This window comes from Roseovarius gaetbuli, assembly GCF_900172365.1.
In the GTDB taxonomy this organism is placed as follows: domain Bacteria; phylum Pseudomonadota; class Alphaproteobacteria; order Rhodobacterales; family Rhodobacteraceae; genus Roseovarius; species Roseovarius gaetbuli.
Genome location: NZ_FWFJ01000025.1, coordinates 1 through 53,831, shown reverse-complemented (window position 1 = coordinate 53,831; position 53,831 = coordinate 1). Strand labels below are relative to the sequence as shown.

The 53,831-nt window shown below is 59.9% G+C and carries 65 protein-coding genes (1 of these 65 running past the window's edge); 14 read left to right on the top strand and 51 right to left on the bottom strand.

What is annotated here, in order from left to right:
• The 4 genes in view from ROG8370_RS12810 to ROG8370_RS12795 are tightly spaced (at most 5 nt apart) and all read left to right on the top strand, a layout consistent with a single transcriptional unit that may run on beyond the window.
• Positions 1–195, top strand: the 3' end of a protein-coding gene (locus tag ROG8370_RS12810; RefSeq protein ID WP_085827597.1) for a rod shape-determining protein MreD. Its footprint begins 345 nt before the window's first position; 195 of the gene's 540 nt are visible here — the last part of the coding sequence; its start codon lies off the left edge, out of view; the stop codon is at positions 193–195.
• On the top strand, positions 192–2,135 hold the full coding sequence (gene mrdA, locus ROG8370_RS12805) for a penicillin-binding protein 2 (protein ID WP_085827596.1): 1,944 nt from the start codon (positions 192–194) through the stop codon (positions 2,133–2,135). The genes ROG8370_RS12810 and mrdA overlap by 4 nt, the downstream gene beginning before the upstream one ends.
• On the top strand, positions 2,132–3,271 hold the full coding sequence (rodA, locus tag ROG8370_RS12800; RefSeq protein WP_085827595.1) for a rod shape-determining protein RodA: 1,140 nt from the start codon (positions 2,132–2,134) through the stop codon (positions 3,269–3,271). The genes mrdA and rodA overlap by 4 nt, the downstream gene beginning before the upstream one ends.
• Before the next feature lie 5 nt (positions 3,272–3,276).
• Positions 3,277–4,209, top strand: a complete 933-nt coding sequence (locus ROG8370_RS12795; RefSeq protein WP_085827594.1) for a 2-hydroxyacid dehydrogenase — start codon at positions 3,277–3,279, stop codon at positions 4,207–4,209.
• 47 nt (positions 4,210–4,256) lie between these two features.
• On the opposite strand, the gene ROG8370_RS12790 is transcribed toward ROG8370_RS12795, so the two are convergent.
• The 3 genes from ROG8370_RS12790 to pncA are packed head-to-tail and all read right to left on the bottom strand — an operon-like array spanning position 4,257 to position 6,226.
• Positions 4,257–5,042 carry an SseB family protein gene (locus ROG8370_RS12790; RefSeq protein WP_085827593.1) on the bottom strand — a complete coding sequence of 262 codons (786 nt, stop codon included), beginning with the start codon at positions 5,040–5,042 and terminating at the stop codon, positions 4,257–4,259.
• Positions 5,035–5,622, bottom strand: a complete 588-nt coding sequence (locus ROG8370_RS12785) for a uracil-DNA glycosylase family protein (RefSeq protein ID WP_085827592.1) — start codon at positions 5,620–5,622, stop codon at positions 5,035–5,037. Before ROG8370_RS12785 ends, ROG8370_RS12790 begins: the two co-directional genes overlap by 8 nt.
• A gap of 7 nt (positions 5,623–5,629) precedes the next feature.
• Positions 5,630–6,226 carry a bifunctional nicotinamidase/pyrazinamidase gene (pncA, locus tag ROG8370_RS12780; protein WP_085827591.1) on the bottom strand — a complete coding sequence of 199 codons (597 nt, stop codon included), beginning with the start codon at positions 6,224–6,226 and terminating at the stop codon, positions 5,630–5,632.
• Between the two features lie 105 nt (positions 6,227–6,331).
• On the opposite strand from pncA, the gene trhO reads away from it, so the two are divergent.
• The gene (gene trhO, locus ROG8370_RS12775; RefSeq protein WP_085827590.1) at positions 6,332–7,246 is read left to right on the top strand and encodes an oxygen-dependent tRNA uridine(34) hydroxylase TrhO; all 915 of its coding nucleotides are present in this window, start codon (positions 6,332–6,334) and stop codon (positions 7,244–7,246) included.
• 671 nt (positions 7,247–7,917) lie between these two features.
• Here trhO and hemF read toward each other — a convergent pair.
• From hemF to ROG8370_RS12740, 7 genes are all read right to left on the bottom strand, one after another.
• The gene (gene hemF / locus ROG8370_RS12770) at positions 7,918–8,808 is read right to left on the bottom strand and encodes an oxygen-dependent coproporphyrinogen oxidase (RefSeq protein WP_085827589.1); all 891 of its coding nucleotides are present in this window, start codon (positions 8,806–8,808) and stop codon (positions 7,918–7,920) included.
• An 82-nt stretch (positions 8,809–8,890) separates the two neighbouring features.
• Positions 8,891–9,691, bottom strand: coding sequence for an SDR family NAD(P)-dependent oxidoreductase (locus ROG8370_RS12765; RefSeq protein WP_085827588.1), 801 nt, complete (start codon positions 9,689–9,691; stop codon positions 8,891–8,893).
• A 47-nt stretch (positions 9,692–9,738) separates the two neighbouring features.
• Positions 9,739–10,731: a class I SAM-dependent methyltransferase gene (locus ROG8370_RS12760; RefSeq protein ID WP_085827587.1), complete on the bottom strand. Its 993-nt coding sequence runs from the start codon at positions 10,729–10,731 to the stop codon at positions 9,739–9,741.
• A complete protein-coding gene (gene clpS, locus ROG8370_RS12755; protein ID WP_085827586.1) occupies positions 10,732–11,070 on the bottom strand; it encodes an ATP-dependent Clp protease adapter ClpS in 339 nt (112 codons plus the stop codon).
• Positions 11,071–11,173: 103 nt separating this feature from the next.
• Entirely contained in the window at positions 11,174–11,845 is a 672-nt protein-coding gene (locus ROG8370_RS12750; protein WP_085827585.1) for an SOS response-associated peptidase, read from the bottom strand.
• Positions 11,846–11,848: 3 nt separating this feature from the next.
• Positions 11,849–13,048, bottom strand: a complete 1,200-nt coding sequence (locus ROG8370_RS12745) for a class I SAM-dependent methyltransferase (RefSeq protein ID WP_085827584.1) — start codon at positions 13,046–13,048, stop codon at positions 11,849–11,851.
• A gap of 77 nt (positions 13,049–13,125) precedes the next feature.
• Positions 13,126–14,343 (bottom strand): MFS transporter, encoded by a 1,218-nt coding sequence (locus tag ROG8370_RS12740; RefSeq protein ID WP_085827583.1) that lies wholly within the window; start codon positions 14,341–14,343, stop codon positions 13,126–13,128.
• A gap of 115 nt (positions 14,344–14,458) precedes the next feature.
• On the opposite strand from ROG8370_RS12740, the gene ROG8370_RS12735 reads away from it, so the two are divergent.
• Positions 14,459–15,418, top strand: coding sequence for a KpsF/GutQ family sugar-phosphate isomerase (locus tag ROG8370_RS12735; protein ID WP_085827582.1), 960 nt, complete (start codon positions 14,459–14,461; stop codon positions 15,416–15,418).
• 251 nt (positions 15,419–15,669) lie between these two features.
• Entirely contained in the window at positions 15,670–16,167 is a 498-nt protein-coding gene (locus tag ROG8370_RS12730; RefSeq protein WP_139838133.1) for a hypothetical protein, read from the top strand.
• Positions 16,168–16,290: 123 nt separating this feature from the next.
• Here ROG8370_RS12730 and ROG8370_RS12725 read toward each other — a convergent pair whose 3' ends face one another.
• Complete coding sequence (locus ROG8370_RS12725) at positions 16,291–16,545, bottom strand: DUF167 domain-containing protein (protein WP_085827580.1); 255 nt, start codon at positions 16,543–16,545, stop codon at positions 16,291–16,293.
• A 113-nt stretch (positions 16,546–16,658) separates the two neighbouring features.
• Between ROG8370_RS12725 and ROG8370_RS12720 the strand changes: the two genes are divergently transcribed.
• Together ROG8370_RS12720 and ROG8370_RS12715 are read left to right on the top strand one after the other, a co-directional pair.
• Positions 16,659–17,237: a nitroreductase family protein gene (locus ROG8370_RS12720; RefSeq protein ID WP_085827579.1), complete on the top strand. Its 579-nt coding sequence runs from the start codon at positions 16,659–16,661 to the stop codon at positions 17,235–17,237.
• Positions 17,234–17,944: an EI24 domain-containing protein gene (locus tag ROG8370_RS12715; RefSeq protein ID WP_085827578.1), complete on the top strand. Its 711-nt coding sequence runs from the start codon at positions 17,234–17,236 to the stop codon at positions 17,942–17,944. The genes ROG8370_RS12720 and ROG8370_RS12715 overlap by 4 nt, the downstream gene beginning before the upstream one ends.
• Here ROG8370_RS12715 and ROG8370_RS12710 read toward each other — a convergent pair.
• Together ROG8370_RS12710 and mce are read right to left on the bottom strand one after the other, a co-directional pair.
• Positions 17,907–18,200 (bottom strand): DUF1467 family protein, encoded by a 294-nt coding sequence (locus ROG8370_RS12710; protein WP_085827577.1) that lies wholly within the window; start codon positions 18,198–18,200, stop codon positions 17,907–17,909. The genes ROG8370_RS12715 and ROG8370_RS12710 overlap by 38 nt on opposite strands.
• Positions 18,200–18,604 (bottom strand): methylmalonyl-CoA epimerase, encoded by a 405-nt coding sequence (gene mce / locus ROG8370_RS12705; RefSeq protein ID WP_085827576.1) that lies wholly within the window; start codon positions 18,602–18,604, stop codon positions 18,200–18,202. The genes ROG8370_RS12710 and mce overlap by 1 nt, the downstream gene beginning before the upstream one ends.
• 148 nt (positions 18,605–18,752) lie before the next feature.
• On the opposite strand from mce, the gene ROG8370_RS12700 reads away from it, so the two are divergent.
• Positions 18,753–19,454 (top strand): response regulator, encoded by a 702-nt coding sequence (locus tag ROG8370_RS12700; protein WP_085827575.1) that lies wholly within the window; start codon positions 18,753–18,755, stop codon positions 19,452–19,454.
• A 21-nt stretch (positions 19,455–19,475) separates the two neighbouring features.
• Here ROG8370_RS12700 and ROG8370_RS12695 read toward each other — a convergent pair whose 3' ends face one another.
• A complete protein-coding gene (locus tag ROG8370_RS12695; protein WP_085827606.1) occupies positions 19,476–20,192 on the bottom strand; it encodes a GNAT family N-acetyltransferase in 717 nt (238 codons plus the stop codon).
• Positions 20,193–20,280: 88 nt separating this feature from the next.
• Entirely contained in the window at positions 20,281–22,056 is a 1,776-nt protein-coding gene (aspS, locus tag ROG8370_RS12690; RefSeq protein WP_085827605.1) for an aspartate--tRNA ligase, read from the bottom strand.
• A 239-nt stretch (positions 22,057–22,295) separates the two neighbouring features.
• Between aspS and ROG8370_RS12685 the strand changes: the two genes are divergently transcribed.
• Positions 22,296–23,528 (top strand): SAM-dependent methyltransferase, encoded by a 1,233-nt coding sequence (locus tag ROG8370_RS12685; protein ID WP_085827574.1) that lies wholly within the window; start codon positions 22,296–22,298, stop codon positions 23,526–23,528.
• Between the two features lie 9 nt (positions 23,529–23,537).
• Here ROG8370_RS12685 and ROG8370_RS12680 read toward each other — a convergent pair whose 3' ends face one another.
• Positions 23,538–24,662 carry an aminodeoxychorismate synthase component I gene (locus ROG8370_RS12680; protein WP_085827604.1) on the bottom strand — a complete coding sequence of 375 codons (1,125 nt, stop codon included), beginning with the start codon at positions 24,660–24,662 and terminating at the stop codon, positions 23,538–23,540.
• Between the two features lie 162 nt (positions 24,663–24,824).
• On the opposite strand from ROG8370_RS12680, the gene ROG8370_RS12675 reads away from it, so the two are divergent.
• Positions 24,825–25,388: a hypothetical protein gene (locus ROG8370_RS12675; RefSeq protein WP_139838132.1), complete on the top strand. Its 564-nt coding sequence runs from the start codon at positions 24,825–24,827 to the stop codon at positions 25,386–25,388.
• Between the two features lie 126 nt (positions 25,389–25,514).
• Positions 25,515–28,826, top strand: a complete 3,312-nt coding sequence (gene carB / locus ROG8370_RS12670; protein WP_085827572.1) for a carbamoyl-phosphate synthase large subunit — start codon at positions 25,515–25,517, stop codon at positions 28,824–28,826.
• 439 nt (positions 28,827–29,265) lie between these two features.
• On the opposite strand, the gene ROG8370_RS12665 is transcribed toward carB, so the two are convergent.
• From ROG8370_RS12665 to rplB, 30 genes are all read right to left on the bottom strand, one after another.
• The gene (locus ROG8370_RS12665; RefSeq protein WP_085827571.1) at positions 29,266–30,951 is read right to left on the bottom strand and encodes an ABC transporter ATP-binding protein; all 1,686 of its coding nucleotides are present in this window, start codon (positions 30,949–30,951) and stop codon (positions 29,266–29,268) included.
• Between the two features lie 6 nt (positions 30,952–30,957).
• Positions 30,958–32,196, bottom strand: a complete 1,239-nt coding sequence (locus tag ROG8370_RS12660; protein ID WP_139838131.1) for an ABC transporter permease — start codon at positions 32,194–32,196, stop codon at positions 30,958–30,960.
• A gap of 12 nt (positions 32,197–32,208) precedes the next feature.
• Positions 32,209–33,165, bottom strand: coding sequence for an ABC transporter permease (locus tag ROG8370_RS12655; RefSeq protein WP_085827570.1), 957 nt, complete (start codon positions 33,163–33,165; stop codon positions 32,209–32,211).
• 203 nt (positions 33,166–33,368) lie between these two features.
• On the bottom strand, positions 33,369–34,979 hold the full coding sequence (locus ROG8370_RS12650; RefSeq protein ID WP_085827569.1) for an ABC transporter substrate-binding protein: 1,611 nt from the start codon (positions 34,977–34,979) through the stop codon (positions 33,369–33,371).
• A 217-nt stretch (positions 34,980–35,196) separates the two neighbouring features.
• A complete protein-coding gene (locus ROG8370_RS12645) occupies positions 35,197–36,504 on the bottom strand; it encodes a replication-associated recombination protein A (protein WP_085827568.1) in 1,308 nt (435 codons plus the stop codon).
• Between the two features lie 144 nt (positions 36,505–36,648).
• Complete coding sequence (gene rplQ / locus ROG8370_RS12640) at positions 36,649–37,074, bottom strand: 50S ribosomal protein L17 (protein WP_073199673.1); 426 nt, start codon at positions 37,072–37,074, stop codon at positions 36,649–36,651.
• 153 nt (positions 37,075–37,227) lie between these two features.
• Positions 37,228–38,244: a DNA-directed RNA polymerase subunit alpha gene (locus tag ROG8370_RS12635; protein ID WP_073199748.1), complete on the bottom strand. Its 1,017-nt coding sequence runs from the start codon at positions 38,242–38,244 to the stop codon at positions 37,228–37,230.
• A 115-nt stretch (positions 38,245–38,359) separates the two neighbouring features.
• Positions 38,360–38,749 (bottom strand): 30S ribosomal protein S11, encoded by a 390-nt coding sequence (gene rpsK / locus ROG8370_RS12630; RefSeq protein WP_073199670.1) that lies wholly within the window; start codon positions 38,747–38,749, stop codon positions 38,360–38,362.
• Between the two features lie 14 nt (positions 38,750–38,763).
• The gene (rpsM, locus tag ROG8370_RS12625) at positions 38,764–39,132 is read right to left on the bottom strand and encodes a 30S ribosomal protein S13 (protein WP_073199668.1); all 369 of its coding nucleotides are present in this window, start codon (positions 39,130–39,132) and stop codon (positions 38,764–38,766) included.
• Between the two features lie 195 nt (positions 39,133–39,327).
• Positions 39,328–39,972, bottom strand: a complete 645-nt coding sequence (locus ROG8370_RS12620) for an adenylate kinase (RefSeq protein ID WP_085827567.1) — start codon at positions 39,970–39,972, stop codon at positions 39,328–39,330.
• Positions 39,969–41,333 carry a preprotein translocase subunit SecY gene (gene secY / locus ROG8370_RS12615; RefSeq protein WP_085827566.1) on the bottom strand — a complete coding sequence of 455 codons (1,365 nt, stop codon included), beginning with the start codon at positions 41,331–41,333 and terminating at the stop codon, positions 39,969–39,971. The genes ROG8370_RS12620 and secY overlap by 4 nt, the downstream gene beginning before the upstream one ends.
• 111 nt (positions 41,334–41,444) lie before the next feature.
• Positions 41,445–41,918: a 50S ribosomal protein L15 gene (gene rplO, locus ROG8370_RS12610; protein ID WP_073199662.1), complete on the bottom strand. Its 474-nt coding sequence runs from the start codon at positions 41,916–41,918 to the stop codon at positions 41,445–41,447.
• A 122-nt stretch (positions 41,919–42,040) separates the two neighbouring features.
• Positions 42,041–42,793 (bottom strand): hypothetical protein, encoded by a 753-nt coding sequence (locus tag ROG8370_RS20175; RefSeq protein ID WP_139838130.1) that lies wholly within the window; start codon positions 42,791–42,793, stop codon positions 42,041–42,043.
• A 51-nt stretch (positions 42,794–42,844) separates the two neighbouring features.
• The gene (gene rpmD, locus ROG8370_RS12605) at positions 42,845–43,033 is read right to left on the bottom strand and encodes a 50S ribosomal protein L30 (protein WP_073199656.1); all 189 of its coding nucleotides are present in this window, start codon (positions 43,031–43,033) and stop codon (positions 42,845–42,847) included.
• 13 nt (positions 43,034–43,046) lie between these two features.
• Entirely contained in the window at positions 43,047–43,613 is a 567-nt protein-coding gene (gene rpsE / locus ROG8370_RS12600; protein ID WP_085827564.1) for a 30S ribosomal protein S5, read from the bottom strand.
• A gap of 109 nt (positions 43,614–43,722) precedes the next feature.
• Positions 43,723–44,082, bottom strand: a complete 360-nt coding sequence (rplR, locus tag ROG8370_RS12595; protein WP_085827562.1) for a 50S ribosomal protein L18 — start codon at positions 44,080–44,082, stop codon at positions 43,723–43,725.
• An 11-nt stretch (positions 44,083–44,093) separates the two neighbouring features.
• Positions 44,094–44,627, bottom strand: coding sequence for a 50S ribosomal protein L6 (gene rplF / locus ROG8370_RS12590; RefSeq protein ID WP_085827560.1), 534 nt, complete (start codon positions 44,625–44,627; stop codon positions 44,094–44,096).
• A 12-nt stretch (positions 44,628–44,639) separates the two neighbouring features.
• Positions 44,640–45,032, bottom strand: a complete 393-nt coding sequence (gene rpsH / locus ROG8370_RS12585) for a 30S ribosomal protein S8 (protein WP_073199648.1) — start codon at positions 45,030–45,032, stop codon at positions 44,640–44,642.
• A gap of 12 nt (positions 45,033–45,044) precedes the next feature.
• The gene (gene rpsN / locus ROG8370_RS12580) at positions 45,045–45,350 is read right to left on the bottom strand and encodes a 30S ribosomal protein S14 (protein ID WP_073199646.1); all 306 of its coding nucleotides are present in this window, start codon (positions 45,348–45,350) and stop codon (positions 45,045–45,047) included.
• Positions 45,351–45,369: 19 nt separating this feature from the next.
• Complete coding sequence (gene rplE / locus ROG8370_RS12575) at positions 45,370–45,933, bottom strand: 50S ribosomal protein L5 (RefSeq protein WP_085827559.1); 564 nt, start codon at positions 45,931–45,933, stop codon at positions 45,370–45,372.
• Complete coding sequence (gene rplX, locus ROG8370_RS12570; RefSeq protein WP_085827557.1) at positions 45,926–46,237, bottom strand: 50S ribosomal protein L24; 312 nt, start codon at positions 46,235–46,237, stop codon at positions 45,926–45,928. Before rplX ends, rplE begins: the two co-directional genes overlap by 8 nt.
• 1 nt (position 46,238) lies before the next feature.
• Positions 46,239–46,607, bottom strand: a complete 369-nt coding sequence (gene rplN, locus ROG8370_RS12565; RefSeq protein WP_073199642.1) for a 50S ribosomal protein L14 — start codon at positions 46,605–46,607, stop codon at positions 46,239–46,241.
• 78 nt (positions 46,608–46,685) lie between these two features.
• On the bottom strand, positions 46,686–46,916 hold the full coding sequence (gene rpsQ, locus ROG8370_RS12560; RefSeq protein WP_073199641.1) for a 30S ribosomal protein S17: 231 nt from the start codon (positions 46,914–46,916) through the stop codon (positions 46,686–46,688).
• Between the two features lie 15 nt (positions 46,917–46,931).
• The gene (gene rpmC / locus ROG8370_RS12555; RefSeq protein WP_073199640.1) at positions 46,932–47,135 is read right to left on the bottom strand and encodes a 50S ribosomal protein L29; all 204 of its coding nucleotides are present in this window, start codon (positions 47,133–47,135) and stop codon (positions 46,932–46,934) included.
• A 210-nt stretch (positions 47,136–47,345) separates the two neighbouring features.
• Positions 47,346–47,966 (bottom strand): 2OG-Fe(II) oxygenase family protein, encoded by a 621-nt coding sequence (locus ROG8370_RS12550; protein ID WP_085827555.1) that lies wholly within the window; start codon positions 47,964–47,966, stop codon positions 47,346–47,348.
• 125 nt (positions 47,967–48,091) lie between these two features.
• Positions 48,092–48,505 (bottom strand): 50S ribosomal protein L16, encoded by a 414-nt coding sequence (gene rplP / locus ROG8370_RS12545; protein ID WP_073199638.1) that lies wholly within the window; start codon positions 48,503–48,505, stop codon positions 48,092–48,094.
• 13 nt (positions 48,506–48,518) lie between these two features.
• On the bottom strand, positions 48,519–49,226 hold the full coding sequence (rpsC, locus tag ROG8370_RS12540; protein WP_073199636.1) for a 30S ribosomal protein S3: 708 nt from the start codon (positions 49,224–49,226) through the stop codon (positions 48,519–48,521).
• Complete coding sequence (rplV, locus tag ROG8370_RS12535; protein WP_073199634.1) at positions 49,226–49,606, bottom strand: 50S ribosomal protein L22; 381 nt, start codon at positions 49,604–49,606, stop codon at positions 49,226–49,228. Before rplV ends, rpsC begins: the two co-directional genes overlap by 1 nt.
• Positions 49,607–49,609: 3 nt before the next feature.
• Entirely contained in the window at positions 49,610–49,888 is a 279-nt protein-coding gene (gene rpsS / locus ROG8370_RS12530) for a 30S ribosomal protein S19 (RefSeq protein WP_073199632.1), read from the bottom strand.
• A 3-nt stretch (positions 49,889–49,891) separates the two neighbouring features.
• On the bottom strand, positions 49,892–50,734 hold the full coding sequence (rplB, locus tag ROG8370_RS12525) for a 50S ribosomal protein L2 (protein ID WP_073199631.1): 843 nt from the start codon (positions 50,732–50,734) through the stop codon (positions 49,892–49,894).
• Between the two features lie 353 nt (positions 50,735–51,087).
• Between rplB and ROG8370_RS12520 the strand changes: the two genes are divergently transcribed.
• Positions 51,088–51,441, top strand: coding sequence for a phasin family protein (locus ROG8370_RS12520; RefSeq protein ID WP_085827553.1), 354 nt, complete (start codon positions 51,088–51,090; stop codon positions 51,439–51,441).
• Positions 51,442–51,550: 109 nt separating this feature from the next.
• Here the strand turns inward: ROG8370_RS12520 and ROG8370_RS12515 are convergent, their stop codons facing one another.
• From ROG8370_RS12515 to ROG8370_RS12495, 5 genes are all read right to left on the bottom strand, one after another.
• Positions 51,551–51,847 (bottom strand): 50S ribosomal protein L23, encoded by a 297-nt coding sequence (locus tag ROG8370_RS12515; RefSeq protein ID WP_085827551.1) that lies wholly within the window; start codon positions 51,845–51,847, stop codon positions 51,551–51,553.
• Positions 51,844–52,461 carry a 50S ribosomal protein L4 gene (rplD, locus tag ROG8370_RS12510; RefSeq protein ID WP_085827549.1) on the bottom strand — a complete coding sequence of 206 codons (618 nt, stop codon included), beginning with the start codon at positions 52,459–52,461 and terminating at the stop codon, positions 51,844–51,846. Before rplD ends, ROG8370_RS12515 begins: the two co-directional genes overlap by 4 nt.
• A complete protein-coding gene (rplC, locus tag ROG8370_RS12505) occupies positions 52,458–53,300 on the bottom strand; it encodes a 50S ribosomal protein L3 (RefSeq protein WP_085827547.1) in 843 nt (280 codons plus the stop codon). Before rplC ends, rplD begins: the two co-directional genes overlap by 4 nt.
• Positions 53,301–53,312: 12 nt before the next feature.
• The gene (gene rpsJ / locus ROG8370_RS12500; protein ID WP_073199620.1) at positions 53,313–53,621 is read right to left on the bottom strand and encodes a 30S ribosomal protein S10; all 309 of its coding nucleotides are present in this window, start codon (positions 53,619–53,621) and stop codon (positions 53,313–53,315) included.
• An 81-nt stretch (positions 53,622–53,702) separates the two neighbouring features.
• Positions 53,703–53,831, bottom strand: a 129-nt coding sequence (locus ROG8370_RS12495; RefSeq protein WP_503128342.1) for an EF-Tu C-terminal domain-related protein, incomplete at its 5' end; no start/stop codon positions are given.

Here is a 53,831-nt window from a genome sequence, read left to right as displayed (position 1 = left end):
CTGGTGGCGATCACCCTGGCTTATCGCCTGGTGCTTGCGGTGCTGATGGTGGATCAGGCGCCGCTTGGTCTTAGCCTGATGCAGCTGTTGTTCACGCTGATGGTCTATCCGGTGGTTGCGTTTGTGTCGCATACGCTCATGGGCGTGCGCAAACTTACCCCCGGCGATCTTGACGCCATGGGCAAACGGATATGAGACGCCCGGGCCGCGATAACGCTGAAAGCCAGCGGCGCATTACCCGGCGCGGGCTGGTCGTGGGCGGGCTTCAGGCCGGGGTGATGGGCATTCTGGCGCTGCGCATGCGCTATATGCAGGTCGAACAGGCCGATCAGTTTCGCCTTTTGGCCGATGAAAACCGCATCAACATCCAGCTTATCCCGCCCACCCGTGGCCGCCTGTTTGACCGCAACGGCGCGGTGATTGCCGAGAACATTCCAAGTTACCGCATCACCATGACGCGCGAACAGGCCGGCGATGTGGATGCCGTAATTGCGCGGCTGGCCAAGCTGGTCGAGCTTGACCCCGACGAGCTTGAGCGCGCGCGCCGCGATCTGCGCGATTTGCGCGGCGACACGCCGGTCACCATCGCCGACCGCGTTAGTTGGGGCGCGATAAGCCGGGTTGCGGTGAATGCCCCGGCCCTGCCCGGTGTGCTGCCCGAGGTGGGCCTGTCGCGGCGCTATCCGGCGACCAATGATTACGCCCATGTGGTCGGCTATGTCGGCACGGTGAGTGACAAGGATCTTGAACGAATCGACGCGCCGGAACAGCTTTTGCGCCTGCCCCGCTTTCAGATCGGCAAGATCGGGCTTGAGGCCAAGCGCGAAAACGAATTGCGCGGCAGCGCCGGCACCCGCCGTGTCGAGGTGAACGCCGCCGGCCGGGTGATGCGCGAGCTTGACCGTCAGGAAGGCCAGCCCGGCGCCGATATGCAGCTGACGCTGGACAACGCCCTGCAATCTTATACCAATGCGCGCCTTGAGGGCGAAAGCGCGGCGGCGGTGGTGATTGATTGCGACACCGGCGACCTTCTGGCCTGCGCCTCGGCGCCAAGTTATGATCCCAACCTTTTCGTGCGCGGCATTTCCGTTCCCGATTACAAAGCCCTGCTTGAAGATCCCTATCGCCCGCTGCCCAACAAGGCGGTGCAGGGGATTTACCCGCCGGGATCGACTTTCAAGATGGTCACCGCCCTGGCCGCGCTTGAGGACGGGCAGATCGCGCTTGATGACACGGTCTATTGCCCCGGCTACATGGAAATCAGCGGTCGCCGGTTTCACTGCTGGAAGCGGGGCGGGCATGGCAATGTCGATCTGCACCGCTCGCTGCGCGAAAGCTGTGACATTTATTATTACGAATTGGCCCTGCGCACCGGCATCGAAAAGATAAGCGCCATGGCCGAGCGGCTTGGGATCGGGGTACAGTTCGACCTTCCGATGACCAGCGTCGCCAAGGGCCTTGCCCCGACGCGCGAGTGGAAACAGAGCAACCGGGGCCAGCCCTGGGTGATCGGCGACAGTGTGAACACCGCCATCGGTCAGGGCTTTGTTCTGGCCTCGCCCCTGCAACTGGCTGTGATGACGGCGCGGATCGCCACAAGCCGGGCGGTGACGCCGCGCCTGATCAAGTCAATCGACGGGGTTGAACAGCCGACCGGGCATGGCGACACGCTTGGCCTGAATGAGAACCTCATGCGCGAGGTGCGCAAGGCGATGTTCGCGGTGTCCAATAGCAATCGCGGCACCGGCTATCGCAGCCGGATCATCGAAGATGCCTTTCGCATGGCCGGCAAGACCGGCACCAGCCAGGTGCGCAACATCACCGCGGGCGAGCGCGCCAGCGGCGTGGTCAACAACCGTGATTTGCCGTGGGAGCGGCGTGATCATGCGCTGTTCGTCGATTTCGCTCCGTTTGACGCGCCCAAGGTGGCCGTCGCCGTGATCGTCGAGCACGGGGGTGGCGGTTCAACCGCCGCCGCGCCGATTGCCCGCGACATCACCCTTCAGGCGCTTTATGGCGAGGACCCGCCGCTTGAGGCCTATCCCGCCGCCGACCGGGGCCGGATCAAGGCGCTTCAGGAAAAGCTGCGCCGCGCGCGCCCGCAAGCGGGACCGGACGGGAAGGATCGCGCATGAGCTATCTTGAATATACCGTCAAGACCACGCCGACCGGGCCGGGCAAGATGCTTCACCTCAACTGGCCGCTTATGGTCTTGTTGATGGCCGTGGCGGGGGTTGGGTTCCTGATGCTCTATTCGGTTGCCGGCGGGTCTCTGTCGCCTTGGGCCGAACCGCAGATGAAGCGCTTTGCACTCGGCTTTGCCGTCATGCTCATGGTGGCGATGGTGCCGATCTGGTTCTGGCGCAACATGTCGCTGCTGGCCTATCTGATCTCGCTGGCGTTGTTGATTGCGGTGGCGCTTGTCGGGGTCGAGGGCAAGGGCGCGCAACGCTGGATCGACATCGGCTTCATGCGATTACAGCCCTCGGAGCTTGTGAAAATCACGCTGGTGATGCTTTTGGCGGCCTATTACGACTGGTTGCCGATGTCGCGGGTGTCGCGCCCCGTCTGGGTGGCCTTGCCGGTGGCGCTGATCCTGTTTCCCGTCGCACTTGTCCTGCGTCAGCCGGATTTGGGCACCTCGATCCTGTTGCTGGCCGCCGGTGGGGTGATGATGTTCATCGCCGGCGTGCATTGGGCCTATTTCGCCACCGTGATCGCCGCCGTCGTGGGCTTGATCTTTGCGGTGTTTGAAAGCCGGGGCACCAGTTGGCAAATGCTTGAGAATTACCAGTATCGCCGGATCGACACCTTCCTAAATCCCGACAATGACCCGCTTGGTGCCGGCTATCACATCACCCAATCCAAGATCGCGCTTGGATCGGGCGGCTGGACGGGACGCGGGTTCATGCAGGGCACGCAATCGCGGCTTAACTTCCTGCCGGAGAAGCATACCGATTTCATCTTCGTGACGCTGGCCGAGGAATTCGGCTTTGTCGGGGCGATTTCGATCCTCGGGCTTTATACGCTCATTCTGCTGTTTTGTATCTCGACCGCACTGTCGAACCGTGATCGCTATTCCTCGCTTTTGACGCTTGGGGTGGCGATGACGTTTTTCCTGTTCTTCTCGGTCAATATGGCGATGGTGATGGGGCTGATGCCGGTGGTCGGCGTGCCCTTGCCATTGGTGAGCTACGGCGGCTCTGCCATGCTTGTCCTGATGGTCGGCTTCGGCCTTGTTCAGAGCGCACATATTCACAAACCAAGGTAGATTTCATGCCCGTAAACGTCTTGTTCGCTGCCCGCCCCGAGCGGTGGGAAACCTATGAAGCGCCGCTAAGGGCCGCCTTGTCCGAGGCCGGGGTCGAGGCCAACCTTGCCACCCAAATGCCCGCGCATGAGGTCGATTACATCGTCTATGCGCCCAATAGCGGGGTCGAGGATTTTGCCCCCTTCACCCGCGCCAAGGCGGTTTTGAACCTCTGGGCCGGGGTCGAGGATGTGGTGGGCAACCCCACCCTGCACCTGCCGCTGGCGCGGATGGTCGATCACGGGCTGACGCAGGGCATGGTGGAATGGGTCACCGGCCATGTGCTGCGCCATCATCTTGGGATGGATGCCCATATCCTTGGGCAGGACGGGATCTGGCGCAAGGACATCCCGCCGCTGGCGCAAGACCGCCGGGTGACCATGCTGGGCCTTGGCGCGCTTGGCCAGGCCTGCGCAGAGGCTTTGGGGCGGCTCGGGTTTGCCATGACCGGCTGGAGCCGGAGCCAGAAAGAGATCGACGGCGTCACCTGTCTTTCGGGCGATCAGGGGCTTCGGGCGGCCTTGCAAGCGGCAGATATCCTTGTGCTTTTGTTGCCGCTGACCGGCGATACCGAGAATATCCTGAACCGCGAAACGCTGGCCTATCTGCCGCACGGCGCGGTGATCGTGAACCCCGGTCGCGGGCCTCTGATCGACGATGACGCGCTTTTGGCGGCGCTGGACAGCGGCGATGTCGGCCATGCCACGCTGGATGTGTTTCGCGAAGAGCCGCTGCCCATGAAGCACCCGTTCTGGGCGCACCCACAGGTGACCGTGACGCCGCATATCGCCTCGGAAACACGACAAAAATCCGCCTCGCAGGTGATCGCGGAAAACATCCGCCGCGGCGAAGCGGGCGAGCCGTTCATTCACCTGGTCAATCGCGAGCTCGGGTACTGACGGGCCCCTCTTAGCGCCCTTGCAGGCGCGCCTCGGGACAGCCGTCGCTACTTGAGGATAGGGGGTTTTGTCGGGTCCGAACCCGGCGCGCGCCGGGGTTCCGGGGCGTCGTGCTGTGGCAGATCGAACCGCAAGCCACAGGTGGCAAGCCGCGCAGCCGCCGGATCGTTTGCGGCAAAAAACGCCACGTCAAGCGCCGCCGCCTCAAGTCCGGAAAAGATGAGCACCTCTGACACGGCCTGCGCCAAGACACGCTCTGCGCCCGGTGCGGCATCGACAAAGCCAAGCATGTGCCCCTGCGCGCCGCTGTCATAGGTCACCCCCACCAGATAGGCCAGCGAGGCAAGGCCGGTGGCACTGGCCAGCCGGGCATCAAGCGCAACGACAACGTTTTCCGGCAGGCCCTTGGGCGCGTGAAAGCCATCAACCTTGGCCTCAACCTCGGCAGGGCCATTGCCCAATGTCTCTGCCAGCCAATCCACCGCCTCGGGCGGAATCAGGATAGACGAGGGCGCCACCTCAAGATTGACCCCAAGGCCAATCCCCTGCCCGGCCAGCATCGAGGCGATCACCCGCCCGCTGAGCGCGGCATAGGGCGCCGGACGATTGGCAAAGCTTGAAAGGCGGACCTCTTGATCGAAGACCAGCACAAAGGAGTGATCCGAGAGGTCGAACACCTCGGGATCAATCGCCTCGCCGTCCGGCTCGGATTTCAGCAAGAGGTACAACTCGCTCGCCGCGAGGTTTTCATAGAACCGCATGCGCGCGGCTCCGTCCTCGGGGGCGGCCTCCATCGCGGCATGGGCCACGTCAAGGCGGGTAAGCTCAGTCATGGATAAGCCTTTGAACCTCTGCGCGTAATTCAGGCAGAACATCGGCCTCGAACCACGGATTTCTCCTGAGCCAAGCGGTATTGCGCCAGGACGGGTGCGGCAAGGCAAAAAGCCGCGGTGCATGGTCGCGCCAGCCCTTGACCGTATCGGTCACGCCGGATTTGACGCCAAGGTGATACTTATGCGCATAGCCGCCGACAAGAATGGTGAGCTCAATCTTTTCAAGCTCTTGCATGACCCTGTCGTGCCATGTTTCGCCGCAGATACGCGGCGGCGGCAGATCAGAACCCTTGGCATCATAGCCCGGAAAGCAAAACCCCATCGGCACGATGGCCACCCGGGATTGATCGTAAAACTCTGCTTCGCTCAACCCAAGCCAGTCACGCAACCGCTCGCCCGAAGGATCATCAAACGGCTTGCCCGACTGATGCACACGCGCGCCCGGCGCCTGCCCTGCGATCAGGATGCGCGCCGACGGGCGGAACCAGACCACGGGGCGCGGGCTGTGGCCCGTTTGGGTGGCCGCAAAACGGTCAGCGCACAGGGTACAGGCGCGGATTTGATCGCCAAGCGTGCTCATCTCTGGCTCATACAAGCGTGACCCCCGCCTCGCACATACCCGCAAGCGCCGCGTCGAGCGAGCCATCAAGATCAATCGCGCGACACAAATCGCGCCGCACGCTCACATCATACCCCAAGCGCGCCGCATCGACCGCCGAGAAATTGACACAGAAATCGGTGGCCAGCCCGACCATCGTCAACGCGCTGATCCCGCGCGTGCGCAGGTACCCATCAAGCCCGGTGGGTGTTTCGTGGTCGTTCTCGAAAAACGCCGAATAGCTGTCGATGGCCGCGTTCATGCCCTTGCGGATGATCGCATCGGCGCGGGTCGTCTCAAGCCCGTCGCGAAACGCTGCACCCGGCGTTCCCTGAACGCAATGATCGGGCCAGAGCACCTGCGGTCCATAGTGCATATCGGCCATCTCGAAGGGCGCCTTGCCGGGATGGGACGAGGCAAACGACGAATGCCCCGCCGGGTGCCAGTCCTGCGTCAGGATCACGGCCGCGAAATCGGCCATGAGGGCATTGATGCCAGTCACGATCTCATCGCCGCCCGCCACCGCCAAGGCACCACCGGGACAGAAATCGTTTTGCACGTCGATCACGATCAGGGCATGGGTCATAGGAGCCTCCTTTTATCCCTTAGGGGTACGCAGGTGCGGGTCATGCGTCAATGGCGCCACTTTGTCCTCTTGTTCAGGCGCGCCCAAATGGGTAAATCGCGGGCCATGTACAAGATTGCTGCGCTCTATCATTTCACACGCTTTGACGACCCTGAGGCGATTCAGGGCCCACTTCTCGCGCTCTGTGAGGCCGAGAAGATCAGCGGATCATTGTTGCTTGCCCGCGAGGGGATCAACGGCACGATCGCGGGCCCGGATGCGGGTATTGCACGCGTCATCGCCCATATCCGTGCGCTGCCCGGCTGTGGCAATCTGGAATGGAAGGAAAGCCGCAGTAGCGATCAGCCGTTTCGCCGCCTCAAGGTGCGGTTGAAGAAAGAGATCGTCACGATGGGCCAACCCGATGTCGACCCGCTTGCGCAGGTCGGGCATTATGTCGATCCCGGCGATTGGAACGCCCTGATCGAGAGCCCGGATGTGGCCGTGATCGACACACGCAACGATTACGAGGTGGCGATTGGCACCTTTAAAGGCGCCGTCGATCCGGAAACCGCAAGCTTTCGCGATTTTCCTGCTTGGTGGGAGGAAAACAAGCACCGCTTTCACAACAAGCGGATTGCGATGTTTTGCACCGGCGGCATCCGCTGTGAGAAATCCACCAACTACCTGCTCGGTCAGGGCGTTGAGGATGTCTATCACCTCAAGGGCGGCATTCTGAAATACCTCGAAGAGGTGCCGGAGGCGCAAAGTACATGGCAGGGCGAGTGTTTCGTCTTTGATGCGCGCGTCTCGGTGGGGCATGGCCTTGCCGAGGGGCCGCACCGGCTCTGTCATGCCTGTCGGCGCCCGATTCTTCCCGAGGATACAAAGCGGCCCGAATACGAAGAGGGCGTGGCCTGTCATCAGTGCACGCATGAGACCACGAAAGAGGGCAAGGACCGCTTTCGCGAACGTCAGAAACAGATGGCCCTCGCCGAGGCGCGCGGCGAGCGCCATATCAAGGTGGTCCACGAAGAGTAACCCCGTGTCGCCTTGCGCATTTGGCCGGTTTCGGCGTTGAGTATTTGAGCCAAGAAGAAGCAGGGCGCGTGCATCTTCTTTTTGTCGGCAATACCAGACACTGTTTCTTCTTGCCCTAAATATCCCAGGGGGCTTGGGGGACAGCGTCAGGCAGGCGGTGCCAATGGCGCGGTTACGATCAGCTCACACTGCCCACCAATGATAAATGGAGTGTAGCGCAGTTAATCGGCCCAAGCCTTTTGCAGATATGGGGCACTTCTGGCGGCGAAGATCGCTGCGTGGAATATGCTTCGTTTTTCTATCGAGAGCTTTCTGCGCGAATTGGCGCAACGGCTGCGTCAAAGCTGCTTGACGATTCTGTGTCTGCCGCAGTTACGCGCGCTCAACGAAACAGACGCATGTCGGCGCTTCCTGCCCTTCTCAAATCCAGCAGCTCTATTAACTCGCCAGCGATGCTGGCAGTCGACATCAACAAGCAGGTCGTCGAAATTGTGCAAGCCACAATCGGGAATGCAGTAAACCTTGCGGTTCAAAACTGCGATGCCCAGCTGAATTGTTAGCGTTCAGCAGCATCGCACAGAACCTATAGTTACAAATCGTAAGTATAGACCACACGAACCAGAACGGCTGGGGACAGCGTCCCCATTTAAAACCTCACACGCGACAGCCGATCAGATCCATTTTGCCAATGGGGGAAGGCTCATCAGGACCGCATTGGCGTCATGGCCGGTGGCCAGGCCGAACTTGGTTCCACGGTCATAGACAAGGTTATATTCCGCATAAAGCCCGCGATGGATAAGCTGCGTATCCTTGTCGGCCTCGTCCCAGGGCTGGACCCGGCGCTTTTCGATCAGCGGCGCAAAGGCCGGAAGGAAGGCGCGGCCGATATCCTGCGTCAGGGCAAAATCCGCCCCCCAGTCGCCGGTGTTGCGGTCATCCATGAAGATGCCGCCAACGCCGCGCGCGCGGTTGCGGTGTGGAATATAGAAATACTCATCCGCCCATTCTTTGAGGCGCGGATATAAATCGGGTCCATGCGGATCAAGATGCGCCTTCTGGGTGGCGTGAAAATGGGCGGTATCCTCGGCGTATTCAATGCAGGGGTTAAGGTCCGAGCCACCACCGAACCACCAGGCAGACGGCGTCCAGAACATCCGGGTGTTCATATGCACGGCGGGGCAATGCGGGTTTTGCATATGCGCCACAAGGCTGATGCCCGAGGCCCAGAACCGCGGATCGCTGTCCATGCCCGGCACACCGCGGGCGGCCATCGCCTTTTGCGCGGCCTCGCCAAGGGTGCCGTACACCTCGGAGACATTCACGCCGACCTTTTCAAAAACACGACCACCGCGCATCACGCTCATCAATCCGCCGCCCGCGTCTGAGCCGTCATCGCTCGCACGGCGGGTTTCGCTTACGTCAAACCGCCCCGGGGCGCCGTCGGCCATCGGCCCGTTGGCGTGGCTGTCTTCGAGCCCCTCGAAAGCGGCAACGATCTGGTCGCGCAATTCGCGAAACCATGCGGCCGCGCGCGTTTTCTCTGTGGTAAAGTCTTCGCTCATCTTAGCCTCTTTACTGTTCTGCCACGCTCGCGCCCGGAACCCCGGCGCGACCGCCTGTAAGGGCGGACAAGCCCTGCCCCAATTAATGCGCCGGAGAGGTCACAGGATCAAGCAATGTGCGCCCGCCATCCACAGTCATGATCTGACCGGTCATAAAGGCCGAGCCGTCACAGGCAAGATATTGCACCGTTTCGGCAAGTTCCGCAGGCGAGGCGATACGTCCAAGTGGCGTATGGCATTCGATGTCCGAGCGATAATCGCTATGTTCGCGCAGCGTATCCTTGAGCGATGCACTCATCACCGAGCCAAAGGCCACCGCATTCACCCGGATGCGATGCGGTGCAAGCGCCACGGCAAGGCTTCGGGTCATCTGATCAAGAGCCGCCGAGGAAATCGAATAGGCCAAAAGCTCGGGCCGGGTCCGCCGCGCGGCAATAGACGACAGGTTGACGATGGTGCCCGCCACACCTTCGCGCGCGCCCTCGGCCTGTTTGATCATCCGGTTGGCAACTTGCTGGCTCATGCGCAGCGCGGTCAACAGGTTTTGCTGCAACAGCATCTCAACCGCATCATCATCGGGGTTGAGCGCATCGGACGGCACCACCTGGCGACAGGCATTCACCAGGATATCGACCCCGTCAAAGGCATCAATCGTGGCAGACAAAAGATTGGCCTGCGCCAGCTTTTCCCGCAAATCGCCGGCAAAATAGCGGATATTGCGGCCTTCATCATTCTCGCCCAGCTCTTTGATCAGGCGCTCTTCATCCATATCGGCGAACATGACATTCGCGCCCTTGTCGGCAAAATGCCGCCCGATGGCAAGGCCGATACCATTGGCACCACCGGTCACGATGGCGGTTTTACCAGAGATGGAAAATGACATGGAATGCGCCTTTCAAGCTGATTCTGTCCTGCGCAGCCTAAGCCAAGTCACCGGGCCTTGCGAGCCGGGCGCGCCGCGCGCAAAACCTTGAAGCGGGTATCGCCCGCCACCTCTTCGACCTGAGCAAAGCTTTGCGCCAGCGTCGCCTCGTAGGGCAGATGGCGGTTGGCCACCAGCCAAAGCTGTCCGCCCGGTTTCAGCATTGCCGCCGCCGCGCGAATGAAGGCGCGGCCAAGGTCTGGCTCTGCGGCGCGTCCCTTGTGAAACGGTGGGTTCATGATCACCGTATCAACCGCGCTCTCGGGCTGCCAGCGGGTGGCGTCATCCCAATGAAACCGCGCGCGCGGATCGCCAATGTTCTGGCGCGCACAGGTCAGCGCCGCATGCTCGGCCTCGACAAGGTCAAGCTGCGCGATGTACTCGCGCTCAAGCGCGCGGGCCGTAAGATAGCCCCAGCCGCCACCAAGATCGACCACATGCGCGCCCATCTTGACCGGCAGGTGATCGGCCAGAAAGCGCGAGGCGGGATCAATTCCATCCGCCGAAAACACCCCGGGCGCAGTGACAAACCCGCCCTCGACGGGCTCTGGCGTGCCGACCGCCCAATCGGAAAATTCCGGCCCGGCGGCAAAGCTGAATATCTTGCCATGCGCCTTTGACATCGGCGCGCTGACTGCAACCCGTTTCCGGCATTCCTTGAGCATCGATTCGATACCGTCGGTCTTGGCGCCATCCACGATGATCGCCCCGTCGGTGACCGCTGCGGCCTCGGCCACAAGGGCGCGCGCCAGCGTCTTGGCACGTGCCAAACAGACGACCGCCGCGCCATAGCGCCCCTCGGGCGCCACAACGCAGGTATAGCCAAGGCCACCAAAATAATCGGCGTCGGGCTTGAACCCGGTGATCACCTCGACCCGGTCTTGCGGCAAGGCGCGCAAATCGGTGCCGACGCGCGGCGCAAATACGGCGATACGTCCCGCATCAGGCAGGGCAACGCTGCCCTCAGCAAGGGCAAGCGTCAGGCGAATGGGATCAGCCACTTATTCTTTTTCCATTGTACATTGCAGCGGATGCTGGTGACGGCGGGCGAAATCCATCACCTGCGCCACCTTGGTTTCCGCAATTTCATGACTGAACACGCCGACAACCGCGAGGCCCTTTTTGTGGACGGTCAGCATGATCTCGAACGCCTCGGCGTGGTTCATGCCAAAGAACCGCTCAAGCACGGCGACGACAAATTCCATCGGGGTGTAATCGTCATTCAGCAGCATGACCTTGTAAAGCGGCGGGCGCTTGGTCTTGGGGCGTGTTTCCACCACGACCGAGGGGTCACCCTCGTCCTCTCTCGGTCCGGCCATCTTGATGAGTTTCTCGATCATGTCAGTCGCTATGCCAGGTGGGTGTTGAAAACGCGGCGTGGTTCGACCTTTCTATATAACTTTTAACGCCCGTTAGAAAAGGGGGGCCGCGCGAAAGAAACCATCACGCCCCAACTGGCACAATAAGGCCGGGGCCGCTTGCCCGGTTGGAATTCACCCGTCGATCGACCCGCCAATACTCTAGCGTCTCCTCGGGGGGCGGCACCATAAGGCGCGCCGCCCCGTGGCCCGCCTCGCCAAGCCAAAGCGCCCAATCCTCGGGCGCAAGAATGACCGGCATCCGATGGTGCAGCGCCGTTATGCTCTGATTGGCGGCGCAGGTGACAATCGCGCAGGTATTGATCGCCTCATCGCCCCGCACCCAGCGTTGCCAGACCCCGGCAAAGGCCACGACCCCGCCCGCGCGCGGCCGGATATACCAGGGCAGGCGCGCGCCTTTCGCGTCTTTGGTCCATTCATAAAACCCATCCGCCGGAATGACACAGCGCCGCGCCCGCGCCGCCGCGCGAAACGCGGGTTTCTCGGCCAGTGTTTCGCCGCGCGCATTGATCAAGAGCGGCCCGGCATTGGGGCTGTCATACCACTCCTGCAAAAACCCCCACCGCATCGCCACAAGGCTGCGATCATGATCGCCCTCGCCGCCCCGCACCACATGCACCGCATTGGTCGGACAGACGTTGAAATTCGGTACCTCGGGCAGGTCATTGTCGGGTGCTGCACCAAAAAGCTGTGCCATGGCGTCCCCCGGCAGGGTGATCACGAAGCGCCCGCACATCGCCTAGGCTTGGCGCAGAATGTTGGAATAAAGCAGCATCCCGAAATCCCCGAGATCGCGTTCGATTCGCCCCCAGAGCGCGCCCATGCCAATCGGATCGGTGCCGGTCTGCGCCGCAATCTCGGCAAGGCTGCGCCGTCCGTCGATCAAGGCAATCAGCGGCGCGGCCCCCTTGGGCAGGCTCAGAGATGTGTCGAGCCCGGCAAAGCCAAGCCGGGGCGCCTGCCCCTGTGCAACGGCGCGCGCAAGATCACTGGCGCCAACCCCCTTGAGATGCGGTACCAAGGCGCGATTGCTGCCGCTTGCGGGCGGGCGCGCCTCGCCTGCGCGGGTCGCATAGCCAACATGGGTCTTGATCGTCCCGCGCAGCTTTTCGGCCAGAGCCATCTGTTCCAGCGCGCTCAGGTGATCGGGCACCGGCGTGATCCGCGACAGATCGTAAAGCGCAGGCATGGTAAAGCCGCTCAGCTGCCAGCCCGCCGCGGCCATCACCTCGGCCAGGGCCGTCACATCAAAGGCGCGGTCCTGGCTGTGCAACAACAGGTCATAAAACCCCGCATCGCTGTCCTTGTGATCGCCAAGGTTGATATTGGCGCGAAACGGGTGGCCTTCGGGCAGGGCCGCGACCAGCTTTTTGGCCGCCTTCAGGCGCGCCTCGGGCGCCATCCCCTCGTAGAGCGCGCCAAACGCCTCTTGCAGCGGATAAACCCCGGATCGCCCATAAGGCGCATAGACCATGAACCCCATGCCTCCGCCCGGCGCCAGCGCCGCCAAAAGCGCTTCGAATCCCGCCTGCGGCTCGGGCAGATGATGCAGAACGCCACAGCAATCAATATAGTCGAACTGCCCCAGATCGGCGGCGTCCAGCAGACTGCCGGTGACAAAGCGTATGCCCTCAAGCCCGCGCATCCTGGCACGCGCCTCGGCCACCTTGCGCGACGCGGTTGAGAGGTCAACATAGGTCACATCAAGCGCCCGCCCGGCGGTCTTCATCATCTGCGCCAGTTGAATAAGCCCATCGCCGGTGCCGCCCCCCGCCACCAACGCCCGAAGCGGTTTTGACCAATCCCGCTGACCGCCAAAGAGGAAATGATCAATCTCAAGCACATGCGAGGGCGAGCCGCTGATAAGCCGCTTTTTCTCGTCCCTGGGGTCACGCTCTGGATAGGGATAGGCCTCGTATTGCGCCTTGACCTTGCTCATATCGGCCTCATGTCCTGCGAGGGACCACACCTGCCCGCTTGTTTCACTGTTCCAAAAATACTCAAATCTACATCCTCTCAGGCAAGCTGGGGCTCGCGTGTTCGGGTGCGCATGAGGATCAGCGCGATAATCCCGATGTTGAGCGCATTCCATGCGATTCCGTTCAGAAACGCCATTTGATAACTGCCGGTCAGGTCATAGATCCAGCCCGACATCCAACCGCCAAGCGCCATGCCAGCGATGGTCGCCATCAGGACAAAGCCGACGCGGCGCCCGGCCTCCTGGCTTGGCATGTACTCGCGCACGATCAGCGCATAACTTGGCACAATACCACCCTGAGCCAGACCAAAGACAAGGCTGACCACGTAAAGCGAGGTCAACCCACCCGAGGGCAGATAAAAGAACAGCGCAATGCACTGCAGGGTCGAGCCGATCAAAAGCGTGCGCACCCCGCCAAGCCGGTCAGCCATCACCCCCGATATCAGCCGCGACACCACCCCGCCCGAAAGCATCAGCGACAGCATCTGCGAGCCAACGGCGGGACCATAGCCAAGGTCGACGCAATAGCTGACGATATGGACCTGCGGCATCGACATCGCCACACAGCATCCCACCCCGGCCAGCCCGAGCATAAACATCAGGGTGCGCGGCGGAATACCGGCGGCACTGGCCCGCGCATTCGAGAGCGTATCGGCATGCGCGCGCGCCGCCAGCGGCACCCGTCGGCGCAGCAAAAGCGCCAGCGGGATGACCGTAACGACCGTCACAACCGCGAGCACGAGGTAAACCGCGCGCCAGCCCTGATTTGCCAGAATACCCGCAAGGATCACCGGCCAGATCGCCCCCGAAAGGTAGTTGCCGCTTGCGGTGATCGCCACGGCAATGCCCCGGCGGCGCACGAACCAGAGCGAAACATCGGCGATCAGCGGGCCAAAGCTGGCGGCGGTGCCAAAGCCAATCAGGATTTGCAGCGCCGAGAGAACAACCACCGAGGGGCTTATCGCCGCTAGGCCGGTGGCGACGGAAATAAGCACCGCCGCACCACAAAGCGCGGTCGTGACACCAAAGCGGTCGACGATCCGGCCAATGCCGAAATTTCCAAGCGCAAAGCCGACCATGGTCATCGTATAAGGCAGCGAGGCCGCAGCACGATCGACCCCGAATTCGGCCTGCATCGCGGGCATCACCACGATGATCGACCACATGCCGACATTGCCCACCATCGCGATCAAAAGCGAGACGGCAAGCCGCGTCCAGGCATAGCGGCTATCAAGGATCTGGATATCGGCACTCATGGACGCGACGTTAGAGCGGCCCGCCCGCCCTTACCAGCCGCAAAATGCGCGCCCAAGCCGGGGCTTGGCCTTGGGGCCGGGTCGCGTTATCAGTCTGCCAAAGAGGAGCCACGCCATGACAGTCAGCCAAACGCCGACCGAGATTGCCCGAGAGGTCTTGCGGATCGAGGCCGAGGCGCTGAACACGCTGCGCGATGGCCTTCCGGAACGCTTTGATCAGGTGATCACCGAGCTGTTGCAGGTGCGCGGCCGCGTGATCGTATCGGGCATGGGCAAATCGGGGCATATCGCGGCCAAGATCGCCGCGACCATGGCCAGCACCGGCACCCCGGCGCAATATGTCCACCCCGGCGAGGCCAGCCATGGCGACCTTGGCATGATCACCGATCAGGATGCGGTGATCCTTATTTCGAATTCCGGCGAGACCCGCGAGCTTGCCGATATCATCGCCCACACAAGGCGGTTTTCCATTCCTCTGGTGGCGATCACCAAGAAGGCCGACAGCACCCTTGCGCAACAGGCCGATCACCTGCTTGAGCTGCCCAATGCACCCGAGGCCTGCGCCATCGGCATGGCGCCGACCACAAGCACGACCTGCACGCTGGCGCTTGGCGATGCTCTGGCGGTGGCGATGATGCGCATGCGCGGGTTCGAGCGCGAGAATTTCATGGCCTTTCATCCTGGCGGCACGCTTGGGGCGCAATTGCTCAAGGTGTCGTCGGTGATGCACCGGGGCGATGCACTGCCGATAGTCGCGGCCGAAACCGATATGGGCGAAACCCTGCTTGAGATGACCGCCAAGGGCTTTGGCGTGGCGGCTTTGGTCGAGAATGGCATGCTCAGGGGGGTGATCACCGATGGTGACTTGCGGCGCAATCTTGATCACCTGATGAGCCGCACCGCCGGCGAGATCGCCACCTATAACCCACGCAGCATTTCGCCGGATGCGTTGTTGTCCGAGGCGCTTGGGGTGATGAACACCCACAAGATCAGCGCGCTCTTCGCGGTCGATGACGCCGGGCAACTACAAGGATTGGTGCATATCCATGACGCCCTGCGCGCGGGCGTTGCCTAGAGGCGGCCACCTGACATCACACAACCTCCCCGCAAGCGGGCGCCTGGGCCGCCGCTGATCCTGTAAATGGCCAACTTGAAGATATATCCCGCACGCGCGAAAGCGGGGTGGACCGACGTATTTTGCCCAAGCGGAACGCAGGCAAATGCCCCTCCAAAATCTGGCGTCACCTTTGATTTATGTCAGTTTGCAACAGGCGTCCTTCGATACCCTCTCCCGGTCAGAGGCACAATGCCGAGGGAGAGAACGCAATGTCACCAAAGCTTATGATTGAAATTCTTGGAGTGACAGGTCTAACGGCCCTGTCGCTTTCCGGTCCCGCTCTAGCTCACGATTTTAACCGTTCCCATGGATGGCAAAACGGATGGGGCCAAGGCCAGATGATGGGTCAAGGTTACATGATGGACCAAGGTCACATGATGGCTCCAGGGTATATGATGAATCCGGGCCACATGATGGGCCAAGGCCATATGATGGGTCCGGGCTACATGATGGGTCCGGGCTTCAACCAGCCGGGCGGAGCCGGTCCCGGCATGATGCCGTCACTGCCGGAGGATCTCGATATTGGCGATGTCAGGAACATGATGGAGTATAGACTTCGCTGGATGAACAACCCAAACCTCAAACTTGGCAATATCGACGAAAAGGATGCCGATACCATCACAGCCGATATTGTCACCAAAGACGGCTCGCTCGTGCAACGGCTGAACGTGAATCGCCATACCGGCTGGATGGAACCGGGCCAATAGCGGCGCGTGCCGCCGCCGCATCACGGCCAGCTTAGCTTGGCGGCACGGCGTCATGCGACATGGTGAGGTATTTTCCGGCCGCACCGGAGCCGTCGTTCAATAGCGCGCACATGCGTCCTTAATCTATTCCACCTCGAACACCTTGTCGCGCGAGGTCTGCCCGCGAATGAGCCGCAGGCGCGTCTTGGGCAGGCCAAGCGCCTTGGCAAGAAGTTTTTGAACGGCGGCATTGGCCTTGCCGTCCTCTGGCACGGTGGTGACATAGACCCTGATCTGACCGGCCTCGGCGGTGATGCGATTGCGCGAGGCCTTGGGCGTCACGCGCAGGGCAATCTGGGTGCCGGGATGCGCGAGGTGGCTGAGATCGGGGATATCCATGGGTTTGATTAGCCGCTGGTTTCGGGCAATCCAAGAGGTTTTAACCGCCCTGCCCCTTGACCCCGCTGCCCGGCTTGCCGACATGTAAACCAAATTCATGCTGAAAGGTTGCCATGCCCGTTCCGAACCCCGCCGCCCTAGAGTTTCTGCAAACCCGCCGGTCGCGTCCGGCCAAGACGCTTGTTTTGCCGGTGCCGGGGCGCGCCGAATTGCGCCCGCTTCTGACCGCCGCCGCCCGAAGCCCGGATCACGGCAAGCTTGAGCCCTGGCGCTTTATCGTGCTGGAGCGCGGCGCGCTGTTGCGGATTGCCGGGCTGATCGAGGGCGTTGGCGCGCGGCTTGGCAAATCACCCGAGGATATCGCCAAGGCGCAGGGCCAATTTGGCACGGCGCATCTGGCGGTGGCGGTGATCGAGGTGCAAAAACCCTCCGAGAAAATCCCGGCGATTGAACAGACCTATGCGGCGGGCGGTGTCTGCCTTGCGCTTTTGAACGCCGCGCTTGCGGCGGGGTGGGGCGCCAATTGGCTGAGCGGTTGGGCAAGCCATGACCGTGATTTTGCCGAGGCGGCGCTTGGCCTAACCTCGCCCGAGCGGATCGCCGGGTTTATCCATATCGGCACCGAAGGCAGCGCGCCGCCGGAACGGCCACGCCCCGATCTCGACCAGATCACCACTTGGGTTTCGGCATGATATTCACCAGCTTCTTCAAGGCCCTGTCGCAAATTGGCGATCGTCGCTTTCAGCGTGTTCTGCTGATTGGGGTCGGGCTTACGCTGGCGCTCTTGGTGGCCGCCTATGCGCTTTTTCTCGGGCTTATCCAATGGGCGGTTGGCGACACGAGCACCCTGCCGTTGATCGGCGAGGTGACCTGGCTTAACGACCTGTTGGGCTGGAGCAGCTTTTTGCTGATGATGGTGCTGTCGGCGTTTTTGATGGTGCCGGTGGCCTCGGCCATCACCTCGATGTTTCTCGAAGAGGTGGCACAGGCGGTCGAGGATCGCCATTACCCCGGCCAGGGGCCGGTGCCGAAAGTGGCGTTTGGCGATGCGCTGCGCGATACGGTGAATTTCCTTGGCATCCTGATCGGCGCCAACATCCTGGCGCTGATTGCCTATGCGATGCTCCCCCCTTTCGCGCTTTTCATTTTCTGGGCGTTGAACGGGTATTTGCTGGGAATGGAATATTTCCAGCTGGCCGCCATGCGCCGCATCGGGCGCGCGCGCGCCAAGGAAATGCGGCGCAAGAACCGGCTGACGATCTGGGCAGCGGGCACGCTTATGGCGATGCCGCTATCGGTGCCGCTGATCAATCTGGTGATCCCTATCCTGGGCGCGGCCACCTTTACCCATATCTATCACGCTATTGCGGCGCGCTCTGCTCGGGGCCCATCCGGTTGAACATGAAGGTATCAAGATCGCGCACCGTAATCTTCCCCGACAGGATCGTGCCGCCGATGATCGCCCAGAGGATGACGCTGACCCCGGTGGTGATCCAGGCCTTTTTGCGCAGGTGGTGGTGCTCGGGCGAACCGGCGTGGGTGCCGGGCACGATTTCGTTCAAATCGCCCTGTGTCTGAATGCGAATCGGGATCACGACGAGGAAGGTCATGAACCAGATCACTGCGAAAAGGACGAGGCCAGAGGTGATTCCCATCAGACCTGCTCCAACTCTACAAGGCAGCCGTTGAAATCCTTGGGGTGCAGAAACAGCACCGGCTTGCCATGGGCGCCTATCTTGGGCTCGCCGGTGCCAAGCACGCGGGCGCCGGTTTTCAACAACTGGTCGCGGGCGGCCAGGATATCGTCAACCTCGTAGCAGATGTGGTGAATGCCTCCCGCCGGGTTCTTTTCCAAAAACCCGTTGATCGGGCTGTTTTCCCCCAGGGGATAGAGCAATTCGATCTTGGTATTGGGCAATTCGATAAAAATGACGGTGACCCCGTGGTCGGGCTCGTCCTGCGGCGCGCCCACCTTTGCGCCCAGCGCGGTGCGGTATTGCTCGGCGGCGGCGGTCAGATCCGGCACGGCGATTGCAACGTGATTGAGGCGTCCGATCATGGCTGGTTCCTTTCATCTGGTTTGACTGCGTTATGGGGCCGCAAACGCCGGGTGACAAGCGACAGGGGGACGCAACCCGCGCATTAACCCCGCGTTCACCATCCCTGCGTAATCCTGTGCGGACCCGGTTCAACAAAGGATCAGCCTGATGAGTGAGCTTGACAGCCTTGCGCCCCAGCGCGCGCCCACAAACAGCCGCCCGCTTTTGGGCATGACCGTCCTCGCCGTCGAGGATAGCCGCTATGCCAGCGAGGCGCTGCGCCTTATGTGCCTGCGCAGTGGTGCGCGGATCAGGCGGGCGGATTGCCTGCGCTCTGCCCGGCGGCATCTTCAGGTCTATCGCCCGTCGGTGGTGATTATCGACCTTGGCCTACCGGATGGCCCCGGTGCCGAGCTTATCGAAGAGCTTGATCGCGTCTCGCCGCGCGTCGGCGTTATCATCGCGACAAGCGGCGATGCAACTGCCGAAGACGCGGCTCTCAAGGCCGGGGCGGATGGGTTTCTTCTTAAGCCGATAGAGAGCCTTGGCACCTTTCAACAACAGATCCTTCGTCACCTGCCCGCCGACCGGCGCCCGAACGGCCCCTATGCGATCACCGATGAGGTCATAAGCCCTGATCCGCTGGCCTATCGCGATGATCTTGAACATGTGCTGAACCTGCTTGACGGCGGGCATGACGCGCCGGTGCTGGCTTATATTTCGCAATTTCTGTCTGGCGTGGCCCACTCGGTCTCTGACGGGGCGATGGTGCAGGCCGCGACGAAGATTGCCGGGGAAACCGGTGCCGACGCTGTTGCGCCGATGGTCGCGCTGATCGAAAAGCGGCTGCAGACGCGACTGGCGATTTAAGGCGGCGCAGATCCGGGGCCTCTAGCCTTGGGCCGGGTCACCGGCGGCGCGCACAAGACGGGTCAGGCTGCTCAGGCTTTCGCGCTGTCGGCCCTCTTCGTCAAAGTTTGACGGCGCCAGCCAGATTTGAAAGGCCTCTTGCAGGGCGGGCCATTCGGTATCTATTGCGGCAAACCAGGCGGTATCGCGATTGCGCCCCTTCACGACGGTGGCCTGGCGGAAAATACCCTCATAGCTTAGGCCCAAGCGCTCAGCGGCGCGCCGCGACGGCATGTTGAGGGCGTCGCATTTCCATTCATAGCGCCGATAGCCCGCCTCGAAGGCCCATTTCATCATAAGATACATTGCCTCGGTCGCGGCGCGCGTGCGTTGCAGCGCGGGCGAGAGGTTGATGTGCCCGACCTCGATGCGACCCGATTGCGGCGCGATCCGAAGATAGCTTGCGACGCCGCCCAGTTGGCCCGTCTCGAGATTGGTGATCGCGTAAAACAGCGGGTCCTGCCCGGTGGTGATCTGCCGCGCCCAGCGGTGATATTGCGCAGCCGAGGAAAACGGGCCGTAGGGCATGTAATCCCAGATCGCATCGCTGGCGCTATTGGCGCGGTGCAGGTCAGAGGCGTGGCGATCCGCATCCAGCCGCTCAAGCGCCGCATAGCGCCCGACAAGCACCGCGCCCTCGGGCGCAGGCGGTTCCTTCCAATTGGTCAGTTTCGGGCCAAGCGGGCGATCTTGCAGCATAAAAAGCCTTTGATATAAATCCTCTGGCGCGAGCATGCACCCATGCCGCGCCAAAGGTAAAGGCCCCGTTTACCGCCCGCTGCGCGGCTTATTCCTGCGGGATTACCCGCAGGCCAAGCTCCATCAACTGATCGCTGGTGGGATCAGAGGGCGCGTTCATCATCAGGTCTTCGGCCCGCTGGTTCATCGGGAACATGATCACTTCGCGGATATTGGCGGTCTCGGCCAGCAACATCACGATCCGGTCGATCCCCGCCGCACAGCCACCGTGGGGCGGTGCGCCGTACTGGAAGGCGTTGACCATGCCGCCAAAGCGCTTGCGCACCTCGGCCTCGTCATACCCGGCCAGTTCGAATGCCTTGATCATGGTATCAAGCTTGTGGTTCCGAATCGCCCCGGAAATAAGCTCGTAACCGTTACAGCTCAGGTCATACTGGTATCCCAGAACCTCAAGCGGATCCCCGTCAAGCGCCTCGCGCCCGCCTTGCGGCATCGAGAACGGGTTGTGGCTAAAGTCGATCTTGCCGCTTTCCTCGTCGGCCTCGTACATCGGGAAATCGACGATCCAGGCAAAGGCAAAGCGGTTCTGATCGGTCAGGCCAAGCTCATCCCCGATGACAGTGCGCGCCTTGCCAGCCACCCGTTCAAAGACCGATGGCTTGCCGCCAAGGAAAAACGCCGCGTCGCCCTTGCCGAGGCCAAGTTGCAGGCGGATCGCCTCGGTGCGCTCGGGGCCGATGTTCTTGGCGAGCGGGCCTGCGGCCTCGACACCGTTTTCGCCGTCGCGCCAGAAGATATAGCCCATGCCGGGCAGACCCTCTTTTTGCGCGAATGCGTTCATCCGGTCACAGAATTTGCGGCTGCCGCCGGTGGGGGCGGGAATGGCGCGGATTTCGGTGCCCTCCTGCTCCAGAAGCTTGGCGAAGATCGCGAAACCAGAGCCGCGGAAATGCTCGCTTACATCCTGCATCTTGATTGGGTTGCGCAGGTCGGGCTTGTCGGTGCCATACCAAAGCGCGGCGTCGCGATACGAGATATGCGGCCAATGGGCATCGACCGCCGCGCCTTGGCCGAATTCCTCGAAAATGCCCTGAACAACCGGCTGGATCGTGTCGAAAACATCCTGCTGCTCGACAAAGGACATCTCAAGGTCAAGCTGATAGAAATCGGTCGGCGAGCGGTCGGCGCGCGGGTCTTCGTCGCGGAAACACGGCGCAATCTGGAAATACTTGTCAAAGCCGCTGACCATGATCAGCTGTTTGAACTGCTGCGGTGCCTGCGGCAGGGCGTAGAATTTGCCGGGATGCTGGCGTGAGGGCACCAGAAAATCACGCGCGCCCTCGGGCGACGAGGCGGTAATGATCGGCGTCTGGTATTCGCGAAAGCCCTTGTCCCACATGCGGCGGCGCATCGAGGCCACAACATCAGAGCGCAGCGTCATGTTGCGCTGCATCGCCTCGCGGCGCAGATCGAGGTAGCGATAGCGCAGGCGGGTTTCCTCGGGGTATTCCTGATCGCCGAACACCATCAGCGGCAATTCCGCAGAGGCCCCGAGAACCTCGAGGTCGCGAATGAAGACCTCGATCTCGCCGGTGGGGATCTTGGCGTTGATCAGGCTGTCGTCGCGCGCCTTCACAGAGCCGTCGATTCGAATGCAATATTCGCTGCGCAGCTTTTCCACCTCGGCGAAAACCGGGCTGTCGGGGTCGCACAGAAGCTGTGTCACACCATAGTGATCGCGCAGATCAATGAACAGAACCCCGCCATGATCGCGGATGCGATGCACCCAGCCAGAGAGGCGAACGGCGTCGCCCACGTTGGATTTGGTCAGGTCGGCGCAAGTATGGCTGCGATATGCGTGCATGGCGTCCTCTTTCGGCCCCGCGGGGGCATCTGTCATGGTCCGGGCCGATACACCTTGGCGGGGCGGCAAAGTCAAGGGCTGCGACCCGTCCATGCCTTGCAAAACCGTTTACATAAAAGGGTTTTTGGATAAAAATAGCCCTTAGAGGAGAAGCACCGCCGAGAAAACCGGCCAAGGGACAGGTTTGAGTACACCGTATTATCGCGCCAATGTCAGGCGCCGAAAGTGTGGGGTAGAACATGTGGACCAAAGCTCTGGACAAATTGCTGACGCATCTGATCAGGCGCGGCAGGCTAAGCGTCACCTTCCCTGATGGCAGCATCTATTCCTATGGCGACGGCCTTGGCGGGGCGGATGTGGCGATTGCGCTGCATGACGCGGCCCTGCCGCGCAAGATCGTGCTCTCGCCGGATATGGCAGTGGGCGAAGGGTATATGGATGGTCGCCTGACGGTCGAGAATGATGATGTTTACGGCTTTCTCAGCCTCGCGATCAGCAACATCGCGGCGCAGGGGCAACCGTGGTTTCGCCGCCCGCTTGAGGTGGCCAAGTTCCTCATGCGACGGATGGATCAATTCAACCCGGTGACGCGCTCCCGGGTCAATGTGGCGCATCATTATGACCTCTCGGGCGAGCTTTACGATCTGTTCCTTGATCGCGACCGGCAATATTCCTGTGCGTATTTTCGCAGCCCCGACATGACCCTTGAGGCCGCGCAAGAGGTCAAGAAGCATCACATCGCGGGCAAGCTCCTGATAGAGCCGGGCATGCGGGTGCTTGATGTCGGCTGTGGCTGGGGCGGCATGGGGCTTACGCTGGCGAGCGATTATGGCGCGCAGGTCACCGGCATCACCCTGTCGCGCGAGCAGCACGCAATGGCCAACAAACGGGTCGAGGCGGCCGGCCTCTCCGGGCGCGCTAAATTCGAACTTATGGATTACCGCCACGTCACCGGACAGTTTGACCGCATCGTCTCGGTCGGGATGTTCGAGCATGTCGGCCTGCCCCATTACAGCGCCTATTTTGATAGGCTTCACCGCCTGCTGACGCCGACGGGCGTGGCGCTTGTGCATACCATCGGGCGCGCCGGGCCGCCGGGCGCGACAAGCCCCTGGGTGACGAAATATATCTTTCCCGGTGGCTATTGCCCGTCCATGTCAGAGGCGATGACGGCGATTGAACGCAACAATATGGTGACCGCCGATGTCGAGGTCTGGCGATTGCATTACGCGCAAACCCTGCGCCATTGGCATGATCGGTTCATGGCCAATATCGACAAGGTACGCGCCCTCTATGACGATCGGTTTTGCCGGATGTGGCGCTATTACCTGATTGCCAGCGAGCTTACCTTCCGGCTCAACAATCAGGTGGTGTTCCAGTTTCAGCTCTCACCTGACCAGGAGGCGGTGCCGCTGACGCGCGATTATCTTTATCAGGGCCCCGGTTTCGGGCATCAACAGGTCGCGGAATAGTCGCGCCGTTCAGGCAAAGGCCGGGGTAAGGGCGCGGGCAAAGCGCGCCTTCCAGAGCGCCTCTTCATATTCGCCGGTCGCGGTGCTGTCATAGACCACACCGCCGCCGACATTCAAAACCGCCTCGCCGTCCTCGACCATCAGGGTACGAATGGCGACGTTGAATTCGGCCCGCCCATCCGGCGCGGCCCAACCGACCGAGCCGCAGTAAATCTCGCGCGGGGCCTGTTCCAGATCGGCCAAAATCTGCATCGCCCGAAGTTTCGGCGCCCCGGTGATCGAGCCACAGGGAAACAGCGCCGTGAAAATGTCCGACAGGCCGGTCTCGGGCATCATCTGCGCGGTGATAAGCGAGGTCATCTGATGCACGGTCTGATAGGTTTCGACCGAGAAAAGCTCGGGCACCGACACGCTGCCGGGCACACTCACCCGCGAGATATCGTTGCGCAGCAGATCAACGATCATAAGGTTCTCGGCGCGGTTTTTGGCGTCGCTTTGCAGGAAGAACCGGCGGCGGGCATCCTCTGTCGGGTCGCTGCTTCGGGGCTGTGTGCCCTTCATCGGGCGGGTCTCGATCCGCCCATCGCCTTGGGTGCGAAAGAAAAGCTCTGGCGAGCGGCACAGGATCGCCGGGCCACTGTCATCCTCGATCAACGCGCCATAGCGCACCGGCTGCACCCGTTGCAGCGCAGCGTAAAGCGCGCGCGCCCCGCCCGTCGCCGACATGCGAATGGGAAAGGTCAGGTTGGCCTGATAGATATCACCGGCACAGATATAATCATGGACCGTCTGGAACGCGCGGGCATAGCGGGGCTGATCCCAAAGCGGGCGCAAATCACCAAGAGCCGCCGGATCCCTGGGCAATTCCCCTGCCGCCTGCGGCGCGTCGTATACGCCGAACTGCAAAAGCGGCAAACGGCGCTCACGCGGCAAAAGCGGCAAAAGGCGCGGCTCAATAGCAAACCCAAGTTCGTAACTGGCATAGCCCGCAAGCCAGAACCCCTCGGCGCGCGCAGCGTCAAGCGCCGCAAGGGCCTCAGGCAAGTCAGCGGGATCATTGGCCACGATCCGGCGCCGCGCCTGTGCAAACTGACAGGCGGCGCCCTCGGGCCCATGATCGAAACGAATCTGCACTTTGCGCATTCCTTGGCTGGTGCTGGGGTATCTAGGCCGCATGGGCCCAAAACACACCCTCAAAAACGTCGGTTTGCCCCGGTTTTGCGATGTGCGTCGCGCTTGACAGGATCATCATTGCAGAGAACGCTTACCCGAGAGCCATTTTTAGGAGTGTATCAGATGACGCATGGATTGCCCGCCGCCATTCTCGCCTCTTTGGCGCTTGCCACGCCCGCCCTGGCGGAACGGGTCTCAATCGGGTTCGAGGGACCGGGCGACGGCCCTGCCCCCGCCGAGATGCCTGAAGATGGTTATTTGGTCGCAACACGGAACATGATGATTTCCTCGGCGGAAAAATCGGGCGATGGCACCGATGGGACGAACGAGATCGAAAGCGTGATGAACGCCCGTGGCGGCGTGATGATTCAGCGCCCCGGCGCGCCGTTTCAATTCATCTCGCTCGACTGGCAATCCGAGAAAGGCGCGCCGAGTGTCGTGGTCGAGGGCTATTTCGGGGATGTCCTGATCGGGACCGAAAAATTCACCCTGCCGCAAAGTGCCGCAGAGGGCGGCTTTGTCACCTTCCGCGCCAATCTTCTTGCCGGAGTGACGCTTGATCAGCTTGTGCTTTACCCACAGCGCAACAGGCTTGGCATGGGCGCGCTTGACAAGGTTGTGCTTGACGAGCCATCCGAGGCGATAGACACCTCTGATGCGGGGGCGATGTCCGCCTTGAAAACCTGAGCCTTGGCCGGGTTTGGCGGATAGATCGCGGATCAGGCCTTGCACACCGCAGGATCATGGATATAACCCGCTCCAATTTGCGTGTGCAGGCCTCTGCCTGCGCCCATTTAGCTGCCCGGGGGCCCCATGCCAAAAAGAACCGATATTTCATCCATCATGATCATCGGAGCGGGGCCTATCATCATCGGTCAGGCCTGTGAATTCGACTATTCCGGCGCTCAGGCCTGCAAGGCGCTGCGCGAGGAAGGATACCGCGTTATCCTCGTCAACTCGAACCCGGCCACGATCATGACCGACCCCGAACTGGCCGATGCCACCTATATCGAGCCGATCACCCCCGAGATCATCGCCAAGATCATCGAGAAAGAGCGCCCCGATGCCTTGCTGCCCACGATGGGCGGGCAAACCGGGTTGAACACCGCTCTGGCCGTCGCCGATATGGGCGTGCTTGAGAAATACGGTGTCGAACTTATCGGCGCCAATCGCGCCGCCATCGAGATGGCCGAAGACCGCAAGCTTTTCCGCGAGGCGATGGACCGGCTTGGCATAGAGAACCCCAAGGCGACGATTGCCAACACCATGGAAGAATGCATGGCCGCGATTGATTATGTCGGCCTGCCCGCGATCATCCGCCCCGCCTTTACTCTTGGCGGCACCGGCGGCGGCGTGGCCTATAATCGCGACGATTACGAGCATTTCTGCAAGACCGGTCTTGATGCCTCGCCCGTTAGCCAGATCCTGATCGACGAATCGCTTCTGGGCTGGAAAGAATTCGAGATGGAGGTCGTGCGCGACAAGGCCGACAATGCCATCATCGTCTGTGCCATCGAAAACGTCGATCCGATGGGCGTGCATACCGGCGACAGCATCACCGTGGCCCCGGCCCTGACGCTGACGGACAAAGAATATCAGATCATGCGCAATCAGAGCATTGCCGTGCTGCGCGAGATCGGCGTCGAAACCGGCGGCTCGAACGTGCAATGGGCGGTGAACCCCGCCGATGGCCGCATGGTCGTGATCGAGATGAACCCGCGGGTGTCGCGCTCGTCTGCTCTTGCCTCCAAGGCAACGGGTTTTCCGATTGCCAAGATCGCCGCGAAACTGGCCGTCGGCTATACGCTGGACGAGCTGGATAACGACATCACGCGCGTCACCCCCGCGAGCTTTGAGCCGACAATCGACTATGTCGTCACCAAGATTCCGCGCTTTGCCTTTGAGAAATTCGCCGGCGCCAAGCCGCATCTGACAACCGCGATGAAATCGGTCGGCGAGGCAATGGCGATTGGCCGCACCATCCACGAGAGCCTGCAAAAGGCGCTTGCGAGCATGGAAACCGGGCTTACCGGCTTTGACGAGGTGGTGATCGAGGGCGCAACGGACGCAACCTCGGGCAAGGCCGCCGTGATCAAGGCGATCAGCCAGGCCACGCCCGACCGGATGCGCACCATCGCCCAGGCGATGCGCCATGGTCTTAGCGATGACGAGATCAACGCCGCGACCGCCTTTGATCCGTGGTTTCTTGCCCGCATCCGCGAGATTGTCGAGGCCGAAGAAGACATTCGCCGCGATGGCCTTCCGCTGACCGAAGAGGGCCTGCGCGCGCTCAAGATGCTTGGCTTTACCGATGCGCGGCTGGCCACTCTGACCGGGCGTGACGAAGGCCAGGTCCGGCGCGCGCGTCGTAACCTTGGGGTGCGGGCCGTGTTCAAGCGGATCGACACCTGCGCCGCCGAATTCGAGGCCCAGACGCCTTATATGTATTCCACCTACGAATCGCCGATGATGGGCGAGGTCGAGTGTGAATCGCGCCCCTCTGATCGCAAGAAAGTGGTCATTCTTGGCGGTGGTCCGAACCGGATCGGCCAGGGGATCGAGTTTGATTATTGCTGCTGTCACGCCTGTTTCGCCCTAACCAAGGCGGGCTATGAAACCATCATGATCAACTGTAACCCCGAGACGGTTTCGACCGATTATGACACCTCGGACCGGTTGTATTTCGAGCCGCTGACATTCGAACACGTCATGGAAATCCTGACCACCGAACAGGAAAACGGCACCCTGCATGGCGTCATCGTTCAGTTCGGCGGTCAAACCCCGCTCAAGCTTGCCCGCGCGCTTGAGGCCGAAGGTATCCCGATCCTCGGCACCACGCCAGACGCCATTGACCTTGCGGAAGACCGCGAGCGTTTTCAAGAGCTTGTCAACAAACTTGGCCTGAAGCAGCCGCACAACGGCATCGCCAGCACCGACGAACAGGCGCTTGCGATTGCCGATGATATCGGCTTTCCGCTGGTCATTCGCCCCTCTTATGTTCTGGGTGGCCGCGCGATGGAGATCGTGCGCGACATGGCCCATCTCGAGCGTTACATCGCCGAGGCGGTTGTGGTTTCCGGCGATAGCCCGGTCTTGCTTGACAGCTATCTGTCGGGCGCGATCGAATGCGATGTTGATGCGCTTTGTGACGGTGAAACCGTGCATGTGGCCGGCATCATGCAGCACATCGAAGAGGCCGGCGTGCATTCGGGCGACAGCGCCTGTTCACTGCCGCCCTATTCGCTCAGCGACGAGATGATCGCGCGCATCAAGGTGCAGACCGAAGCGCTTGCATTGGCGCTGAACGTGGTCGGGTTGATGAACGTGCAATTCGCGGTCAAGGATGATGAAATCTACCTGATCGAGGTCAACCCGCGCGCGAGCCGTACGGTGCCCTTTGTCGCCAAGGCCACCGATTCGGCCATCGCCGCGATTGCCGCGCGCCTCATGGCGGGCGAGAAAATGTCGGCCTTCCCGTTCCGTGGCTTTTACCCCAAGGACACCAAGCCCGGCACCCTGCCGATGGCCGATCAGATGACGCTGGCCGATCCCAACATGCCGTGGTTCTCGGTCAAAGAGGCGGTGCTTCCCTTCGCGCGCTTCCCCGGTGTGGATACGATCCTTGGCCCGGAAATGCGCTCGACCGGCGAGGTTATGGGCTGGGATGTGTCCTTCCCGCGGGCCTTCCTCAAGGCGCAGATGGGGGCCGGCGTTGACCTGCCCACAAGCGGCAAGGTGTTTATCTCGATCAAGGATACCGATAAGACGCCGGACCTTGTTGAGGCCGCGCGCGTGCTTGTCGATCTTGGCTTTAGCATCGTCGCCACGCGCGGCACGGCGACCTTCCTCAAGGAGCAGGACATCACCTGCGAGGTGGTCAACAAGGTCTACGAGGGGCGCCCAAATATCGTTGATATGCTGAAGGACGGCCAGATCGCGCTTGTGATGAACACCACCGAAGGCGCGCAAGCGGTTGAAGACAGCCGCGAAATCCGCTCGGTCGCTCTTTATGACAAGATTCCCTACTTCACCACCGCCGCCGGCTCGCATGCCGCCGCTCTGGCCATCAAGGCCCGCGAAGAAGGTGAGTTGAAGGTGATGCCGTTGCAGGGCAGCAACACCTGATTATCCGGTGCAGGTCGTCAACGGCCTGCACCGCGCATGTCCTGTCGTTTTTTGACATCGTTACGACGACTCTGGCCGCCATGCGCCATACGCCTAGCAGAGTTGCGGCAACTGCATGAATTTTATCTATTTTACCCATTGCGCCATGGAAAAATTCGCATATGTGCTGGTCACAGATGAAATATCGACTGTAGCTGTAACGCCAAGGACGGAGGCCCAACATGACCCGCGACGAACTGAACCGCGAATTGCGTATGCATAGTGCAAGCTGGCCTGCCGTGCTGATCGTCTATGGGATGATCGTTGGCACCATGGCCCTGTCGGCGATGGCGATCCTCTGATCGCGCTGCACGCGCCCTTCAAACCCTGTTGAAATGCAAAATGGCGGTGGGTTTCCCCATCCGCCATTTCTCTTTTTATGCCACAGGTGGCCACTGGCCTAGGTGGTGCTGACCTTCTTGTCTTTGGGATCAATCCGCGCCGCTGCCGCATCACCGACATTGTCGATGCCGCGCTCTTCAAGCAGCGTGGTAAGCCAGTTCGGGTCCATCTCGGGCACCGAGCTTAGCAACAGGTCGGTATAGGGATGGTGGGGCGGCGTGAACATGTCGTCCTTGGGCCCCTGCTCCACCACCTTGCCGTGCTGCATCACCACCACCTCATCCGCGATGGACCGCACCGTGGCAAGATCGTGGGTGATAAACATATAGGCCAGGTTAAGCTCGTCCTGAAGCCGGTCCAGCAGGCGCAGGATGCCTTCGGCCACCAGCTGATCGAGCGCCGATGTGACCTCGTCGCAGACGATAAAGCTTGGCTCGGCCGCAAGCGCGCGGGCGATGCCGATCCGCTGTTTCTGCCCACCCGAAAGCTCTGGTGGATAGCGGTTGTAATACTGCGACGGCTCAAGCTCGATCAGATCAAGCAGTTCATCTACCCGGTTCTTGAGCTTGGCGCCCTTCAACCCCGAATAGAACGCCGCCGGTCGCCCGATGATCTCGGATATCTTGACCTTTGGATTGAGCGCCGTATCGGCCATCTGATAGATCATCTGACACTGGCGCAGCTGATCCTTGGTGCGGTTGCGATAATCCGGCGGGAACGGCTCGCCCCGGAACAGGATTTCACCCTTGGAGGGCGGCAAAAGCCCGGTGATACAACGCGCCGTGGTCGACTTGCCCGAGCCGGATTCGCCCACGACGGCAACGGTCATGCCCTCGTAGATATCAAAGCTGACGTCATCGAGAACCTTGTCGCCACCGGTATAGGAGGCATCGACATTGCGCACCGAAATCAGCGGCACACCATCCTTGGGGCGATACTTCTGCGGGCTTTCAAAGCTGCGCACGGCCCAGAGGGATTTGGTGTATTCCTCCTGCGGGTTGTCGAGCATCTCTTTGGTCGAGGCCTCTTCAACCTCTTCGCCCTTGAGCAGAACCTTGATCGTGTCGGCCATCTGCGCGACCACCGCCAGGTCGTGGGTGATATAGATCGCGGCGGTGTTGTATTCCTCGACGATGTCCCGGATCGCGGCCAAAACCTCGATCTGGGTGGTCACGTCAAGCGCGGTGGTCGGCTCGTCAAAGATGATCAGGTCAGGGCGACATGACATCGCCATCGCGGTCATTGCGCGCTGCAACTGTCCGCCAGACACCTGGTGAGGATAGCGAAAGCCGATCTCGGTCGGGTTCGGCAGGCGCAGCTTTTCATAAAGCTGCATCGCGTCCTCTTGCGCCTCGACCCGCTTTTTAATGCGGTATTGCAAGGGGGCTTCGGTGTGCTGGTCGATGATCTTATGGGCCGGGTTGAACGAGGCCGCCGCCGATTGCGCCACATAGGCGATCCGCGAGCCGCGCAACGCGCGCCGCTCGCTTTCTGTGGCAGTGGTCAACTCCATCCCGTCAAACTCGATCGAGCCGTTCGAGATACGCGTGCCATCGCGGGCATAGCCCATACAGGCCGCCCCGATCGTCGATTTGCCGGCACCCGATTCACCGATAAGGCCCATGACCTCGCCGCGGTGCAGGGTCAGGTCGACACCCTTGATGATGTCGACCCAGCTTTCATCGGAATAGCCCTGAATTTTCAGGTCCCTGATCTTCAGAAGAACGTCTTTATTCTTTGTCATATCCGATTACCCTTTCAGGCCAGAGGAGCGGTGCAGCATCCAGTCGACCACAAAGTTGATCGCGACGGTCAGCAAGGCGATAGCCCCCGCAGGAATGAGCGGTGTGACATCACCGAACGAGATCAGCGTCGCGTTCTCACGCACCATTGAACCCCAGTCCGCCGTCGGTGGCTGAATGCCAAGGCCGAGGAAGCTTAGGCCGGCAATGAGAAGGAACACGAAACAGAATTCCAACCCGAACTCGGCCACCAGAGGCGCGGTCGAGTTGGGCAGGATTTCACGCCGGATAAGATACCAGGTGCGTTCCCCACGAAGTTTCGCGGCCTCGATATAGTCCATCACCACCACGTTGCCCGCAACCGCGCGCGTCAGGCGGAACACCCGAGGGCTATAGATCACCGCAACCACGAGAACGAGGATGATCTCGGAGGGGTTGAAGATCACCAACATGCCAAGCGCAAAGGAGGTCGAAACCCCGGCAAGCACCGCAAGGCCGATGATCCAGCCAAGAAGACTTCGCTCTGATACCGCCGTGACCACCAACAGGCCGGTAACGCCGGCAAAGATGGTCAACAGGACAAAGCTCGTGGTGTTGTTGGCCAGCTCGCCACCAAAGATCGACAGCATCAAAAGCGCGAAGATCAGCGAGGGGATCGACATGATCACATCCGAGGTGCGCGCCAGGATCTGGTCAAACCAGCCCCCGGTTGTCGCCGCCAAAAGCCCGGCAAGCGCGCCCAGCAAAAAGGCCATGACGGTCCCTGCCAAAGCAAGGGCAACGGTGTTACGCGCGCCAAAGATGACCCGGCTGAACATATCGCGGCCAAGCTGATCCGCGCCCAAGAGCATGGTTTCATCCGGCGGCGCAAAGGCCGAGGAAATGATCTGAGCCTCGCCGAACGGCGCAATCCAGGGCGCGAAGATACCGGCGATGGCATAGGTGAAGATGATGAACATCCCAAACCCTGCCGTCAGCGGTGCGGTGCGCAATTCCTTGGCAAGGTTGGTCGGCGCAATGGCCACCAGAAACTCTCGGAAGGCATAGGATACCATCGCCGACAGCGCCAGAAGCCCGGCACAGATTGCGACGATGCGCAACGCGCCAACCCCGCCGACGATACCCAGAATGAACGAGACCAAAGTCAGCGAAAACAACAGCAGAAACGCCGAGCGCTTGTTGTAGAACGCCGCAAGACAGGACCCGCCCAGAAGCAGAGTGTAGTAGATAATGACGAAAACATTCATGTCTCTGCCCCCTTATTTCGGATGCCGCAGGCGCGGGTTGGTCAAGATAGCCCCCACATCCGCCGCAAGGTTAAGAAGGATAAAGGTCGCCGCAAAGATCAAGCAGCAGGCCTGTACCACGGGGAAGTCACGCTTTGACACCGAATCGACAAGCGCCTGCCCGATACCGGGATAGACGAAGACCACCTCGACAAGCACCACGCCGGTGATGAGATAGGCGAGGTTCAGGGCCACAACGTTGATGATCGGCGCCCAGGCATTGGGAAGCGCGTGCTTCACGATCACCTTCCAGGGCGGTGTGCCCTTGAGGCGCGCCATCTCGATATAAGGCGAGGCGAGAAGGTTGATAATCGCCGCTCGGGTCATGCGCATCATATGCGCCGTCACCACAAGCACCAGCGTCAGCGCCGGCAGGAAGGTACGATGCAACAGCTCGCCAAAGGTCATGTCGTTGCTCAGGCTGGCAATCGCCGGGAACATGCCGGTTTTGACCGCAAGATAGAGAATGAGGATATAGCCGAGAAAGAATTCGGGGCTTGAGATCGAGGTGAGCGTCAGAACGTTGACAACCCGGTCAAAGATCGAATTGCGCAAAAGCGCCACGAGAACACCGAGAACAATCGAGATCGGCACCGCGATAACGGCCGCATAGGCCGCCAGGAAAAGCGTGTTGGCAAAGCGCGTGCTGATCGTATCGACGACGCTTTCGCCGGTCACGATGGAATTGCCAAAGTCGAACATGACCGCACTGGTGAGCCAATCAAAATACCGCACGAGGGCTGGCTGATCCAGGCCCATTTCCTTGCGCAAAGCAGCAAGGTTTTCCGGTGTTGCGCCCTGTCCAAGAACCGCCTGGGCAATGTCGCCCGGCAGCAATTCGACCATGAAGAAGATAATTGCCGAAATAATCAGCAAAATCCCCAGTCCTAATCCAAGCCGTTTTCCAACGAGCCTTAGAATATCTCCCATTTGTCCCTCCTGCTGTCTGCTCTGGCATCCGCTGTTTCATATGAACACAGATTGCCGATTTGGCAGATTCGTTTTTTTTGCTCTGACCGGGATTTGGTGTCGCCCCGTTCTGGCTTGTGGCTCCGACGCAGTTTGGGAAATCATTCGGATGCGCCGCAGCAGCGAAAACCCGGCGCCAGTGACGCCGGGTTTCGGTGTTGTGTTTAGCCTTCGAACCACCAGCGGCTGGCGGCGCGGGCGCCATCCATTTGCCAGCTTGCAGCAAGATCCGGCCCATGCTGGACGTTCTTGCGGCGCGCGTAGACAAAGTTCGGGAAGAACGGGATAATCGTGCCGCCATCATCACGCGCCAGCAGTGCCATCTCGTGATACATCTCGGCGCGACGGGTTTCGTCCAGTTCCGCCTTGGCCGCCAAAAGCAGCTCGTTAAAGCGGGCGTTCTGCCAATGCGACTCGTTCCAGGATGCATCGTCCTTATAGGCAAGGCTGTACATCACGTCCGGCGTCGGACGTGCGCCCCACTGAACCGCACACCATGGCTTTTTCAGCCAGACATCCGAATAGTAGCCATCGTTCGGCTCGCGGATGACGTTGATGTCGATGCCCGATTGCTTGGCCTGCTCGGAGTAGAGGACGCACATGTCGACGGCCCCCGAATAGACCGAGTCGGCCACGCTGAGGTTGACCGAAAGCCCTTCGGCCCCGGCCTTTTTCAACAGCGACTTGGCCTGCTCCGGGTCATACTCGCGCTGCGGGATATCATCGGGCCAATAGGGCATGGCAGGCGAATGATGGAAGTCATTGCCGACCGAAGCCGCGCCAAAGGCGATCTTCTCGATGATCTCGTTGCGGTCGATCGACAGCTTGAGCGCGTTGCGTACATCGGGGTTGTCGAACGGCGCCACGTCGCAGAGCATCGGCATGGTGATCGCAGCGGCCGAGGGCACGTTGTCGATGACGATGTTGGGATCGCGCTGAAGCAGTGCGAGCGTTTTGAGCTCGAGCTGGGTGATCGCATCCACGTCACCAGTGACAAGCGCGGTCTGACGGGCGTTTGGATCGTTGAGAACCGTGACCACGACCTCGTCGAAATAGGCGCCGTCAAGGTGCCAGTCTTCGTGCCGCGTAAACGTATAGCCGACACCGAACTCGGTGTTGGTAAGCTTGTACGGGCCACAGCCATCGCCGGATTTCCAGCTTGCCGTGCCATCGTCATTCGCGGGCACCATGGCCAGGTGATAATCGGTCATCAGCCACGGTAGGTCGGCATTGCCCGAGCCCAGCTTGACGGTGATCGAGTGATCGCCGTTATCCACGATATCCTGAACATCGGTCAAAAGCGCCTTGGCCGCCGATGTCGAGCTTTCACCGCGGTGGTGGTTCAGCGAGGCAATCACGTCAGCCGCAGTCACCTTGCCGCCGCTGTGCCAGGTGGCACCGGGGTTCAGCGTGAACGTCCATTCCTTGGCGTCCGGGGTTGCCGACCATTCGCTGGCGACATCCGGCCCCAGAGAGCCGTCGGGCTCGATCAAGGTCAGATACGAACGGAAGGTATGCGCCACCTGAATCATCGAGAAAGTCACATATGTGCCGGGATCGTGGGTATCGGATGTGTTGCCGTCATGGGCGCCGAGGCGGAAGATGCCGCCGCGCGACGGGGCCGCCTTGGCGGACGTGCCCCAAAGGCCGGTAGCCGCCGAGGCTGTTACGCCTGCTGCGGCCGCATAATTCATGAACGAGCGGCGCGAGATGGTCCCGGTACGGGCCGCATCGGCAAGCTTGTCCAAAAGGATCTGGTCCTTGTTCTTTGTCATAAGATTTCCCTGTTTGTTGTGTGATCTGTCATTGGAGAGGCCATTTTGCTGACCCTCACCAAAAGCTTCCTGTTACGACGGTTTAGAAGGATGCTTAGATACGACATTTTTCAAGCAAAACACGAAACTGGCCGCGTTTCCAGCCCTTAATCCTTAAGCCGACAAAGTTTCAGGACCAAAAATTTCACATATTTCCGGCGCAACACGCGTAAAAAGCTTAGCCACGCCGCGCGCGCAACTTGGAAAAGTAGTCGAGTCGTTTTTTGAGCTCGCGTTCAAAACCGCGTTCGACCGGCTGGTATAGCACCGGGCGTTTCATGGTGTCAGGAAAGTAATTCTGGCCCGAAAACCCGTCTTCTGCATCATGATCATAGGCATAGCCCGCGCCATAGCCCTGCTCGGCCATAAGCTTGGTCGGCGCGTTCAGAATGTGCTTGGGCGGCGGCTCGCTTCCGGTTTTCTTGGCCTCGCGCATGGCGGCCTTATAGGCCACGTAACCAGCATTCGATTTCGGCGCGAGCGCCAGATAGGTTACCGCCTGCGCAAGCGCCAACTCGCCCTCGGGGCTTCCCAATCGTTCGTAGGTTTCCCAGGCGTGCAGACAGACGGTTTGCGCCTGCGGGTCGGCAAGCCCGATATCCTCGACCGCCATGCGGATGATGCGCCGCGCGAGGTACCGTGGGTCTTCGCCGCCGGTCAGCATCCGCGCGAACCAGTAAAGCGCCGCGTCGGGGTCTGATCCGCGCACCGATTTATGCAACGCCGAAATCAGGTTGTAATGCTCGTCGCCACCCTTGTCATATTTCGCCGCACGCTTCATCAGGCGGGTCGACAGGGCCGTTTTATCAAGCTTGACCTCGGTCTTCCACGCCGCCACCTGTTCGATCAGGTTCAGCAGGGCGCGCCCGTCGCCATCCGCCATCTCCAAAAGCGTCTCGCGCGCCGGGCCATCAAGCGGCAGGGTACGGCCAAGATCGGCCTCGGCGCGTTGCGCCAGCCGCTCAAGATCGGCAAGCGCCAGCCGCTCCAGCACCAGAACCTGCGCGCGGCTCATCAGGGCGGCGTTCAGCTCGAAACTCGGGTTCTCCGTGGTGGCGCCGACCAAAAGGATCGTGCCATCCTCCATATAAGGCAAAAAGCCGTCCTGCTGGGCCTTGTTGAAGCGATGGATTTCATCGACGAACAACAGCGTGCCCTGCCCGTTGGCGCGGCGATGCTTGGCGGCGTCAAAGACCTTGCGCAGGTCCGGCACGCCGGTGAAAATCGCGCTGATCTGGACGAAATGCAGGTCGGTTTCATCCGCCAAAAGCCGCGCGATGGTGGTTTTGCCCACACCGGGCGGGCCCCAAAAGACCAGCGACGTGAGACTGCCAGAGGCCAGCATCACCCCAAGCGGCGCCTCGGGGCCAAGCACCTGATCCTGTCCGATCACATCGCCAAGCCTGCGCGGGCGCAGCCGATCCGCAAGCGGGCGCGGCGCGGTGTCAGGCGGCGTGTCGCCCGGTGTTTGAAAGAGATCAGCCATGGGTGCATCCTAGCGCGCCGACCGATGCGGCGCACGTAGATATGCGCAGGCAGGGGGCGGAATGCAAGCCAGAGCCGGGCAAACGTAAAACGCCGCCAACCCTTGGGTCAGCGGCGTTCAAATTCTGTTGGGACAGGCCGGGTATCAGGCCTCGTCAGCCTCAACCTCAGCCGCGGCAACGCGGGCCTTGTCGCCGGCACCCTTGGCATTCACATCGCGCTCAACGAACTCGATGATCGCCATCGGCGCCATGTCACCATAACGGAAACCGGCCTTGAGAACGCGGACGTAACCGCCCTGACGGTCCTTGTAGCGGGGGCCAAGCACGTCGAACAGTTTCGCGACATACTGGTCCTGCTTGAGCTGAGCAGCAGCCTGGCGGCGCGCGTGCAGATCACCCCGTTTGCCAAGCGTGATCATCTTTTCGATGATCCGGCGCAGTTCTTTTGCCTTGGGCAGGGTGGTTTTGATTTGCTCATGTTCGATGAGCGAGCCGGCCATGTTCGCCCAAAGCGCCTTGCGGTGCTCATGGGTACGGTTCAGGCGGCGGTAGCCTCTTGCGTGACGCATTTGATGGTCTCCTTAGCGTGTTTTGCTTTGTCCGGCGGTCTGATGCGTGTCAGCCGCTCTCCTTGGGGCATTGGCCCATATTTTCCCCGGCAGTCCGGGCATTTATCCCACCCTACGAAGCGATCCGTAGGGTGGGTGTAACCCACGCGTGTCTTAGAACGCGTCTTCGAATTTCTTGGCCAGATCCTCGATGTTGTCGGGCGGCCAATCTTCGACGTCCATGCCGAGGTGAAGGCCCATGCCGCTGAGAACTTCTTTGATCTCGTTCAGCGACTTGCGGCCAAAGTTCGGCGTGCGCAGCATCTCTGCTTCGGTCTTCTGAATCAGATCGCCGATGTAAACGATGTTGTCGTTCTTTAGACAGTTGGCAGAGCGCACCGACAATTCAAGCTCGTCCACCTTCTTGAGAAGAAGCGGGTTGAACTCAAGACCATCGTCTTCGTCCTGGCGACCGGCGGCTTCGGGCTCGTCAAAGTTGACGAAGATCGAAAGCTGATCCTGAAGGATACGCGCGGCATAGGCCACGGCATCATCCGGCGTGATCGAGCCGTCGGTTTCGATTTTCATGGTCAGCTTGTCATAATCCAGAACCTGGCCCTCGCGGGTGGGTTGAACGTCATAGCTGACTTTGGAAATCGGCGAATAGATCGCGTCGATCGGAATAAGACCGATGGGCGCATCTTCGGGTTTGTTCTTGTCGGCCGCGACATAGCCTTTGCCCTGGTTCACGGTCAGTTCCATGAACAGATCGGCACCCTCGTCGAGGTGGCAAATCACGTGTTCCTTGTTCAGGATCTCGATGCCCGCGCTGTCGGAAATGTCGCCAGCGGTGACGACGCCCGGACCCTTGGCATTGACCGAAAGGCGCTTGGGCCCTTCAACTTCCATGCGAAGCGCCACGCCTTTGAGGTTCAGCACGATGTCGGTGACGTCTTCGCGCACACCAGCAACACTTGAAAACTCATGCAGCACGTTGTCGATCTGCACGGCGGTGATGGCCGCGCCTTGCAGCGACGACAACAGCACCCGGCGCAGAGCGTTGCCAAGCGTAAGACCAAAGCCGCGCTCAAGCGGTTCGGCGGTCAGAACGGCCTGACGCAGCGGGTCATTGCCCGGTTTTACGTCAAGCTGTGTCGGCTTGATCAATTCAGCCCAGTTTTTGTGGATCATGCGTCCCTCCATTCCAGTTCCGTTCCCATGTCCAAATGTTCAGAACGCCCGAGGTATTAAAATGACGAAAAGGGGACCGCGCAAAACTGCGCGGCCCCACTTGGTGTGTCTCAGATCAGACCCGGCGACGTTTCGGCGGGCGGCAACCGTTGTGCGCCATCGGGGTCACATCACGGATCGAGGTGATGTTGAAGCCAACGGCGGCCAGAGCGCGCAGTGCCGATTCACGACCCGAACCGGGGCCCTGAACTTCGACTTCGAGGGTGCGCATGCCGTGATCCTGGGCCTTCTTGCCGGCGTCTTCTGCGGCCATCTGGGCAGCATAGGGCGTCGATTTACGCGAGCCTTTGAAACCGCAGGTGCCGGCCGACGACCATGCGATCGCATTGCCCTGCACGTCCGAAATCAGGATCTTGGTGTTGTTGAAGGAAGAGTTCACATGAGCAACGCCGGTGGCGATGTTCTTGGAGACCTTCTTTTTGGTGCGTTTGGTATCGCGTGCCATTGATCAGCCCTCCCTTATTTCTTCTTGCCGGCAATGGCCTTTGCGGGGCCCTTGCGTGTGCGTGCGTTGGTATGTGTGCGCTGACCGCGAACCGGAAGGTTGCGACGGTGACGCAGGCCACGGTAGCAGCCAAGATCCATCAGACGCTTGATGTTCATCTGCGTGTCACGACGCAGGTCACCTTCGACGGTGTAGTTGGCGTCGATGTGCTCGCGCAGGGCCAGGGCCTCGGCGTCGGAAAGCTCGTTCACGCGACGCGATGCGTCGATGTTCACGGCTTCACAGATGGCCTTGGCCGATGTGTGGCCGATACCAGTGATATATGTCAGGGCGATCGGGACCCGTTTGTGGGTCGGGATGTTTACGCCGGCGATACGTGCCAAATGTAAGTTCCTTTTCGTTGCGGTTCCGTAGCTCCAGAACCTTTTTTCACAACGTAAGCCCGAGGCGTTTACGCTTCGGGCCGCAGCTGAATTCAGGTGATGCGATTCAGTCCGGGCGCGACCCGATCAGAATCAATTCTCTCGCGAGATAGGGCTGGTTAGGGGGAAACCACGGGGGCGTCAAGCCCTGCCCCCTTATTTGTCAAGTTCCGACGCAATTGCCGATTGAACCTGCGCGATTTCGGCAAGGCCGTCGACCGAGGCAAGCTTGTCCTTGGCATAGTAATAGCCAAGCAGCGGCGAGGTTTTCTTGTAATATTCCATCAGCCGGTTGCGCAAGCTGTCTTCGTTGTCATCCGCCCGGCGTTTGACATCCGAAGACCCGCATTTGGCGCATTTGCCATCGGCGGGCCAGGGTTTGGTGATGTCGTTATAGACCTCGCCACAACCACCGCAGGTCGAGCGCGCGGTGATGCGCTCTACAAGCGCCTCGTCGTCAACCCGAAGCTCGATCACCGCGTCAAGCGTTTCGCCCTGCTCGGCCAGAAGATCGCCAAGCGCGTCGGCCTGCGGCAGGGTGCGCGGGAAGCCGTCAAAGATAAAGCCGCCCTTCTTGTCGCCCTGAAGCTTTTCGCGGATCAGCCCGATCACGATCTCATCGGTCACGAGGTCGCCGCGCGCCATCACATCGGCCACGACCTTGCCCATCTCAGAGCCGCTGTCCTTGGCATCGCGCAGCATATCACCAGTCGAAAGCTGGATCATGTCGCGGCTGGCGACCAGATGGTGCGCCTGCGTGCCTTTGCCTGCCCCCGGGGGCCCGAGAAGGATAATGTTCATCGGCGTGCTGCCCCTTTTCTGCGCGAGCGTTTCTTACCTTTACCGCTCAGCTGTGATTTCTCAATCAGACCTTCGTATTGATGCGCAAGCAAGTGGCTTTGCACCTGTTGGATCGTGTCCATCGTCACCGAGACCACGATCAGAACCGAGGTGCCGCCGAAGTAGAACGGAATGGAAAACTGGCTGCGCAGGATTTCCGGCATGAGACAGACAAGCGCAAGATAACCCGCACCAAGCACCAGCACGCGATTGACCACGTAATCAAGGTACTCGGCGGTTTTCTTGCCCGGACGCACGCCCGGTACAAAGCCGTTCTGGTTCTTGAGGTTGTCCGCCACATCGTCGGTCTTGAACGCCACGTTGAAGGTATAGAAATACGTGAAGAACACGATCATCAGCGTGAAGAACAACAGATAGAGCGGCTGACCGGGGCCGAAATAGGCCATGATCGTCGACATCACCGGGCTGGTCTGGGTGCCCGAAAACGTCGTGATCGTCGCGGGCAGAAGCAACAGAGAGCTGGCAAAAATCGCCGGGATAACGCCGGCCGGGTTTACCTTGATCGGAAGATGCGACGAACCGCCGTCATAGACCTTCATGCCCACCTGACGGCGCGGATACTGGATATGGATCTTGCGAAGCGAGCGCTCCATGAACACCACAAAGGCGATCACGGCCACCATCATGATCATCACGCCAATGATCACCGCCGGGCTGATTGCCCCCGAACGGCCCTGGCTAAAGAACTGCGCCAATGCGGCGGGGACTTCGGCGATGATGCCGACAAAAATGATCAGCGAGATGCCGTTGCCGATGCCGCGCGCGGTGATCTGTTCACCAAGCCACATCAGGAACATCGTGCCGCCGATCAGAGTGATCATGCAGGATGCAAGGAAAAAGCCGCCCGGATTGGTGACCATATCGCCCGACTGAAGGCTGACGGCCAGACCGTAAGATTGCAGCGTCGCAAGACCAACCGTGCCATAACGGGTGTATTGGTTGATCTTCTTGCGGCCCTGTTCGCCCTCTTTCTTCAGCTGTTCAAGCTGCGGCACCATCGCGGTCAGAAGCTGAACGATGATCGAGGCCGAAATATAGGGCATGATCCCCAGGGCAAAAATACCCATCCGGCCAAGCGCACCGCCGGTGAACATCGACAACATGCCGCCGATGCTGGCCTGTGCGCCTTCCATGAATTCGCGCAGGGCCGCGCCGTCAATACCGGGCACCGGGATATAGGTGCCAAGACGATAGACGATCAAAAGCCCCAGCGTAAACAGGATGCGTTTGCGAAGATCGGAGGCCTTACCAAGCGCTGACCAGCTGGTGTTGGCCGCCATTTGCTCTGCTGCAGATACCATTCGCGGGTCTCTTTCATATGAAAACGCCGCCAGAAGCTGTTTTCCAGCTCAGGCGGCGTCAAAGGAAAACTCGGAGCATATGTAAGCGGCGCGAACGCCACTCACAACCTCTTATTCAGCGGCCTGCGCGGTTGTGACCGTCAGTGAACCACCGGCTTTTTCGACGGTTTCGATCGCCGAGCGCGATGCACCGGTGACCTGAAGCGTGACCTTGGCCGAGATATCGCCCTTGGCGAGAACGCGGATGCCGTCAAGCTTGCGGCGCACCAGACCCGAGGCGATAAGCACGTCTTCGGTGATTGCTGCAGAGGCGTCGATTTTCTTTTCGTCGATGAATTTCTGGATCAGGCCAAGGTTCACCACCGCATAGGATTTGCGGTTCGGCTTGGTAAAGCCGCGCTTGGGCAGACGTTGATAGAGCGGCATCTGGCCACCCTCGTAACCCTTGATCGCCACACCCGAACGGGATTTCTGACCTTTGATACCACGACCACCGGTCTTACCCATGCCCGAACCCGGGCCACGGCCAATGCGCTTGCGTTTCTTGGTTGCACCGGGATTGTCGTGCAGTTCATGCAGTTTCATGTCGCTTCTCCTTTATGCCGGATGCGACCCCCAGCGACGGGAGCGGCCGAACGCGGCTTGATACAAATATCGCAGCCCGAAAACAGGCCACCGGGGGCGTATAAACCCAGCCCCCCACAGGTTCAAGGGGGATTCTGGGAGCAAACGTTATCGTCTATTCTCTCCAAAGCCTTCTGCCGCCAAATAGCTTCAAGATTTGCAACCATCTCCGATAAGCATGTGGTCGCAATTAAAGCCAGATCATCGGGTCTATCAGATGTTATCTCGATGCCTTTTAGACTTTTGGGAACAATAGCTACGCGCCCGTTCTCAGCGTTTTTAACATCCTTCAACCGAACAGAAGCTGGTACTTCGTACATCGGCACCGAAGGGCTCCCTGAAAATCTTTTGACTTTTCCATTTTCAGCTGAAACTTCGAAATCTCCAGTAGGGACGCCATTAATCGAGCAATTCTTAACTTTCACCGAACTATTGCCACCAAGCGCTATGAAGCCGCCACCAATGTCCACATATGAGTCAGAAAAGTCAGCGAAGGGTGTTAATCCATGTTCAACATGATTACGGGCTTCTCGAAGAAAGTAGAGCCCTTCATCGTCACCCGCTGAAGCATTTTTTAAACGATGGGCCCATCCACGTGAGATCTCATGTTTTTGGCCAAAGCTAATCAATCGACCGATGCATCGCCCAAACGCTCCCAGAAAATCTTCCCAAGCATCTCTAAGATCCGAAGCCGAACTACAGTTTTTCATCCTGTCGCACGCTCTAGCGGTAGCAGCTGAATACCGTTGAATTTCATGGATATTGTGTTCAAGATGTTCCGTCCCACAATAGATAGTTGGCTTATGTGCTTTTTCAAACGAAAACACCCCGGTCATCTCTGACCGGGGTGCGCGCCAAAGGTAAGGTGGGTGTAACCCACCTTACGATCAGCCTTTTTCTTCGAGGATCTCGACCATGTGCGGGATCTTGTTGATCATGCCGCGCACTGCGGGCGTGTCTTCAAGTTCGCGAACGCGGTGCATTTTGTTAAGACCCAGCCCGATCAGCGTCTGACGCTGTTTTTCGGGGCGACGGATCGGAGACCCGATCTGTTTGATTACGATGGTTTTTGCCATTGATCAGAACTCCTTACGCTTCCGCGGCTTCGGCTGCAGGCGCTTCGTCACCCTTTTTCAGGATGTCAGCGACCTTTTTGCCTCGGCGTTGGGCGACCATGCGGGGCGAGCTTTCTTTTTGAAGCCCGTTCAGCGTGGCGCGGATCATGTTATAGGGGTTCTGGCTGCCGTTGGATTTGGCAACAACGTCCTGAACCCCCAGCATCTCGAAGACGGCACGCATCGGACCACCGGCGATGATACCGGTACCTTGCGGTGCTGTGCGCATCACGACCTTGCCGGCGCCGTGGCGACCTTCCATGTCGTGGTGCAGGGTACGACCCTCGCGCAGCGGTACGCGAATCATGGCGCGCTTGGCGGCTTCGGTCGCTTTGCGAATGGCCTCGGGGACCTCTTTCGCCTTACCTTTGCCAAAGCCAACGCGGCCCTTCTGATCGCCGACGACGACGAGCGCCGCAAATCCAAAGCGTTTACCGCCTTTAACGGTTTTGCTGACCCGGTTGATCGCGACTAGACGATCTGCGAATTCCGGCGTTTCGTCGCGGTCGCGACCTCCACGGCGGTTCTCATCTCTTGCCATTTGGCGTCCTTTCATTGCGGCGCCATCGGCACCAATTCTGTCTCAATCCAGGTGGGCCCGAAAGCCCCCGGATCATCGAGGCGGCCCGTTGCGGGGCCGCCTGCGCTGTTTAGATCTTCAGCCCGGCTTCACGTGCGGCGTCGGCAACTGCCTTGACCTTGCCGTGAAACAGGAAGCCACCACGATCGAAATACGCCTCGGTGATGCCGGCCTTCTTGGCCCGCTCCGCGATCGCCGTGCCGACTGTGGCTGCGGCTTCGACGTTGTTCTTCCCGACCAGACCAAGATCCTTTTCGAGGGTCGAGGCACTGGCGAGCGTCACACCGTTGACGTCGTCGATCAGCTGTACGCTGATGTTCTTGTTGCTGCGGTGCACCGAAAGACGCGGACGCCCTGCGTTGACCTTGCGAAGTTTGTTCCGAACGCGCATGCGGCGCTTGAGGAACAGTTTTCTCTTGCTGTTTGCCATCTGTCGCGTCCTTACTTCTTCTTGCCTTCCTTCTGGAAGATATACTCGTCTTTGTAGCGAATGCCTTTGCCCTTGTAGGGCTCGGGACGACGCCAATCGCGGATATTTGCCGCGACTTGACCGACGAGCTGCTTATCCGTGCCTTCAACCACCATTTCAGTGGGCTTGGGAACAGTAACAGTTACACCTTCCGGAATGTGGAAATCGACATCATGGCTGAGGCCGAGGTTCAGTTTGAGCACGTTGCCCTGAAGCTGGGCACGATAACCCACGCCACGGATTTCAAGCTCTTTCTTGAAGGCCTGGCTGCTGCCGTGCACCAGGTTGGAGATGACCGTACGGGTCATGCCCCACTGCTGGCGCGCGCGCTTGGATTTGCCACGGGGCGTGACCGAAACCTGACCGTCGTCGATGGTGATTGTAACATCATCGGTCGCGGTGAAGGTCTTGGTGGCCATCGGGCCTTTGACTTCGATTGTCTGACCCGAGAGCGTCGCGGTGACGCCAGCAGGCAGCGGTACGGGTTGTTTGCCGATACGAGACATTTCCGGGTCTCCTTAGAATACAGTGCAGAGCACTTCGCCGCCAACGTTGGCTGCGCGCGCAGATGCATCCGACATCACACCCTTGGAGGTGGAGACAATCGACACACCCAGGCCCTGACGGACCTGCGGGATGTCATCGACGCCCAGATAGACGCGACGACCGGGTTTCGAAACCCGTTTCATTTCGCGAATAACAGGGGTGCCTTCGAAATATTTCAGGCTGACTTCGATTGCCGGGTGGCCATCTTTGCCAGTGCTCATCTCATAACCGCGGATATAGCCCTCGGATTGCAAAACATCGAGAACGCGCACGCGCATTTTCGAGGCCGGCACCGAAACCGTGGATTTTCCACGCATCTGCGAGTTGCGGATACGGGTGAGCATATCGCCGATAGGATCATTCATACTAATTCTCCCTTACCAGCTGGATTTCACGACGCCGGGAGCCTGGCCACTTGAGCCGAGCTCGCGCAGCATGATCCGCGACACTTTGAGTTTGCGATAATACGCATGCGGACGACCAGTCAGCTGGCACCGATTGTGCAGCCGTGTGGCCGAGCTGTTGCGCGGCAGTTTCGCAAGCTTCAGAGACGCGCGAAAACGCTCTTCCATCGGCTTGTCTTGATCATTGATGATCTCTTTGAGCGCGGCGCGCTTCTTGGCAAAACGATCCACCAGAGCCTGGCGTTTCTTTTCGCGCTCGATCATTGCTTTTTTAGCCATAAATCTATCCTCCCGCGGCTTAGCTGTTGAAAGGCATGTTGAAGTGCTTCAACAGTGCCTTAGCTTCAGCGTCGGTCTTCGCCGTGGTTGCGATAACGATATCCATGCCCCAAACTTCGTCGACCTTGTCGAAGTTGATTTCGGGGAAGACGATGTGTTCCTTGAGACCCATGGCATAGTTGCCATTGCCATCGAAAGATTTGCCCGGCACGCCGCGAAAGTCGCGGATACGGGGCATTGCGATGGTGATCAGACGGTCGAGGAATTCAAACATCCGGTCGCCGCGCAGGGTTACCTTGGCACCAAGCGGCATGTCTTCACGAACACGGAAGCCCGCGATCGAGTTGCGCGCTTTGGTGATAACCGCGTGCTGACCTGCGATGGTGGAAAGATCTTCCTGAGCCGACTTGGCTTTCTTGGAATCGCGCACCGCTTCGGCACCGCAACCAATGTTCAGAACGATTTTGTCCAGACGCGGGATCTGCATGTCGTTCTTATAGCCGAACTCTTCTTTCAGAGCGGGCTTGATGGTGTCGCGGAAAACGGTTTTGAGGCGCGGGGTATAAGCTGCTGTATCAAGCATCGATCACGTCCCCCGTGGTCTTGGCAAAACGTACCTTCTTGTCGCCTTCGATCTTGAAGCCAACGCGGGTCGGTTTGCCGTTTTTGTCAAGAAGAGCCAGGTTGCTCACGTCGATCGGCATCGCTTTCGGGACGCGACCACCTTGGCTGGTCTGGCTTTGACGGGTGTGGCGGATGGCCATGTTAACACCATCAACGACGGCTTTGCCGGCCTTGGGGTCAACAGTGGTGATCGTGCCCTTCTGGCCTTTGTCTTTGCCAGCCAGAACGACAACGGTGTCGCCTTTTTTCAGTTTAGCAGCCATCTTACAGCACCTCCGGCGCGAGCGAGATGATTTTCATGAAGTTCTTGGAGCGCAGCTCGCGAACAACCGGCCCGAAGATACGGGTACCGACCGGCTCACCTGCGTTGTTCAGGATCACGGCGGCGTTGCGGTCGAACTTGATTGCGGTGCCGTCATCACGACGAACTTCCTTGGCGGTGCGTACGACGACGGCCTTGCGGACGTCACCCTTTTTAACGCGACCACGCGGAATGGCTTCCTTGACGGAGACGACAATGATGTCGCCAACGCTAGCGTACTTACGCTTGGAACCACCCAGAACCTTGATGCACTGAACTCGGCGAGCGCCGGAGTTGTCAGCAACATCCAGGTTGGTTTGCATCTGGATCATTTGGTTTCTCCCGACCTATGGGGGGCGATGCAGTGCCTGATCCCCAGGGTTTCGATTATGCCGAAAAGGGCCAGAGGCTTACGCCTCAAGCACCTCCCAACGTTTCGTTTTCGAGCGCGGCGCACATTCGATGATGCGTACGGAATCGCCGACCTTGAAAGCGTTCTTTTCATCGTGAGCCCGGTACTTTTTGGACTTACGGATCGTTTTTGCCAGAACCGGGTGCTTGAAACGGCGTTCAACCGACACGGTGATGGTTTGTTCGTTTGCGTCGCTGGTCACGGTGCCAGTCAGGATACGTTTGGGCATCTGAGAGGCTCCCTATTATTCTGTGGCCGCGTTAGCGGCTTTTTCGTTCAGGATGGTCAACACGCGAGCGGCGTTGCGACGGGCAACGCGCATCTGTGCGGGGTTTTCCAACTGGCCGGTCGCGGCCTGGAAACGCAGGTTGAATTGCGCTTTCTTCAGGCTGGTCAGCTCTTCGCGGAGCTGATCGGGTGTCTTATCACGTAGCTCTTGAGCGTTCATGCTCTTTTCCTTTCTCAAAACACCAGCCGGCCCCTGTCGGTTCTTACAGGGTGACCTGAAACCTGGTGGATGAATTGCAAACACACGAATCCCCAGAGGTCCGGGTCATCGTGGATTGGGGGTCTATAGGGGAGGTGACGCTAGAGGGCAAGGGATAAGTTTGTTTGCGTAGGGTGGGTGAAACCCACGCGCGTCTCCGCCCCGCCGCACTCAGCCCCAACTGTAATTGAAACTCACCGAAATCCGGTCTTCTTCACTCATGTTCATCGGCACCTCATGGCGCAGCCAGCTTTCCCAGAGCAGGACATCCCCGACGGCGGGTTTGGCATAGATGAAGGTCTTCAACTCTTCGCGTGCGTCTTTGCGGCGCGCCGGCGCGGCCATCATCATCGCCGATCTGGGGTCTTCGAGTTTGAGCGCGCTTGCACCATCGGGCATCGCCACATAGGTGGTGCCGCTGATGACGGAATGCGGGTGGATGTGGCTAGAATGCGTTCCGCCTTCGGGCAGGATGTTGATCCAGATGTCCTCGAGCTTGAGCTTCTTGTCGTCGAGATCAAATTCCAGATCCTTGGCAAAGGCGGCGACATGCTTGTTGAGCACCTTGACCAGATCCTTGAAGATCGGGAACCGCCAGCCAAGATCGGTGAGCGAGGCGTAAGAGGTATAGCCGGGATAGCCGTTCTCCTCGCACCACTCCTGGCCCGCCTCGTCATCCTCGGCGATGGAATAACACGAGGTTTCAAGCTCGGCGGCATCAATGGGTTTGCCCTGCTCGGACAGGGCAGCATGATAGAGGCGGGTCACGAAAAGTGAGGATATCTTTGTCATGTCCCCGTCTTAAACCAACGCCCCCCGCGTGGCGAGAGGGCTTGAGCCGCTCACAACAAAAAGCCCCCACCAATCGCTTGGCAGGGGCTTCTCGATTTCATGTAGGGTGGGTAAAACCCACGCGCTTACCAGTCTTCGCGAACCACGACACGAGTCTTGATCGGCAATTTCATCGCGGCAAGGCGCAGGGCCTCGAATGCGATGGCCTCGGACACGCCGTCGATCTCGAACATGATCCGGCCCGGCTTGACCTTGGCGGCCCAGAAATCAACTGAACCTTTACCTTTACCCATCCGAACTTCGGTGGGCTTGCTGGTCACGGGAAGGTCCGGGAAAATCCGGATCCAGACCCGGCCCTGACGTTTCATGTGACGTGTCATGGCACGACGAGCAGCTTCGATCTGACGTGCAGTCACACGCTCGGGCTGGGTCGCTTTAAGGCCGTAAGTCCCAAAGTTCAGATCGGAGCCGCCTTTGGCTTCTCCCTTGATCCGGCCTTTGTGCATCTTACGGAATTTGCTGCGCTTTGGTTGTAGCATCTGTCATTCCTCCTTAACGGCGGCCGCCGGCGCCACGGGGCGCGGGACCATCCTGGAGTTCCTGGGCTTTGCGGTCACGTGCCGCGGGATCATGTTCCATGATCTCACCCTTGAAGATCCAGACCTTGATACCGATGATGCCATAAGGCGTCAGCGCCTCATAAGGTGCATAATCGATGTCGGCGCGCAGGGTGTGCAGGGGCACACGACCTTCGCGGTACCATTCGGTACGGGCGATCTCGGCGCCACCAAGGCGGCCCGCGACGTTGACCCGGATACCAAGGGCACCCATGCGCATTGCGTTCTGCACGGCGCGCTTCATGGCGCGACGGAAGGACACACGACGCTCAAGCTGCTGCGCGATGCTTTCGCCGACCAGAGCCGCGTCAAGCTCCGGCTTGCGGACCTCGACGATGTTCAGGTGCAGCTCGCTGTCGGTCATCGCCGCCAGCTTCTTGCGCAGACCTTCGATATCGGCGCCTTTTTTGCCGATGATCACACCCGGACGTGCAGTGTGGATCGTAACGCGGCACTTCTTGTGCGGACGCTCGATGATCACGCGGCTGATACCGGCTTGCTTGCACTCTTTGCCAATGAATTTGCGCATGGCGATATCTTCAAGCAGAAGATTGCCATAATCCTTGGTGTCGGCGTACCAGCGGCTGTCCCAGGTGCGGTTGACCTGAAGGCGCATGCCAATCGGATTGACTTTGTTACCCATTAGGCTTGCTCCTCAATTTCACGAACCTTAATTGTCAGTTCCGAGAACGGCTTGCGCAGAGCGCCAAACCGGCCACGAGCCCGCGGACGACCGCGTTTCATCACAAGGTTCTTACCGACGTAAGCTTCGGCAACGACAAGACCATCCACATCGAGATTGTGGTTGTTTTCAGCATTGGCGATCGCGGATTGCAGGCATTTCTTGACGTCTGCGGCGATACGCTTGTTGCTGAAGGTCAGATCGTTCAGCGCTTTGTCGACCTTCTTACCGCGGATCATCGCAGCAACAAGGTTGAGTTTTTGCGGGCTGGTGCGAAGCATGCGCAGTTTTGCCATTGCTTCGTTGTCTGCCACGCGGCGGGGGTTCTTTTCCTTGCCCATGACTTACTTCCGCTTCGCTTTTTTGTCAGCAGCGTGACCGTAATAGGTACGAGTCGGCGAATATTCACCAAACTTCTGACCGATCATGTCTTCTGTGACGTTGACTGGGATATGTTTGCGGCCGTTGTAGACACCAAACGTCAAGCCCACAAACTGGGGCAGGATCGTCGAGCGGCGCGACCAGATCTTGATAACTTCGTTGCGCCCGGATTCGCGCGATGCTTCGGCTTTCTTAAGCACGTAGGCATCGACAAAAGGGCCTTTCCATACAGAGCGAGACATAGATTAACGTCCCTTCTTCTTGGCGTGACGCGAGCGGATAATAAGCTTTTGCGACGCTTTGTTCTTGTTCCGGGTACGAGCACCTTTTGTGGGCTTACCCCAGGGCGTAACAGGGTGACGACCACCCGATGTACGACCTTCACCACCACCATGCGGGTGGTCGATGGGGTTCATAACCACACCACGCACAGACGGGCGAATGCCCTTGTGACGCATGCGGCCCGCTTTACCGTAGTTCTGGTTGCTGTTGTCGGGGTTGCTGACGGCACCAACGGTGGCCATGCACTCCTGACGCACCAGGCGAAGTTCGCCCGAGCTCAGACGGATCTGAGCGTAGCCACCATCACGACCCACGAACTGGGCATAGGTGCCTGCGGCGCGTGCGATCTGACCACCTTTACCGGGCTTAAGCTCGATATTGTGGATGATCGTACCGATCGGCATGCCCGAGAACGGCATTGCGTTGCCCGGCTTGATGTCGACCTTGGCGCCGGCCAGAACCTTGTCACCCACAGCAAGACGCTGGGGGGCCAGGATATAGGCCTGCTCGCCATCTTCATATTTGATCAGCGCGATGAACGCGGTCCGGTTCGGGTCATATTCGATCCGCTCGACGGTGGCCGCCACATCGAATTTGTTCCGTCTGAAATCAACGATCCGGTAAAGGCGTTTTGCCCCGCCGCCTTTGCGACGCATCGTGATCCGTCCGGTGTTGTTCCGACCGCCATGTTTCGACAAACCCTCAGTGAGAGATTTGACGGGACGACCTTTCCAAAGTTCCGAACGGTCGATCAGCACCAGCCCACGCTGGCCCGGCGTCGTCGGCTTATACGACTTAAGTGCCATGCTTTCTGTCTTCCGTTTTCTTGCAGCAGGTCAGACCCGCCGCTGTTGTAGCCCCCCGAAGGTGGCAAGGTTTAGGGCCCCAAAGGTCCCCGGTTGGATTGCTCTTGCGAACAAAGGCGAAGCCCCGGACGAATCCGGGGCCTTGCCGATGGGGTCTGATAGGGGAGCGGGCCTTTGCGGTCAAGGGGGTGGGGCGCGAAAACGCCAAGGGCAACCGCCCGATTTCCCGCCACACGACACAGATCAATTCATCGGCGGCGAATCCAGCCTAGAATGCGCCTTGCAAGGATCGCGATCTGGGCCGCGCGCGCGTCGCGCCTACGGTTCGCGATAACTCAGGAAAAGGGAAGAAAATGACCAAATCTACTAAGAAATCCGACACTGGGAACCCCGATGTCTCTGCGTTCTCCGCCGCCATGATCGCGGGGCACCCGGTGGCGTCCAAGCTCTGGCTTGATATCATGGCCGAAAGCACGCGTTTCGTTTCTGAGCGGCTTCAGGAAGACCTTGAAGGCCAGCAGGCATTGTTGCGCTGCAAGAAGCCGGTTGAAGTGGTACAACTGCAATCCGAACTCTTCCGCAAGGCAATCGAACAGTACACCGCCGAGGCGCATCGCCTGTTCGATATCATGAACGACGCGGCAGGCGAGAGCCTGAAGGAAGCCACCTCCAAAATGTCCCGCGCTTACGATGACGTCCCGCTCTGAGCACAATCGCAGGGCGGCGTGCGGCAACTCAATGAAAAACCCCGGCCACCTTTCGGCAGCCGGGGTTAAAATCTTGATACCGTAGGGCGGGTGTAACCCCACCATCCGATCAGAGACCTGTGGTCACGTCGATTGTGTTGCCCTCAACCAGGGTCACATAAGCCTTTTTAACGTCGTTACGGCGACCAAGCTGGCCCCGGAAACGTTTGGCTTTGCCCTTGGTGATGGTGGTGTTGACCGCCTTGACCTTGACACCAAAGAGCGCCTCGACGGCCTCTTTGATCTGGGGTTTGTTGGCGTCGATTGCCACCTCAAACACCACAGCACCGTTTTCAGAGGCCATGGTGGCCTTTTCGGTGATGATCGGCTTGCGGATCACATCGTAATGTTGCGGTTTCGCGCTCATTTCAGACGAGCCTCCAGTGCTTCGACACCCGCTTTGGTGAGCACGAGAGTGTCACGCTTGAGGATGTCATAGACGTTTGCGCCCATCGACGGCAGCACATCGAGACCCTCGATGTTGCGGGCGGCCTTGGCGAACTCGGCGTTCACTTCGGCCCCGTCGATGATCAGCGTGCGCTTCCAGCCAAGGTCACGAACCTGTTTGGCCAGAGCAGCGGTCTTGCCGGTCGAATCTGCGATATCGATGATCACCAGCTCGCCCGCTGCCATTTTGGCAGACAGAGCATGCTTGAGACCAAGCGCGCGGACCTTTTTCGGCAGGTCATGGGCGTGGCTACGGGGCGTCGGGCCCTTGTAGATACCACCCTTGCGGAAGATCGGTGCCGAGCGGGCGCCGTGGCGGGCGCCACCGGTGCCTTTTTGGCGATAGATCTTCTTGGTCGAATAGCTGACCTCGGACCGGGTTTTCACCTTGTGAGTACCGGCCTGCGCCTTGTTGCGCTGCCAGCGGACGACACGCTGCAGAATGTCTGCGCGCGGTTCCAGGCCGAAGATGTCTTCGCCCAGATCGACCGAGCCAGCTTTGCCGCCGTCCAGTTTGATGACGTCGAGTTTCATTCTTCGCCTTCCTTCTTCTCAGCCTGAATTTCGGCCTCAGCCGACTTCAGGGCTGCTTCTTCCGCGGCGGCAGCTTCTTCAGCGGCGGCCTTTGCGGCTGCTTCTGCTTCGGCGGCGGCCTGTGCGGCAGCCTCTTCAGCAGCTTTAGCAGCTTCTTCAGCAGCCGATTTCAGAGCGGCGGGCAGGATCGCGTTCTCGGGGAACGGCTTTTTGACCGCATCCTTGATCGTCACCCAACCACCTTTGGAGCCGGGAACGGCGCCTTTGATCATGATCAGACCACGATCGGCGTCGGTTTTGATGACCTGAAGGTTTTGCGTGGTGACGCGGGCAGAACCCATGTGACCAGCCATCTTCTTGCCTTTGAAAACCTTGCCCGGATCCTGACACTGACCGGTCGAACCGTGCGAACGGTGGCTCACAGACACACCGTGCGACGCGCGCAGACCACCAAAGTTGTGCCGCTTCATGGCACCCTGGAAGCCTTTACCAATCGAGGTGCCAGAGACGTCCACGAACTGACCTTCAAAGTAATGGTCAGCAGTGATCTCTTCGCCCACGTTGATCAGGTTCTCCGGCGCAACGCGGAATTCCGCGATCTTGCGCTTGGGTTCAACCTTGGCCGCAGCAAAGTGGCCACGCATGGCCTGGCTTGTGCGTTTGACCTTGGCGGTGCCAGCACCAAGCTGAACAGCGGTATAGCCGTTCAACTCGGCTGTGCGCTGAGCAACAACCTGAAGTTTGTCGAGTTGAAGAACGGTCACAGGAATCTGCTTGCCGTCTTCCATGAAAAGCCGGGTCATGCCGACTTTTTTTGCGATTACACCAGAGCGCAACATCAGTAGCCCTCCTTAAACCGAAATCTGGACGTCAACGCCGGCGGCAAGATCGAGCTTCATCAGCGCGTCTACCGTTTGGGGCGTCGGGTCAACGATGTCGAGAAGACGCTTGTGCGTCCGGATCTCAAACTGATCGCGCGATTTCTTATTCACGTGGGGACTACGCAGAACTGTGAACTTTTCAATTTTGTTCGGCAGCGGGATAGGCCCACGAACCTCGGCACCGGTCCGTTTGGCGGTATTGACGATTTCCTGCGTGCTGGCATCCAGTACGCGGTAGTCAAATGCCTTCAGCCGAATGCGAATATTTTGGCTTTGCATTGGTTAGCCTTTCGCGGCGTTGGAGTTGATAGGAGGAAGGCCGGACCACCCGGCCTTCCTCTTCGAACCCTTAATAGGTTGTTACTCGATGATTTTGGAGACGACGCCGGCGCCGACGGTACGGCCGCCTTCGCGGATGGCGAAGCGGAGGCCGTCTTCCATGGCGATCGGGGCGATCAGTTCGACGGTGAACTTCAGGTTGTCACCGGG

Bases quoted from the DNA above. Each gene is read 5' to 3' on its own strand.
- mrdA (WP_085827596.1), top strand. From the start codon at position 192: ATGAGACGCCCGGGCCGCGATAACGCTGAAAGCCAGCGGCGCATTACC.
- rodA (WP_085827595.1), top strand. From the start codon at position 2,132: ATGAGCTATCTTGAATATACCGTCAAGACCACGCCGACCGGGCCGGGC.
- ROG8370_RS12795 (WP_085827594.1), top strand. From the start codon at position 3,277: ATGCCCGTAAACGTCTTGTTCGCTGCCCGCCCCGAGCGGTGGGAAACC.
- ROG8370_RS12790 (WP_085827593.1), bottom strand. From the start codon at position 5,042: ATGACTGAGCTTACCCGCCTTGACGTGGCCCATGCCGCGATGGAGGCC.
- ROG8370_RS12785 (WP_085827592.1), bottom strand. From the start codon at position 5,622: ATGAGCACGCTTGGCGATCAAATCCGCGCCTGTACCCTGTGCGCTGAC.
- pncA (WP_085827591.1), bottom strand. From the start codon at position 6,226: ATGACCCATGCCCTGATCGTGATCGACGTGCAAAACGATTTCTGTCCC.
- trhO (WP_085827590.1), top strand. From the start codon at position 6,332: ATGTACAAGATTGCTGCGCTCTATCATTTCACACGCTTTGACGACCCT.
- hemF (WP_085827589.1), bottom strand. From the start codon at position 8,808: ATGAGCGAAGACTTTACCACAGAGAAAACGCGCGCGGCCGCATGGTTT.
- ROG8370_RS12765 (WP_085827588.1), bottom strand. From the start codon at position 9,691: ATGTCATTTTCCATCTCTGGTAAAACCGCCATCGTGACCGGTGGTGCC.
- clpS (WP_085827586.1), bottom strand. From the start codon at position 11,070: ATGATCGAGAAACTCATCAAGATGGCCGGACCGAGAGAGGACGAGGGT.
- ROG8370_RS12750 (WP_085827585.1), bottom strand. From the start codon at position 11,845: ATGTGCGGGCGCTTCGTGATCACCCTGCCGGGGGACGCCATGGCACAG.
- ROG8370_RS12745 (WP_085827584.1), bottom strand. From the start codon at position 13,048: ATGAGCAAGGTCAAGGCGCAATACGAGGCCTATCCCTATCCAGAGCGT.
- ROG8370_RS12740 (WP_085827583.1), bottom strand. From the start codon at position 14,343: ATGAGTGCCGATATCCAGATCCTTGATAGCCGCTATGCCTGGACGCGG.
- ROG8370_RS12735 (WP_085827582.1), top strand. From the start codon at position 14,459: ATGACAGTCAGCCAAACGCCGACCGAGATTGCCCGAGAGGTCTTGCGG.
- ROG8370_RS12730 (WP_139838133.1), top strand. From the start codon at position 15,670: ATGTCACCAAAGCTTATGATTGAAATTCTTGGAGTGACAGGTCTAACG.
- ROG8370_RS12725 (WP_085827580.1), bottom strand. From the start codon at position 16,545: ATGGATATCCCCGATCTCAGCCACCTCGCGCATCCCGGCACCCAGATT.
- ROG8370_RS12720 (WP_085827579.1), top strand. From the start codon at position 16,659: ATGCCCGTTCCGAACCCCGCCGCCCTAGAGTTTCTGCAAACCCGCCGG.
- ROG8370_RS12715 (WP_085827578.1), top strand. From the start codon at position 17,234: ATGATATTCACCAGCTTCTTCAAGGCCCTGTCGCAAATTGGCGATCGT.
- ROG8370_RS12710 (WP_085827577.1), bottom strand. From the start codon at position 18,200: ATGGGAATCACCTCTGGCCTCGTCCTTTTCGCAGTGATCTGGTTCATG.
- mce (WP_085827576.1), bottom strand. From the start codon at position 18,604: ATGATCGGACGCCTCAATCACGTTGCAATCGCCGTGCCGGATCTGACC.
- ROG8370_RS12700 (WP_085827575.1), top strand. From the start codon at position 18,753: ATGAGTGAGCTTGACAGCCTTGCGCCCCAGCGCGCGCCCACAAACAGC.
- ROG8370_RS12695 (WP_085827606.1), bottom strand. From the start codon at position 20,192: ATGCTGCAAGATCGCCCGCTTGGCCCGAAACTGACCAATTGGAAGGAA.
- aspS (WP_085827605.1), bottom strand. From the start codon at position 22,056: ATGCACGCATATCGCAGCCATACTTGCGCCGACCTGACCAAATCCAAC.
- ROG8370_RS12685 (WP_085827574.1), top strand. From the start codon at position 22,296: ATGTGGACCAAAGCTCTGGACAAATTGCTGACGCATCTGATCAGGCGC.
- ROG8370_RS12675 (WP_139838132.1), top strand. From the start codon at position 24,825: ATGACGCATGGATTGCCCGCCGCCATTCTCGCCTCTTTGGCGCTTGCC.
- carB (WP_085827572.1), top strand. From the start codon at position 25,515: ATGCCAAAAAGAACCGATATTTCATCCATCATGATCATCGGAGCGGGG.
- ROG8370_RS12665 (WP_085827571.1), bottom strand. From the start codon at position 30,951: ATGACAAAGAATAAAGACGTTCTTCTGAAGATCAGGGACCTGAAAATT.
- ROG8370_RS12660 (WP_139838131.1), bottom strand. From the start codon at position 32,196: ATGAATGTTTTCGTCATTATCTACTACACTCTGCTTCTGGGCGGGTCC.
- ROG8370_RS12655 (WP_085827570.1), bottom strand. From the start codon at position 33,165: ATGGGAGATATTCTAAGGCTCGTTGGAAAACGGCTTGGATTAGGACTG.
- ROG8370_RS12650 (WP_085827569.1), bottom strand. From the start codon at position 34,979: ATGACAAAGAACAAGGACCAGATCCTTTTGGACAAGCTTGCCGATGCG.
- ROG8370_RS12645 (WP_085827568.1), bottom strand. From the start codon at position 36,504: ATGGCTGATCTCTTTCAAACACCGGGCGACACGCCGCCTGACACCGCG.
- rplQ (WP_073199673.1), bottom strand. From the start codon at position 37,074: ATGCGTCACGCAAGAGGCTACCGCCGCCTGAACCGTACCCATGAGCAC.
- ROG8370_RS12635 (WP_073199748.1), bottom strand. From the start codon at position 38,244: ATGATCCACAAAAACTGGGCTGAATTGATCAAGCCGACACAGCTTGAC.
- rpsK (WP_073199670.1), bottom strand. From the start codon at position 38,749: ATGGCACGCGATACCAAACGCACCAAAAAGAAGGTCTCCAAGAACATC.
- ROG8370_RS12620 (WP_085827567.1), bottom strand. From the start codon at position 39,972: ATGAACATTATCCTTCTCGGGCCCCCGGGGGCAGGCAAAGGCACGCAG.
- secY (WP_085827566.1), bottom strand. From the start codon at position 41,333: ATGGTATCTGCAGCAGAGCAAATGGCGGCCAACACCAGCTGGTCAGCG.
- rplO (WP_073199662.1), bottom strand. From the start codon at position 41,918: ATGAAACTGCATGAACTGCACGACAATCCCGGTGCAACCAAGAAACGC.
- ROG8370_RS20175 (WP_139838130.1), bottom strand. From the start codon at position 42,793: ATGACCGGGGTGTTTTCGTTTGAAAAAGCACATAAGCCAACTATCTAT.
- rpmD (WP_073199656.1), bottom strand. From the start codon at position 43,033: ATGGCAAAAACCATCGTAATCAAACAGATCGGGTCTCCGATCCGTCGC.
- rpsE (WP_085827564.1), bottom strand. From the start codon at position 43,613: ATGGCAAGAGATGAGAACCGCCGTGGAGGTCGCGACCGCGACGAAACG.
- rplR (WP_085827562.1), bottom strand. From the start codon at position 44,082: ATGGCAAACAGCAAGAGAAAACTGTTCCTCAAGCGCCGCATGCGCGTT.
- rplF (WP_085827560.1), bottom strand. From the start codon at position 44,627: ATGTCTCGTATCGGCAAACAACCCGTACCGCTGCCTGCTGGCGTCACC.
- rpsH (WP_073199648.1), bottom strand. From the start codon at position 45,032: ATGAATGATCCTATCGGCGATATGCTCACCCGTATCCGCAACTCGCAG.
- rpsN (WP_073199646.1), bottom strand. From the start codon at position 45,350: ATGGCTAAAAAAGCAATGATCGAGCGCGAAAAGAAACGCCAGGCTCTG.
- rplE (WP_085827559.1), bottom strand. From the start codon at position 45,933: ATGCTTGATACAGCAGCTTATACCCCGCGCCTCAAAACCGTTTTCCGC.
- rplX (WP_085827557.1), bottom strand. From the start codon at position 46,237: ATGGCTGCTAAACTGAAAAAAGGCGACACCGTTGTCGTTCTGGCTGGC.
- rplN (WP_073199642.1), bottom strand. From the start codon at position 46,607: ATGATCCAGATGCAAACCAACCTGGATGTTGCTGACAACTCCGGCGCT.
- rpsQ (WP_073199641.1), bottom strand. From the start codon at position 46,916: ATGCCCAAACGTATCCTGACTGGCACCGTGACCAGCGACGCAAACGAA.
- rpmC (WP_073199640.1), bottom strand. From the start codon at position 47,135: ATGAACGCTCAAGAGCTACGTGATAAGACACCCGATCAGCTCCGCGAA.
- ROG8370_RS12550 (WP_085827555.1), bottom strand. From the start codon at position 47,966: ATGACAAAGATATCCTCACTTTTCGTGACCCGCCTCTATCATGCTGCC.
- rplP (WP_073199638.1), bottom strand. From the start codon at position 48,505: ATGCTACAACCAAAGCGCAGCAAATTCCGTAAGATGCACAAAGGCCGG.
- rpsC (WP_073199636.1), bottom strand. From the start codon at position 49,226: ATGGGTAACAAAGTCAATCCGATTGGCATGCGCCTTCAGGTCAACCGC.
- rplV (WP_073199634.1), bottom strand. From the start codon at position 49,606: ATGGGCAAGGAAAAGAACCCCCGCCGCGTGGCAGACAACGAAGCAATG.
- rpsS (WP_073199632.1), bottom strand. From the start codon at position 49,888: ATGTCTCGCTCTGTATGGAAAGGCCCTTTTGTCGATGCCTACGTGCTT.
- rplB (WP_073199631.1), bottom strand. From the start codon at position 50,734: ATGGCACTTAAGTCGTATAAGCCGACGACGCCGGGCCAGCGTGGGCTG.
- ROG8370_RS12520 (WP_085827553.1), top strand. From the start codon at position 51,088: ATGACCAAATCTACTAAGAAATCCGACACTGGGAACCCCGATGTCTCT.
- ROG8370_RS12515 (WP_085827551.1), bottom strand. From the start codon at position 51,847: ATGAGCGCGAAACCGCAACATTACGATGTGATCCGCAAGCCGATCATC.
- rplD (WP_085827549.1), bottom strand. From the start codon at position 52,461: ATGAAACTCGACGTCATCAAACTGGACGGCGGCAAAGCTGGCTCGGTC.
- rplC (WP_085827547.1), bottom strand. From the start codon at position 53,300: ATGTTGCGCTCTGGTGTAATCGCAAAAAAAGTCGGCATGACCCGGCTT.
- rpsJ (WP_073199620.1), bottom strand. From the start codon at position 53,621: ATGCAAAGCCAAAATATTCGCATTCGGCTGAAGGCATTTGACTACCGC.